The organism is Priestia sp. J2, from assembly GCF_020790095.1.
Lineage (GTDB): Bacteria > Bacillota > Bacilli > Bacillales > Bacillaceae_H > Priestia > Priestia zanthoxyli.
Genome location: NZ_CP086208.1, coordinates 1,027,619 through 1,085,289, shown reverse-complemented (window position 1 = coordinate 1,085,289; position 57,671 = coordinate 1,027,619). Strand labels below are relative to the sequence as shown.

Genomic DNA, 57,671 nt, shown 5'->3' with positions numbered 1-57,671 from the left:
TTCTGGATGTGTGCTCCCCTCAATCCACGGTCTTCTCGAAGCAAAACTCGAAGTAAAATGAATAAGATAGGGTTCTCTTAATGCATTAATTATCTTTTCTTCACTATAGTAATATGGGGGCTTTCGATAAACTAGCATCTCTTTATAATTAAAATCATAAAACAGCGTAATAACATTATACTTTGGGTCCATAATTTGAATTTCATTTGACAATATAGCTCCAAGAGCTCCTTGATCACCTTGAGGTATTAGTCCATCATATCTCTTTATAAATGCTAATAATTTTTTCTCAATTTCCTTACCTTTCCATTTATCTAAGTCAATAAGCATAACGCCTGAGTTGATCAATATATCATTTTTTTGCAAACCTAAGTTTTTTCGATATAACGATCCAAATGAATCCAGCAAAGCCGCTGCTGTTTTATTTTCTAAATCTATATTCCAAAGCGAATCAAGTGGTCTGTTAATTATAATATCACAGTCTAAATATAAAACCTTTTTAACATTTTCAGGTAAAACACTGGAAATAAACAATCTAGAAAACTGACTTGAAGACCCTCTATCTAATTTAACTTCTAAGCCCATTACACTATTTATATCAGGAGTTTTTATCCACAAGGGTCTTACTCGGCCGTAATTCGCAGCAATATTCTCTACTTTCTGTTTGTTATCTTCGCTTATTTCACTTTCTAATATGTATAGGTGAATTTGATCCATATTAACGTTGTTTTCATATAAAGATATTATTGAAATTCCCATTACATCAGCAAAATTATTATCACTTGCATATACTACATGAATTTCATTTGCCTTTTTCACTAGCGATACATCCTTTATATTTATTACTTTTTTATTTCCGAAATTTTTAATAGGCATTACTATTGCTAAAAATAACTTTTATTGTCATTCCTATAATCCATAAGTCCATTTTTAATGATCTATTAACTATATACTTTAAATCTAATTCAACCATCTCTTCAAAACCCACAGAGTTCCTATCTGTACATTGCCATAGACCAGTACAACCAGGTAGTATTAATAACCTTTGCATTTGATAAGGAGTGTATAACTCTACTTCCCTTTTAAGTGGTGGACGGGGCCCTACTAAACTCATATCACCTTTTAAAACATTAAATAGTTGAGGTAATTCATCAATAGATGTTTTCCTTATAAATTTACCTATCTTTGTAATACGAGGGTCTTCTTTCATTTTAAACATTGCTCCGCTAACCTCATTGTACTTTAATAGTGCCTCCAACTTTGCTTCTGCATCATGAACCATCGAGCGAAATTTATACATTTTAAATTCAGCTCCATTTCGCCCAATTCTGGTTTGAGAAAAGAAGACCCTCCCTTTTGGATCTTCTAACTTAATCAAGATTGCAACAATGATGAATAACCAGCTAAGGCAAGCAATACCAATTAGGGCACCACAAAAGTCAAAAAATCGTTTCCACTTTTCATATTGATGTTGAGAAGAAAGCTCTTTTTCAATTGCAGGTTGTATACACGGGATACTTTGCTCTGCTATGTTTCTCATTCATTTACCTCTCTCTACATTTTTATTTTTACTGTCTGACGTTCCACTAGCTCCGCCATTATATTAATAATATCTTCCCGTAAATCCTCATGTTGCAGTGCAAATTCAATCGTAGTTTCAATAAATCCTAATTTTTCTCCTACATCATAACGGCGACCTTCAAAATCATAAGCAAATACACGTTGAATTTCATTTAACCTTTGAATTGCATCCGTCAGCTGAATTTCACCACCAGCACCTACTTCTTGTTCTTCTAAAAACTTAAAGATTTCAGGAGTGAACACGTAGCGTCCCATAATAGCTAAATTGGAAGGTGCCGTACCTGGTGCTGGCTTTTCCACAAATGTGTTCACTTGATGACGGCGACCGTCGTTTGAAATCGGATCAACAATTCCGTAGCGATGTGTTTGGTTATCAGGTACCGTCTGAACGCCGATTACAGAAGATAGTGTTTGTTCATATTCATTCATCAGCTGACGAAGACAAGGCGTTTCAGCTTGGACAATATCATCACCCAACAATACAGCAAATGGCTCATCTCCAATAAATTTACGTGCGCACCATACAGCATGACCTAATCCTTTTGGTTCTTTTTGACGAATATAGTGAATGTCCACGTTCGATGATTGTCGTACTTTTTCCAAAATATCGAACTTCTCTTTTGAAACTAAGTTATTTTCTAATTCAGGTGCAAAGTCAAAGTGATCTTCGATTGCTCGTTTTCCTTTTCCCGTTACGATAATAATATCTTCAATCCCTGACTCGATGGCTTCTTCAACAATATATTGGATCGTCGGCTTATCGACAATCGGAAGCATTTCTTTTGGCATTGCTTTTGTTGCTGGTAGGAAGCGTGTTCCTAGCCCTGCAGCTGGAATAATTGCTTTTCTTACTTTTTTCATCATTCATCATCCCTCATTCTCTATTTTTAGCATCTCGTTTGTGTATTTTAGGTATGTACGAGATGTAAATACTTATGGAAACGCTGTAATTTTACAGATTTTCCATAAGTATTTACACAATTAAATATTGGGCATCTAACCCCCCCTCACACCATACTCCTGACAACAACATGTGTCTAAGGTGTTTTACACCCACAGTACAGTCGAGTATCTCCTTTGATAGTGGTTAGGAGATATCACCATTTTATAACTAGTATTGAATGGTAAACTAGTTTAACTAAAAAACGAAGTAAGTTGTCAGAAACTATCCTACTAGAAGTTAAAAAATCCCTAAAAACTTTTTCTTCTTCACCTTCTCCGGTGTATCTTTAAAACAAGCACTGCCATTGACAATCGCTTCTGCATTTTCTTGAAACAAATACAGCATATCCATCCCATATTCAGCAGAAATAAGTTCATTTGCTTCCTGCATGTGAAAATTTCGTCCTGAGATATTATGAGCATCAGATGCAATCATGTGCGTTAAGTTTGCATCAATTAAGTCCATGGAAAACTTTTTAACTTTTTTACCAAACCGTCCTGTTAAGCTGGATGCTGTAACTTGTGTCATAGCTCCTTTGTTAACGAGGTTGTATAAGATATCCGGATCTTCTAGTAAGCGGCTATTTCGCTCGGGATGAACAATAATCGGCGTTAGCCCTTCTGCTTGCACATCGTATAGCAAACGTTCTGTAAACCGCGGAACTTGGCTTGATGGAAATTCTACAAACACATATTTATTAGTAGAATTTAAGGTGAGAATCTTACCATTTCGATAGTCTTCGATCATTTCTCCGTATATCCGACTCTCTTGACCTGGTAATATTGTAAGAGGAATATTCTCTTGAAGTAGTTGTTCGTTTAACACAGCAACTCGTTGTAAAATCTCATTTTTCTCATTTATGTATCTACCATTTTGGTGATGAGGGGTTGCGACAATTGTATGAATTCCTTCAGAAACTGCTTGCCTTGCCATATCTAAGCTGTCTTCCATTGTTTGTGCGCCGTCATCAATACCAGGCAGTATATGACAGTGAAGATCAATCATTCCTCAGTATCCTCCTTGTACCTAAAGACCCATAAAATTTATTTCATGCTTATGAAATACTACCATAGGCATACTATAGGTTCAACGTCTTATTTTGTCGAATGTTGTCAAAAGGATCAAAAAAGCGCTTTTTATGCCGTTATTTGTATCTGAAATAGTGCTTACTATCTATTTTTAACATTGTGATTATATATTAAATTATTTGAATAAACTAGTTATATTTGAAAAAAAATCTTTGTATTGTATATTATTCCTTCTGTTTATTTTATCAGTAAAAGTATGACAATTATTGAGTCAACCGAATTATTTCTTATAAAAATTCTAATAAATTAAATTATTTTCTGGAGAGTAATTGAAAACGCAATCATATCTATTACTATACTATTTTTAACATCCTCTCTTATTATCGTATAGTCAAAAGGACTCGACTCATCGTAGGTAATTAGATATAATGCTAAAAGGTTCCTTTTGAAATTCTTGCAATTTCCCTTTCTGTTCTTTATCATTAAGTGAAAAATTTGTAGAGAAAAGAGTTATATTATAATGTTAAAACGGGTTTTATTAGTTCTTTTACTTTTATCTATCTCAAAGTTCTCACACACTCCTCATTTGTTAGTAACCGATCCTTCTACGTGGAGAAATTCTTCCGTTTGGGATCATACTGCTACGCTTTGGTCCATTCTGCGTCCTGGAAGTGAATTTTATACGTCCTATACATATGGCTTTAATTTAGAATTCATTCTTCGAAAAATTGCTCACCTTTCTTTTTTCGGCATGCTGGGGCTGCTTTTTTACTGGAATTTAAAGAAACAGCGCTATCGCTACGTAAAAGCATGGCTTTGTCTAGCAGCATTTGCTTTCTTAGATGAAGTTCACCAAGCTTTTATTATCGGACGAGACGGACGAATCGTAGATGTGATGATTGATTCATTAGGAGGAGCTATTTTATTGTTCATCCTGTATCGAGTGAGAAAGTCTGCAGCCAAGTAAGAATCTTTTTAAGACTGTAAGCAAAAAGCATAGAGCGCCCGCTCCATGCTTTTTTTTATATTTTAAATTTGGTAATGAGTCCTTGCAACTCTTCTGACATATTGGCTAAATCCATTGCCGATGAAGCAATTTCTTCCATGGATGCCAGCTGTTCTTCCGTTGTAGCCGATATGTTTTGCGCGCCGGCTGCCGCTTCTCCAGCGATGCCGTTGACTTCGTGAATTGCCTGCTGAACGTCTAGCGTATCTTTGGCTAAGTTATGAATAGCACTTTCTATCTCCTTAATTTGGTCCACTACATGCTGTACCGCTTCGTTAATTTGTATAAACGACGTACCTGCTTGTTCCACTACCACTAGACCTTCTTTTACTTCTTTCGTTGTAGTAGTCATCGACTGCAGCGTAAGAGCTGTTTCACTTTGAATGAGTGCAACGAGATCCTTAATTTGATGCGCTGAGTTGGATGAACCTTCTGCTAGCTTTCGTACTTCACTTGCTACAACCGCAAAACCTTTTCCATGTTCTCCCTGCTCTTGCTGCTTCAATAGCTGCATTAAGAGCAAGCAGATTCGTTTGATCGGCAATGTTTGTAATAACATCGTTAATTTGACTAATTTTAGCCGAGTGTTCGCTAAGACCTTGAAATACAGCTGAAAGTTCGGTGACATTTTTGTTAATTGATTTCATTTGTTTGGCCGTTATTTTAACGGTGGTTGTTCCTTCATTTGAAACAGCAGCTGTGTTGAGTGCTCGTTTGGTGATTTGTTCGACGTTTTCAACAACTTTGGATGTTTGGTTCGTAATGCGGTGAATAATGGTGGAGCTTTCTTGAATTTGATGCACTTGATGATTCGATCCTGAGGCTAGTTTTTCAGTAATGGTTGAGATATGTTCAATGGCGCTGTTGTTTTGTTCTGCGCTGGCGCTTAGTTCTTCTGAAGAAGCCGCAACCGTTGATGAAATGTTTCCAACGGACATCATCATTTCTTTTAATCCGCCAATCATTTTGTTAAATGAAGCTGTCAGCAAACCAATTTCATCTTTGGACTCGTAGGTTCCTTGCACTTGTAAATCCCCGTCTTTTGCTGCTTCCATAAGGTTTTTAATATTTTTTAACGGTTTCGTAATCATGCGTGCAATCAGAAGTCCAACGGCTATTGTAAGCAGGATAACCAGCGCGCTGATAAGTAGCAAAGTGGTAACGGCTGATTTTATACTTTCCTTATTTTTCTGGTAGATGCTTTTTGCTTCGTCATTATTTATGGTCTGAAGATCATCTAACGTTTGATTTACGGTCTTGCGAAGTGCTGCTATTTTTTTTGAAAAAACATCATAAGCTTCGTCTTCCTTCTTATCTTGAGCAAGCCGTATAACTTCCCTTCTCGCTTGTGTTAAGTCACCTATATTTTCCTCATAAACAGCTAGCTTTTCTTTTTCGCTATCAAGCAGAAATGTTGTTTTATACTGCGTCATAAGCTTGTTGTTTTCCGTTTCTTTTGCTCCAATTTCATCAAGACGCTGACGTTGATAGCCTTCATCTTTTGATAAAATTATTTCAAGCGTATTGGCATCAATTGCTCGGTTATTTATTCGGATTTGTCCTAACTGTCTAATTGGCTGCAGGCAATCCCTTATACATAGATTCCGAGCTGTCAGCAATTCGCTGCGTGTAAAAATAGCTAACAACTGCGACTGCAATAAGTGAAATCGTTGAAATTGCAACCATAACTAATAGCTTTCGATAAATACTTAGATTGCGCAATGCCCCCATAACGTATCCCCTTTTCCACCGATTTGTTTTCTTGCTTCCACTTTCCCCTTTCGTAATATCTATCGGTCATAGGGTTTGTCTTATCCAGAGTATAGTCGTGAAATATTGTTAACGAAAACATGTGCCAATCCAGTCAGCGTACTTTTGTTAATGAAAGATACTTACACTCATATTAATAATTGATTTTCAATCTTTTCGACTACCATACCTACTATTTTTTATTGGATTATCACTCGCTGCAACCATAATACTGTAGTAAACGCGTCCACTTTCTTCTATATAATACTTAACAACCCAAGCCGCTACTTTTCGAACAGTGTAGATATTCATACTATTAGACACTGCACCAAGCTCACATCTCATTTTATCTGTTTCAAACTCAAGCTGTTTATAAAGAGCAGCTTGAATTCACATTTCATCATATTAACCTTTCTTACCTTATACGGTTCTAGGTTTATTGTGGAGGGTATATGAATCAACCATGAACTCCAATAAAGACTTTCGAACTACGAAATTACTTATTCACCCAAATTATATTCGTTATAAAGAACCTTTTTTGTCTTTAATAACATAAAACACAATAATATGCGTTATAATGAACAAAAAAGCACAAAAAGGATGAATTCGACGTGATAGGAACCAAAATTAAAAATTTACGACTAAAAAAAGGATATTCTATTACACGCTTGGCTGAAAGAGCTCGTATTTCAAAATCATATTTATCTCATTTAGAAAAAGGCCTAAACAATAACCCATCTATTCACATGCTAGAGAAAATAGCTTTTTCTCTTAATACAACAATTGATGAATTAATTGAATCAGGAAGCAGAGATTTTGTATTTTCTTCAAAACTATCTCTAAACAACGAGTGGCTTTATTTAATAGAGGAAGCAATCAACGATGGAATGACCAAAGAGGAATTTACTGAATTTCACTCCTATTTAAAGTTTCGCAAAAAAATGAATACATTAGTTGACTAATTATTTGATTTTTTATGACAATCGACCTATTTCGACAGCATTCATGACAAACATACTATATAATGAATATAGGTTATATATGGTAACTATTACAAATTATCCAGACAAAGGCAAAATTATTGAAAAATAGTGACGCAAAGCTTCGGGTCTAAGGCCATTTTTGGCTATGATGGCTGAGTTCCCTGGCAAAGGGTGGATGAATCGTAATGAAAGAAGAGAATGTACTGTCAATCGATCAAGAGTGGGTAAGTCTTATGCAAACAGCTCGCGCCATGGGGCTGACCATAGAAGAAGTCCGAACGTTTTTAAAAGATTTTAAGCAGAATTGAATACAAAAAGCACGCTCAGATCAGAGCGTGCTTTTTGTATTTTATGCTCATTATTCTTCTACCATTTCCTCATAGAAACACGTGTATAAAAAACGCTTGAAGCAGATGTGAAACACCATTTTATTAAATACGAATTCCTTTTGGCTGACGCTGGTCAAACGTATAAATCTCCGTAAATCCGCACTGTTTCGCCATTTCAACCGCTTCTTTCATATGAGCTCCTACCGTTTCAGCAAAGTGTGAATCAGATCCAATCGTTAAGATTTCTCCGCCTAAATCGCGGTACAGCCCAACAACTTCAAGTGCCGGCAATGCTTCGCCCAGCTTTCCTCTTATACCTGAAGTGTTAATTTCAATTCCAATATTGCGATCAATTGCTTTTCTCAAAATATCCGCAAGAATATCTTTAAATTGATGAAAGTCGTAAATACCATATTGCTCAAACGCATAGCGCTTCATTAAATCTAAATGAGCCAAGACATCAATATCCGCTTCGCTTACTAGCTTATACATTTCGTTAAAATAAGCGCGGTAAATTGCTTCTTTATCGTTCAGCTCCAAATGTTTACGAAGCTTGATGTTATTAATGTTATGAACCGATCCTAAAATAAAATCAAAGTTCTCTTGCTTCATCGTTTCTTGATACTTCTCTTTTAAATAGTGCGGCTCGCAAATTTCAATTCCTTTTTTAATTACTAGCTGGCCTTGAAATTGATCTCTGCATTCCCCTAGTTCTCGTTCATATTTATCAAAATCCATATGACCGTACGTTGGCGCTAATGGATTTAATGAAAAGTGCTCGGTAAAACAAATTTCGTTTACACCGTTTTTCACAGCCTGTTCGCACACTTCTTTCATGACTGCCTGTGAGTCGAATGAATTGTTTGTGTGATGATGGTAGTCTACTAGATACATAATTTAGTCACCTCTAGGTTTATTATACATCTCTCCTGTACTTACTGCACACGGAGACCCTTTTTCCCTCTATCACGCCTTTTTAGATTCATAAAAAGAATTTCCACTAAAAAAAGTCGTTTTTCCTCTTTTAGTAATCCTTCTTTTCTTATAAACTAACTTATTATAGCAGATGTTCTGACAAACAGCTTTTACTTACACTAGGGAAAGGAACTAGGAAATGGAAGTTGAAAAAAGTTTTTCTCAAACAAAAAGCCCCTTTATGTCTTACTTAAGCTCTTATGCTAAAAAGATGAAAGGAGAACTAAAAGAAGAACCGAAAATCAATTATAGAGACGCAGTCGTTTCTTCTATCGGAGGCTTAATTGCGATTATCATCAGCAGCGCGATTGCACTAGCTCTGGGTTATCCAATGGCACTCGCTCCAATTGGTGCAACTTGCGTACTTGTCTTCGGTGCTCATAAAGGGCCTTTATCACAGCCGCGCCACGTGCTTGGAGGGCACTTACTAGCAACGGTTTCTGCACTTATTATTTGGAGTTTATTTCACCGAAGCCTTATTACGATTGCGATTGTGCTTGCTTTTGTTCTTATTTTAATGATTCTTACCAAAACCGTTCATCCTCCCGCTGCGGCTAGCGCGATTGTTGCAATTAATACTCAAGCAGGCTGGGGATATTTAGGTATTATTATGATTTGTGCATGTGTGGTCGTATTGATTTCTACTGTGTATAACAATTTATTTCAGGATCGGCAGTATCCCAGGTATTGGGTTTGATATTGGGACTTATACATAAAAAAGACGTCTTCTCATGGAAGACGTCTTTTTTTATTTGTTATTTCCTACTACGTTTTTTGCTTTTCTAGGGTCTATTTATCAGCTTTTATTTTACTTCCGTTGAACTAATAAGCTGATAAACTCCCAAACTTCCATCAGATAATGCTTTTACTTTATGAATACTGTTGAATTTTTTGTATTTAACAGATCCGTCTCCGTACGAAATATCATACTCTTCTGTTGTATATACTTTATACATAGAGTCATCTAATTTTGTTACTCTATTTACGTTAAAACTTAATAAATCTTCTGTTATTCCTTTTTTGATTAGGTAAGCGGTATAATCTTTTTGTTCCTTGTATTTTGGTCCGTTAGTATCGATATAAGGCTCTGCAACAGAAAAGTCTCCACTGTTAATTGAGGAAATTGTAGCGTACATATATTGTTCGATAAAACTAGAAACTTCACTAGTAGATACTCCAGAATTGACTTTTGAACCTTTGTCCGTTGTCTCTTGATTCTTAGAAGGAGCCGATGCTTTTGCCGTAGCTTCTGTCGTATTTTCTTCATCAAAATTAAGCGCAACATCTTCCATACCTTTTTTTATTGATACTTCTTCCGTTTTCTTTTCTCCACGTTTTGCGTATAGTTTTACTGAACCGTCCATTGGCAGTGGACCTAGATAATCAATATCGCTAATTTTTGTTTTTGTGTCTTTACCATTAACGTACAGCGTCGCGTCATCATAATCTGAAGAGATGTATACTGCATGATCTGACCAGTCAAACTCCACGTTCACATCTTCTCCGTTGGTGGCTTCAACCTCTTGTTCGTTTTCAACTTTTCCATAATCATTTTGCACTTCACCTTTTACGGTATGCGTACCAGGTAAAAATGGACCAATCTTTTTAGAAGAGTCACTGCTTACCGTTCCAGCTTTTTGACCGTCAATATATACTACTGTCGCATCTTCTGTAGACTGAGCTTTTGCATATACAGGGTTTATTTGTACCGTGTAATGATCAAAGATTCCCCATTTCTTTCCGTCTTGTTCTAACTTAGCGTATGAAGAGTAATCTTCGCTTGGAACTCCTGCTTCAAGCGCTCTGCTATCTGCCGCTAACCCTTCAGAGATTGATTTCATTACATCCGGATTTTCGTGCAAATATGTAATAAATGATTTTGTTTGCTCATCGTTGGCTTCTAATTGAATTTGACCATCATTTACATATTTTTTTACTCTATCAACGTCATTGCCCTTTACTGAAGCAATAAATTTTTCTGACACGGCTTTAGGCGCCATCATTGTTTTATCTATTCCGTAATAAGCGCCGCCAAGTATAGCAGCTGCTGCTATAACTGAAATGGCTATAACCTTTGTTTTTTTATTTGAAGGCTTTACTGATTCGCGTCTCTCCTCTGCTGAAGATGATGCCGATTCTGCGTAACGCTGTGATGCCGCTACTTCACTAGAAGCCGCTTTCCTTTCGACGGGATGTCCACACTCTGGACAAAATTGATGCTCATTTGTTAACTGATGGCCACACTCTTTACAATATCCCAACTTACACACTCCTTTTTATAGTGTTATGAAAAAGCATCGCTGTGCACGATGCTTTCTGTCGACTTAAAATAAATCATTTAATTCACTGCTGTTTCCCATTCTTGTAATAATGTTTTTGGCTTCTTCTCCTAAACCATTCGCAATAAACGTCAGCACAATCGTAATGACTACATATACAATAAGAGTGCTATAGATACGATCAAGCCCATTTGTTCCGCTTTGCTTAAAGCTAGCAATGGTAAATGGAACTACAAGGAAAATGCTCAGCAAACCAAAATTCATAAAATAAGAGAAGTATTCAACGTGAAGAAATGCAAGCACAAGCCCAATTAAAAGAAGAGCTGTTGGAATAATTAAAAACGTGCCAAAGCGTGAGAAAAATTCTTTAAAAGAAACGTCTACCTTTCCAAACTTTGCTACAACATATGTTGCTCCAATAATAATTGCAAGTCCAATAAAAATGAAGATACCTTGTTTAAAGACAAAATCGGTAAAATTGAAGTGAATGATACTGTTGATATCTGTGGCTTTTATCAAATCAGCGCCTGTATTAAAATCCTCCATGTCGGATGGAGCCAGCTCTTCACTGATAATAGGAAGCTTGAACATGCTTCGAACAAATTGAATCAACAATAGCTTCCAGCCTACATACAGCATAATAGGTATACTAAGAGCATAAAGAATGACTGTGATAAGAGCATTAACGAATTGGCTTTCGCCTGCTGCTTGTGCTGTAGCTGTTGGATTTTTAATTCCTTCTGCAAAATAACTAAAAAATGATTTTGACACTTTTTTCGCCTGACGAACACGCTGATTAGGTTGTTGAGGCGCATACGCTGGTTGCGGCTGAGGCTGATATTCAGATGCTGCTGCCGCCTGGCTTACAGCTGCCTCTTCTTGCAATTTATGACCGCACTTCACGCAAAACTTTCCGCCCTCATTAAAATGGCCGCAATTTGAGCAATTCAAATACTCCTCCCCCCCTTCAATAAATTGTTTAAAATATAGTCATATAGATTTATTTTGTTGAAATCTATATAATTCTATATTCATACCTTTTAGCATTATACACCATTTTTGGTATTTTAGGAGAAATGTTTTCAACGGATCAACTAAAAAAAATACTACCTAAACTCCCTAGCAGAATTCTTTCTTTTACTTCTGAGTCCATGGACATTATATAAATCTTCCTTCTATAATTTTGTTTCACCAATAAAACTATTTTATGCCTTAAGCATCTTGTTTTAATTTTCAGAATTGTTTATACTCGAAACATCTTTGTTTTTCTAGGAAAACAAAGGAGGTGAATTTGCAGCACGGTCTATACATACTCAAGGGGGATTTTTTATGTTGAAATTAATTGGGGTTTTGCTAGTGGCAGTGGGCTTTTTATTTCGTTTAAACACGCTGCTTGTGGTTACTGTTGCAGGCATCGTGACGGGTCTTGTGTCAGGTTTGTCACTGCATGAAGTGATTACGATGTTCGGTCAGTTCTTTGTAGATAACCGCTATATGTCTATGGCTATTTTACTTACTCTTCCTATCTTTGGCGTATTAGAAAAATACGGGTTAAAGGAACAAGCGGAAGTGTTGATTAAAAAAGCGAAAAACGCTTCTTCTGGAAATGTTTTACTTATATATCTTTTTATCCGTGAAATCTCAGCGGCAGTCGGCTTAAATATCGGAGGACATGCTCAATCCGTGCGTCCATTAGTAGCACCTATGTCTGAAGGCGCAGCTCGTGCAAAATACGGAGAGCTTCCGCCTAAAGTAAAAGAAGATATTCGCGCTCACGCAGCAGCAGCTGAAAATACGGGCTGGTTTTTCGGAGAAGATATCTTTATCGCAACGGGTGGAATTCTTTTAATGAAAGGATTCTTCGACTCTGTAGGCATTCACGTTGACGTCTGGGATATGGCGCTTTGGGGTATCCCAACAGCCATCGCAGCGCTTCTGATCAGCGCCGTTCGCTTCCGTCAGTTAGACCGACGTATTCACAAAAAAATGACGAAGCACAAACCAACACCATCTTCTAAGACGGAGGCGAGTTAAATGAAAAGCATTCTGACGCTTGATACGATTTACTACTTACTCGGCATTATCGTCGCTTTTATTGCGATTCGAATCGCACGCGACCACAATCATCCTAACCGTTTAGGATCTTCTCTATTCTGGGCACTGTTTTCCATTACGTTTTTATTTGGCAACGTCATTCCGCCTTTTTATGTAGGATGTTTAGTCATTATTATGGTGCTGCTTGCTTCATTTAATCGTGTAACTAAATCTAATGAAGCCGAAACACCTGCTGAAGAACGAGTGGCTCACGCGCAGCGATTAAAAAACAAAATCTTTTTACCGGCTTTATTTATTCCTATTTTTACAATTATCGGCACCCTTCTGTTTGGGAAAATTAAATTTGGAAACTGGGCGTTAATTGATCCAGAAAAAGTCACGTTAATTTCACTGGCAATCGCAGCCGTCATTGCATTTGCCGCTTCAATGGGCGTCACAAAAGCAAAAATGGACGTGCCTGTTAAAGAAGGAAGCCGCTTGCTTCAAGCAGTTGGCTGGGCAGTTATTTTACCGCAAATGCTCGCAGCGCTTGGCGGCATATTTTCAAAATCAGGCGTTGGAACAGTCGTTTCGGATATTGTAAGCGATATACTTCCGACTAACTATGCGTTTGTTGCTGTGCTTGCATACTGCTTAGGAATGCTGCTCTTTACGATTGTCATGGGAAATGCCTTTGCTGCGTTTGCCGTTATTACGGGAGGTATTGGACTTCCGCTGATTGTACATATGCATGGCGGAAATCCAGCGATTATGGCCGCTCTTGGCATGTTTGCTGGCTACTGCGGCACGCTTCTTACGCCAATGGCAGCCAACTTTAACATTGTACCTGCTATGCTGCTTGAATTAAAAGACAAAAACGCCGTGATTAAAGCTCAAGTACCGATTGCGCTATCCGTTTTTGTTGTTAATACGTTATTAATGTACTACCTTGTATATCACTTTTAAAGGAGACTAGTAGAATGACAACTGTATTACTAACTGGCTTTGAACCATTTGAAGGTGAAAGTATTAACCCGTCTTTAGAAGCTGTAAAAGCTTTGGACGGCGTAGCTGTTGGAGGCTATCAAATTGTTGCTAAGCCTCTTCCTACTGTGTTTGGCGAATCAATGTCAAAGCTTCATACTTATATAGAAGACATCAGCCCTTCTATCGTAATTTGCGTTGGACAAGCAGGCGGCCGAGAAGGAATTACGGTCGAACGCGTTGCGATTAACGTAGACGACGCGCGAATTCCTGACAACATCGGCCAGCAGCCTATTGACCGCGCTATCATTGAAAACGGACCTGCTGCATACTTTTCGACACTACCCATCAAAGCAGCTGTCGAAAACTTGCGCCAAGCAGGCATTCCAAGCAGCGTCTCTCAAACCGCTGGAACGTTTGTATGTAACCACATATTTTATGGGCTCATGAACATGATTCAAAACTGTTGTATTAAAGGGGGGTTTGTTCATATTCCTTACCTTCCTGAACAAGCCGTGAATCATCCGGGAAAAGCGAGCATGTCATTGGATTTGATTGTGGAGGGATTGCTTTCCATTGTAAAAACCACTATCGTAACGGAAGATGACATTTTAATTTCAGGTGGAGCTACTCATTAATACTAAAAACCAGTTCATAAAAAGAGCTGGCTTTGCTTTTTATACGCACAAAGTTTTCATCAAATAAATTAATGAAAGCTCTAAACAACCTTACCTCTCAGTCGATATATAGTATGAACGTATTTTCTCAATATGTTCAATTACTTTTATCTCGTCCAAGGGCGAGACACTTCTTGCATACAAGGATGTAAGCCAAGAAGTAAAACCATTATACGGAGGTAAGGAAAATGAGAATTAATCACAACATTACAGCTTTAAACACGTACCGCCAGTACAACACAGCTAACAACGCGCAAGCAAAATCTATGGAGAAATTATCTTCAGGTATGCGCATTAATAGTGCAGCTGATGATGCAGCAGGTCTTGCAATTTCTGAGAAAATGCGCGGGCAGATTCGTGGGTTAGATCAAGCTTCTCGTAACTCTCAGGATGGGATTTCCTTAATTCAAACAGCTGAAGGTGCACTTAACGAAACTCATGATATTCTTCAACGTATGCGTGAACTTGTAGTACAAGCCGGTAACGAAACTAATGGCGCTGATGAAAAAGGAGCAATTCAAGATGAGATTGAACAATTACAAACCGAAATCACAGGAATTTCGGATCGTACAGAGTTCAACGGAAAAAAATTACTAGATGGCAACCTAGATATGAATTTACAAATTGGTGCAAATAAAACTCAAACTTTAAATCTTAAAATAGATACAGCTTTAGATGCAGCGGGTTTAAACGTAGATTCAACAAAAGTTGATGTTACAAGCACAACTTTAACTATAGATGATCAATTAGATTCACTTGATGCAGCAATTAAAACTATTTCTGAACAACGGTCTTATCTTGGTGCCAACCAAAATAGATTAGAGCACACTGTCAATAACTTAAGTACATCATCTGAAAACCTCACAGCATCTGAATCACGTATCCGTGACGTAGATTATGCTTTAGCTGCCTAAGCAGCAACAAGCACAGTCGTCCTAGCTGGTAACGGCTAGCGAGTATAATTGGGTGAATTGCTGGAAACCCCTGAGAGCTTTTCTTACCACAACGTAGTTGGAAACGACAGGCGTGACGGTTTGAAAAAAGAAAAGATTGGGCAATCAGCAGCTAAGCTCCTGTAAGGAAACTTTGGAGAAAGTTCAACGACTAAGATAGACCGTCTAAGGCAGTGTGCTACGACGATGAAATCTGTAGGGTAAAAATATGCTGTTCCGCTTGTTTGTGCCCGAAGTGCCCAACCCCTACTTTTTTTGAGAGGGTGAAGATATAGTCTAGTCATTTGTGAAAGCAAATGTTCGCACGATGGCGAAAGAAATGATGGAACAAACAAAGAATTCAATTCTATCTCAAGCTTCTCAAGCTATGTTAAGTCAAGCAAACCAACAGCCGCAAAACGTACTTCAATTATTACGTTAATTAGTATTCTAAAAGAGTCTCCGTTACGGAGACTCTTTTTTGTCTATGATATTATTTATCTATTCCCCACATATTAACGCTATTAATTGCTTTAATAACCTTACCTCAACAAAAGCTTTCCTTCTCAGCAAACTTCCAAAACCTTTTCTGATAGTTTACAACGTTATCTACTGCTTGGAATAGAGCAGTCGGTGTTGTTCTTTGCGGTAAAACGTGCGGATCTTTCCAGTCCACATCTACACCGGTAAGTCCTTCAATAACTCCCATGGTTGCGATAGGAAGATATGCTAGGTTATATCCTCCTTCTTGTGCTACAATCAGCCTTCCTTCGCAATATGTTTCTGCTAATTCTCGCACTTTGTTTGCCATATATTTAAATCCTTCTCTTGTCACCATTAAGCGAGAAATAGGATCTAGTGCATTTGCATCTTGCCCCGCTGATATTATGATAAGCTCCGGATCAAATTGGCTAATAACTGGTGCAATGATGGATTCGAATACATATCGATAGCCTTCATCTCCGGTCAGGGAAGGCACAGGTATATTTATATTATACCCTTCTCCTTTTCCTTGTCCGATTTCATGTACCTGACCGGATTCTAATGGAAAATAGTCTTCTTCATGAACTGAAATAACAAGTACATCGTCACGTTCATAAAAGATGTCTTGCGTTCCGTTTCCGTGATGAACATCCCAATCCAAGATGGCGACTCTTTTTAACCCGTAATGTTCAATTGCATAAGCAGCACCTACAGCTACATTGTTATAAAAACAAAAGCCCATTGCTTGGTCTGAAGACGCATGATGTCCTGGTGGACGTATTTGAGCATAGACTTTACTTATCGTTTCACTCTCCATTACGGTATCTACTGCTTTCATAACGGCACCTGCGGATAGCCTCGCAATCCCTTCTGTTTCAGAAGACGCATAAGCTTCAGGTCCTATTTCCCTTGTTCCTGCTTTACATGCTTTTTGAACACGCTGGATATGATCTTTAGTATGGACCCGAAGTAAATCTTCCTCCGTTGCTTCATAGGGTGATTGTCTAACTAAGTGCTGTGCTAAACCACTTTTTTCAATTATTTCTTTGATCACGGTCATTCGATGCTTGTTTTCAAACTCGTCACAAGGCTCTACTACTTCTCCACCTTCAAATATGTACTGAACTTTTCCTGTATCATGGTTCAGAAACCTTTCATCCCAAATCCAGCTTGTTTTAGATGTCATATCGTTTCGTTCCTTTCTTTTTATAGTAAGGGTTAAACTTACACGTTTGAAGGTGTACGGAAAGCTTCTTTTCTTAATAATAATTCGTAAGTATCTGGTCTTCTGTCACGCATAAACTGAAGCAGATTACGGGCCGAATCAATTTCTTTTAAGTCAACTTCTTGAATTAAAATTCCTTCTTCATCCGTTAAAGACTGTAGAATTTCTCCCATCGGATTGCTTACAAAGCTACCTCCGTAAAATGTCATCTCTTTTTCCGTTCCTACTCGGTTCACCGCAGCAACAAAAACACCATTTGAAATCCCGTGTGCTGAAATAGCTTTTTCCCATGCAGGACGAGTTGATAGTTCAGGATGATCAGGCTCTGAACCGATAGCAGAAGGATAAAATAGAATATCTGCTCCTTGCAGCGATAAAATTCGTGCTACTTCTGGGAACCACTCATCCCAGCAAATTCCTACTCCAATCGTTCCGTATTTTGTTTCATATACAGGGTACCCCGTATTTCCTGAAACAAAATAATATTTTTCATGATAGTTCGGCCCATCAGGAATATGGTTCTTTCTTGTAATTCCTAAGCAAGTTCCGTCCGCATCGAATACAGCTGCACTATTAAAATAAACGCCTCTAGCCGCTTTTTCATAAAACGGAACAATTAATACAACTTTCAGCTCTGCTGCAAGGTCTGCCATTTCTTTTAATACGTAGCTCTCTGCTGGTATAGCTAGTTCATATCCTGCAGGTGAAACACTTTGAGGGAAGTACTGAGCGTTAAATAGCTCTTGTAGACAAATAATTTGAGCTCCATTTGACGTCGCTTCTTTAATTTTTTTGAGCGTATAGTTAATATTAGCTTCAACATTTTCTTCACATTTAACTTGAATAAGACCAACTTTTACTGTTTCTTTCATTTTTACCTCTCCTTTATATTAGAAATTTCGGATAATTACAGACGTACTTTATCAAGATATATGTTCCGTTTTGAATTGGTTTGGCTCTGTTTTTTCATCAAAAGCAAATTGCGGTGGTGCCTTTGTAAAAAATGACGTCTTGTATAATAGATAAATAAAGCCTATAACAACCCAAATACTCCCTAAAGAAATAGATTTTATATCTAAGCTTGTCCATAACCAAACTGTAAAGACCGCTCCAATAATAGGACTGATTAAATAACGGCATGTGCCTTTAAAATCTCTTTGTTTTCTGCGGATATAATAGTGAAAGATAACAGAGATATTTACAAATGTGAATGCAATCAACGCACCAAAATTGATAAAAGAAGCGGCTGTAACGACGTCCATTACTAGTGCACTTAATGAGAGTACTCCAATAAAAATAACGTTTCGCGATGGTGTTTTATATTTAGGATGTATATAGGCAAACAGTCTTTTAGGCAGCATTGATTCTCTGCCCATTGCATAAAGCAGTCGTGAAGCACTGGCGTGTGAAGAAATTCCTGATGCAATCGTTGAAGTAATAATTCCGGCAAGAAAGACGGATGAGAAGAGCGTTCCTCCAATATAAGCTGCTATTTCAAACGAAGCTGAATCTACCACTTTAAATGAATGATAATTTGGATAAACAAGCTGGGTAATATATGAAACGAGTATAAAAAGTATTCCTCCTATAAATGCTACAAGAAAGATAGCCTTTGGTACATTTTTCTTTGGATCAACCGTTTCTTCAGAAAGCGTAGTCACAGCATCAAACCCAAGAAAAGATAAACAAAGAATTGAAGCTCCTGCAAGAACAAAAGAAAAAGAATCCTTTGAGTCAAAGAGATGCAAAGAAGAAAAGAACAAAACCTCACTTTCTCCTTCTATCATTCTCTTAATGGATAAAATAACAAATAGAGCTGTTATAAGAAATTGAAAAAGTACAAGTATCCCGTTCACTTTTGCTGTCATTTGAATACCAAACACGTTTATACAAGTAATAATAACAATAAAAAGTAGAATCCAAAGAGACGATGGAATAGAAGGAAACGCAGCTGATAAAAAAGTTCCCGCTAATAAAAAATTAATCATTGGTAAAAAAAGATAATCTAAAAGCACAGACCAGCCGACAAGAAATCCTATATGAGGACTTATAGATTTTTGAGTATACGTATAGGCCGAGCCTGATAAAGGATATTCTTTAGCCATATGCCCGTAGCTGTATGCGGTAAATAGCATCGCTGCAAGAGCAAAAGCATACGCCATAGAAACCATACCATGCGTAGTTTGAGCCACAACTCCATACGTAGTAAACACCGTCATTGGAGCCATATATGCAAGTCCTAAAATGACGAGTGATCGAAGCGTTAGCGTACGAGCAAATGTAATATCTGAATTACCCTTCATCGTGTTTCACCTTCTGAACTAGTACATTTTTCATACACTACCCCTTTCTACTTTTCGTACCCATAAATGAATGACTATCATTCATTTATGGGCTTTAAAACTTGAATTTGTAAATAACCAACAGAAAAATGACTGACTATCATTCATTGTTCTTCTATTATAACCAATAGTTTTTTATTTGTCTTTTATTTTGTCAGAATTTTTAACATATTTAAAAATTGTTGACCTATACTACTGCGTAAACTCGTAAAATTCCAAGTCACCAGTCATTACTTTCCGCAAACCGTTCTCCAATGCTTATTATAGCTAACAGCACTTCTATAGGGTTCTGCTATAACTTATTTCATTTTCTTCTTCGGCTAGCTTAACAACCACTTCCGAAGCTTCCACTCTCAGCCCTCCTCACGTATTTGACAATCTATCAGTCTCTTTATATGCTTTATTACATTTGAACGCTTAGAAAACATATTGAAACCCAAAAAGGTGATGTCTCAATGAGACATCACCTTTTATAAAAATCGTTTCTTTAAATATTCGGCGATTTTTTGAGGAGCAGCTGGCTGACTGACAATATAACCTTGAATAAAGGAACATTCGTGCTTTTGTAAAAATTCAAGCTGTCCTTTTGTTTCAACGCCTTCTGCAATCACTTTCATGTTAAGAGCATGAGCCAAGTACAAAATGCCTTTTATAATGGCCTGCTGCTTTTCTTTATCAATCGCGTTTTGAATAAACATTTTATCGATTTTGAGCGTATTAAATTCAAAGTCTTTTAAATGTGACAACGAGGAAAAACCAGTGCCAAAATCATCTAAAGCAAACGTGACGCCAATTTTCTTTAGTTTTTCCATCACTTTTTTTACATGTTCTTCATGCTGAATAATGGAGCTTTCCGTCACTTCAAATTCAATAAATGAAGGGTCAATGTTGTAATGAGTTAACGTTTTTTGAACGTGCTCTGCAAACCCTCGTTTCAGCAAATGCTTAGACGAGACGTTAATTGAAACAGGAACAACTTGTAAGCCTTGACTCTTCCACTGCTGCAGCTGCTTGCAGACGTAGTCGATCACCCAGTCGCCAAGTTCAATAATTAAATTAGTTTCTTCTGCTAAAGGAATAAAGTCTTCCGGTGATACGCGCCCCCATTCCGGATGATTCCAGCGAATTAACGCTTCGATACTGTCAATCTCTCTGCTGTTTGTATGAACCTTTGGCTGATATTCAATAAAAAACTCATCTTGAAGAAGTGCGTTACGCAACCCTTTTTCTAGATGATAGCTTTTATACGTCTCGCTGTCCATTAACGGAGAATACAGCTCCCAGTCGCTTCGTCCGATTTCTTTCGCACGCCGCATAGCAAGGTTAGCATTGGTTAATAGCGTTTTTACATCTTCTCCGTCATGCGGGTAGATGCTGATTCCTATACTGGCTGTGACGTACAGAGAAAAATCGTCAATCGTAATTTCTTTTTCGATTTCTTGAAAAAGAGCAGCGGCTAGCTTTTGACATTGATTGATTTGCGCAAGAGATAAAAAGCAAATTGCAAGCTCGTCTTCTCCTACTCTGGCTAGCAGTACACTTGGCGTCACGAACTTTTTTAACCGATTGGCGATACACTGAAGAAAGCGGTCGCCTACGTCATGGCCCAATGTATCATTGATATGTTTGAAACGATTTAGCCCTAGATAAAAGACTGCTAATGAACATCTCTCTTTTTTCATCTGTCGAATGAACGTTTTTAATTCCCTTTCAAACTTTCGCCGATTCGGTAAGTTCGTTACATAATCATGAGTTGCAAGATATTCGATTTGATCTATATACTTTTTTTCTGCGGTAATATCTTCAATAATCCCATCTATGCGCACCAGCTTTCCGTTCTCGTCAAGCGTGGGAATGCATCGATCTTTTACCCATTTCATTTCTCCTGTTTTTGTGAAGATTCGATACTGCTGACGAATCATTTTTCCTTTTTGTAATTGATGCTGCCCTTTTGCCACAGCTGCTTTATCTTCTGGATGAATAAAGCTTTCCCACAGATCTCTATTTCCTAAAAATTTAGCCGCATCTTCTTCGTAAATATTGCTAACACCACTAGAGCAGACAATCATTTCATTGCTCTGCACATCAACGGACCATATTCCGGCCTCTAAATTGTTATAAATCGTTTGAAACTGCTGTTCTTTTTGCTTTAATTCATTCGTAATCACTTTCGATTCCGTAATGTCATGAACAACACCAATCAGCTGTATGACGTTTCCTTGCTCGTCTGCTACCGCATCCGCTTGTTCAAATACCGTACGTTCTTCACCGCTCGGCCGCAGCAGTGTATATTCAATTGTGTAGCTTCCCCCCGTCGAAAGTGCCTCCATAACGGCTTTTTCTAATCTTTTTTGGTCACAGCGATTGACGAATTGAAGAACGTTCTTTAAAGAAGGAGTAAAGTGCTGATTAGGATTTAATCCGCAAATATTATACAGCTGAGGCGACCAGTAGCTTTTATCTTCCGTCACGTCGTAATACCAGCTTCCTACATTCGCAAGCTTTTGCTCCATTTTTAAATGCGTCTCTAATTGAGAAATGTGATTGGAGCGCTCTTGCTCTTTTGAATCATCTCGGCATACGGCATAAACACCCGCTATTTGTTCATTTACGATAATAGGAATAAGAGTGATATATAAATGAAGTTCTTTTTTTGTTTTGTGATGGATTATCGTCGAAAACTGAACTTTTTCTCCTCTTAAAGCGAGTTGAAAGAGATCTTGTGCTTGTTGTTGTTTTGATTTATGTATAAGAGCTGTCAGCTGCTGGCTTTTTTCTTTGTGCTCGTTTCCTGTTAGCTTGAAGGCTGCTCGGTTGCTAAACATGATATCGCCTTCACAGTTGATTAAAAAAATACCTTCACTGTATTCTTTTAAAAGCTGTGTATTCAAACGATCAAGATGTTTGATTATCATGATCGACTGCTCCTTCTCCGTATTTTTATCTGGCAAGGTCTCATGCGGCCTCCTTTTATCTCTTTATCTATTTCTTCTATACTATTACAATAAGCTACATTTGAGATATATTTTACTCTACTTTCCCTAAATAAGGAACATATCAGGTAGGGATAATCAAAACGTTTTTTTCAACTTCAACATTTGGTAAAATAAAACATGTAAAGGAGGGATAGCGTGACTCACAGTGCTAAAAAACATGATCTATTTTCTAGAGGCTCTTTTCAAACCGCTACTTTTCTACTTCTTTTCTCGCCTCTTTTTACTCGTTTGTTTCAGCAGAATGTCTGGGCGTATATAATGGTGTCTTGCATCATCGTTTTTTTTAATTTCATCACCGAGTATATTCTAGTAAAAAGAATCAGCGCTGCTCCTAAAAACTACATTGCTTTTTTCCAAACGATTTGTCTGCCTGTGAACGTACTTCTGCTATGTTTCTTTTATTATGTTACGTAAAAAAGCATCTATCGATTTGATAGATGCTTTTTGATATTATGACTTTTTCAAAAGGCTCGATACATGCTTGGCTACAATCGCTCCTTGACCGGCTGAAGAGCTGATACTAGAAAACAAGGGAGTCGTGCACGCGTCTCCAATGGCATAAATAGCTGGGTTGCTGCTTTGATGCACTTCATTGATGACGATGAGTCCGCTTTGCGTAGTGGTGACTTTTTCTTTAATAAGTTCAACATTGGGCGCTACGCCTAGTCTGATCAGCACTGCGTCTACTGATAAGTTCTCGCATTCACTGTTTTTACTTTTTAAATCGATCGATGTGACGTGATGCTTTCCATGGATAGCCGTCACTTCGGTATCTGTTATCACCTTAATACCAGGATCGGAAAGAATTTTTTCAACGTATTGCTCTCTTGCTTTAAAATGCGTAGAACGATGAATCAAATATACTTCTTTTGCTTTTGATGCTAAAAGATGTGCTCCTTCAAAAGCACGGTCTCCTCCGCCAATGAGAGCAACCCTTTTACCTTTTAACCGTTCTCCGTCTGCTGAAGCTGAATACACTTCTCCTCGGTCAATCATTTGCTGCTCACCAGGCACTCCGAGCTTTCGCTGACTAGAACCCGTTGCTAAAATAAGATACGTATAGCCAATTTCTTTTTCTGTTTCTTGCTGCTTTACTTTGACTGTTTTAGAACGTTCGTCAATAGAAATTACTTTTGTATTCGCTTCATATAAGCAGTCCATATCAATAAAATGCTGAACCATTTTCCGCTGCATCTCAATTCCATTTTCCGCTTGTATTCCGGGATAATCAATAATCTCATTATAAATCGTAAACAGCTGTCCGCCTAACTGTGCCTGCTCTTCAAGAAGCAAGCACTCAACGCCTAGCCTTTTACACCACACGGCAGCAGAAATACCAGCGGGTCCTCCGCCAATAATCAGTACGTCAACATGTTGCATACAGCTCACCTCGCTTCTGCTTCTCAGCTTATATGGCTTTTTGTTTCTTTACATTTGTCGCTGTAAAAGAGATAAAAATTCTCCTCGAACCTCTGGTTTTTCCATAAATGTTCCTCGAACAGATGAAGTGGCTGTAGAAGCTGAAGATTTTTTAATTCCTCTTCCGCACATGCACATATGCTTTGCTTCAATAACTACCATAACTCCTTTAGGCTCTAACACTTCTTCGATTGCATCTGCAATTTCATTTGTTAGGCGTTCTTGAACCTGAAATCTCTTTGCGTATCCTTCTACTGTACGAGCGATTTTAGATAAACCTGTAATTTTTTTATCCGGTATATACCCAACGTGGGCAACGCCAAAGAACGGCGCAAAGTGATGTTCACACATTGAGTGAAATTCAATGTCGCGTATTAATACTAATTCGTTGTGATTCACGTCGAATGTTTTTTCTAAATGAGCTTTCGGATCTTCTCGGTAGCCTTCCGTGTATTCTAAAAATGCTTTTAACACGCGGTACGGCGTCTCTTCAAGACCGTCTCTTTCCGGATTATCTCCGCATAAATCAATCAGTTCTTTCACCGCATTCATAAATGTGTCAGCTTGACCTATTTTTTTATCTATTTCAGTTGAATTTGTTCCTACTGTTTCTAAAAATTTTTGAGCAATTAAATTTTGTGTACTAAGTGCCATCTTTTTATGTCCTCTTCCCTTTTCTTAGTAATTTTATTTTCAAATGATGGTTTTGCTTCAGCTATTTAAAAACGCTGTTTCAAAATCTTTTGCAGCAAGTGGCTTGCTAAACAAGTATCCCTGCATATGATCACAGCCATTTTCCATTAAAAACGCTTTTTGATATTCTTCTTCCACACCTTCTGCGATTACTTCAAGCTTTAAGCTTTGAGATAAGCTGATAATCGCCTGGGCAATTTCACTGTTGCTGTAATCTTCTTGAATATCCTGGATAAAAGACCGGTCGATTTTCAAACAATCTATTGGTAATTTTTTCAAATAACTCAACGAAGAATATCCGGTTCCAAAATCATCGATAGAAATTGATATACCATATTTCTTTAATAAATGTAAAGCTTTAATCGTTTCTTCTGCGTTCGTCACCAGTGTACTTTCCGTAATTTCCATTTCAAACCATGTGGAATCAAATCTATGGAGCGAAAGAAATTGCTGTATTTCATTAACCAACACAATCGGATCTTGAAATTGCCGCGGAGAAAAATTAACCGCTAGCGTCATTTTTTCGTTTCGGTCCTTGTTCCATTTGCTAACTTGAGAACAAGCTTTCTTCATGACAACTTCCCATAAGGAGTGAATCAAACCAGCTTCTTCTGCTATAGGGATAAATACTTCCGGAGAAACAAATCCAAGCTCTGCGTCATTCCAGCGAACTAATGCCTCTACGCCGGTTATCACATTGCGCTTTGCTTCTATTTTCGGCTGATAGTAAACGTCAATGTCACTTTTTTGAATCGCTTTTCGCAAGCGCGTTTCGATTTGTACCCTTTCTGTCTGCTTCTTAATTAAAGAGTCGTGGTAAATCGTTACCTTATTTCCGCCGTTTCTTTTTGAAGCATACATGGCCACGTCTGCATACGTAATAAGCGTGTCTAAGTTCGTAGAATGATTCGGATAAAAGCTTAAACCGCTGCTCATACTGACAAAAATTTCGTCATTGTCAATGTAGCAAGGCTGCTGAACATATGCAAGCATCTTCTCGGCGATACACTCAACTTCGTTTGGAGCAAAGTCGCTAAACAAAATAACAAACTCATCTCCTCCTTGCCTTGTAAGAAAGCTGTTAGAAGAAGGCAAACATTCTTTAATGCGGTTAGCTACTATTTGAATGAGCTTGTCTCCTTTTGAATGTCCTAATGTATCGTTAATATCTTTAAATCGATCTATATCCATAAATAGTACGGCTACATGATCAATGGATTTATCCTTCGACTCAATTAATCGCCTGTTTAATTCTTCTTTAAAGTACCTTCTGTTTGGCAATCCTGTCAAAAAATCGTGGTATGCATGATACTCGCTTTCTTCCTGACTCTTTTTTAAATCGTCCACATATGTTTTCAAAAAATGAGAAAGATCGTTGATATTTGCCACGAGCCCTCCCAACTCATCTTTCCTTCTTGTATTCAGCACCTTGCCAAAGTTGCCTTTAGCGATTTGATTCACATGCCCCATGATACGTTTAATAGGCCGCGTGATGGATGTTGAGAAAATAGAGCTTGTAACGAGCACAAGAAAGATAAAAGGAAGAGACAATACTAAATGTTTGATTAATTCTTGCTGCAGTTCTTTTTCAATAAGTCCGTAGTCATAGACAACGCCTATTACATAGGTTGGAGAGTTCTTTTCTTTAATTGGTACTAATGTTTTTAGTATTTTTTTATGATTGATTTCAGTGAGATAACTTTGGGATTTCCCAGTTTTTAAGGCATTGTGAATTAACTTTTTGTCATGGGAGGTGTTTCGATACATATATGTTCCGTACCAAATGGGCCGATCATCTATTCTGATGTATTTATTTCCATTCAAATATACGTTTTGATTTTTCTCTCCGAACGTTTCCGGGTTAAAAACAGTTAGTTCAAGAACACCATCAAGTTTTTTGGTAAAACGGTTCATAACATTCGTTGGACCAAACTTTTTTTCAACATCAAACACATGATTATCGCGGAAATAAGGGTTTATAATATAATTAGTAGACCCGTCGTAATAATAACCCCATTTATCAATGTGATCAGGGTTACTAGAAGCCACTTCAATTGGCCCGCTCCAGAAATGAGGCAGAGTTACCCCTCGCGTCGTCGTAACTGGCTGCTTAGAAAGAAGCTGCTTAAAAGACGTATACCAAAATCCCCACTCCTTTGTAGACATATTGACTTCATCAGCATCAGAAGATCTGACGCCTACAATATCGTCTCCTACAGGGGCTAGTAATGTAATGTGGGATACCATTACCTTTTCAGCTAATTGTTTTAATTGTTCATTGCTAATATCATGGTAGTCAGCAGGTAACGAATTTTGTATCGCAATGGAAGCCGTTCGTAATTCTTGCCCCATTCGATCCTCTAAATATAAAGCACTGTTTTTGGAATTCTCTACTTCGTACCCAATTTCTTCTGTCACCAGCGTAATTTCCTTTTGGTTAAATTCTATCAATCTATTTTTTGACCGAATGTAGTGCAGCGTATTATTCGCCAGTAGAATACACAATACCAACAAAGTAAAAAATAGCGATAACTTTTTCTTTATCGACACTCGTGATGGCCTCCTGTTAGTAAAGACTTGATCTAATTCTTTTAAAAACATATTCATGTGTTCTAAATTTACATCGGACTATATGCTCCCATTTTCACTCAAAACAATGAATTCATGCAAAAAACCAACCTCGTTGGTTGGCTCAATTTAAAATCACTATAAAAAATGCAAAAATATATTAATAAAAACTTTTATTTACAGCTTTAGAACAAATTTATATTCTTATCATATTCTAACTGTTTTCTCTGAAATATCAAGGAGAAAAATTTGTCTGCTGCGTTTCTAAGGTTTTAAAAAGAAGGGTTTAACCCTATTTTCCCTAAAGACTGTTGACGAAGGAAACGTTTAAAAATCAGCATAAATTGAAGGTGCTGGTGGATGTGTGCGACATGACCAGCTCTTTTAATCTCTCTATATTGTACATGAGGGACGTATCGTTTTAAGTTCCCTAATGTTCCTTTATACAACTCATCGTACTCTCCCATTATCCACAAAATAGGAACGTTCACTTCACGCAATACAAATTCAGAGTTTACCTCCAAATTCAATCGCACTATTCTTTCAAACAAAGAAGGCTGAAGTAAACGTGCACTTTCCAAGAATATGGCTTCTGAGTCTTCTAGAATTTCTTTTCGATTCGGGTTAAGCGTTCGAACGCACTCTTTTAACCACTCATTGTAACTAAGCTGTCTTCTTCTATTCATCAGCTGAAGAAGGTTTGTATGATATACAGAGGGAACATTACAACAGTAACCTCCTATAAACGTTAAGCTGGCAACCATATGCGGATACTTTTGTACAAATGACAAAGCAATAAGACAGCCAAAACTCAGTGCACACAAATGAGCTTTTTTAATATTCATTTGTATGTAGTGCATATAGAGCTGATCAACAAACGCCTGCAATGAAAACGAATCATCCAGGTTTATATTTTTTAAAGGATAAAAATCATATGAAGTGCAGTAATAGTTTTTCTTTAATACGTCCATCTCTTTAGCGAATACACTTTGATTTCCTACAATTCCGTGCAAAAAAATAATGGCATCTTTCATTTTCCGAGTACCTCAGCTGTCGTATTTTCACTATATTAGGTCAAAAGTCATTTACACCTACAACCTATGGTATAAATAATTAAATCACGAAATAAAACGTTCAAAAACACTGTTTTTTTAAAAAAATAATTCTATATACTCATTTATCAACGGTTACTATTATACTACTAACAAAACAAAAAAATAATACAAAAAATGCTTAGACAGCATTTTTTGTATTATTTAATGTATTTGTCTCGGAACATTGCATACTGCTTGTTTAAAAAACTTCATAAAAACTCTCCTTTTACACCTTATCCATTTAACGAGTCTATATTTATGCTAGCATATTGGGTGGTTTTGGAAAATAGATAGGGGAAATTCTTAGTGTATAAATTGAATAAAGATTTCATTGAGCGTCCCCTACCGGCAACAATAGAACTATAAAAAGATAATAAATGTAAAAAAATAATTCTTTTTAACTATTATTCCGCACACAAAACATTCATATTAGTATACAATAATCTCAAAATATGTTTTTTTAAGGAGATAAAAGGATGACAACAACTCATAATCAGCTAACAAACGCTTTTCACCGTACCCCACACGATCAAAACACATTTCATTTTCTTGATGAAAAAGTAACGCTTCTTGTATCAGGTGAAGATACAAACGGAGCTTACGCCGTGGCGCACGTAGTGAAACCAGAAAACCAAGGTCCCCCTCTTCACCTTCACGAACATGAAGACGAAACGTTTTATGTAAAGCGCGGCTCAATGATTTTCTACATAGGAGAAGAAATAATTGAAGCAAAAGCGGGCGATTATGTTTTTGCTCCTCGAGGTATTCAGCACCGCTTTGTGACCGGACCAGAAGAAACAGAATTTATCCTTACTGCTTCTCCTGCCGGCTTTGATTCATTCGTTAAAGAACTCGGTACTTCCGTTCCCAAAAATGCTCCTCTGCCGCAAGTGGGACCACCTACTGAAGAAGAAATTATCCGCTTAGTTACCGTCTCTAAAAAATACGGCATTACTTATCCTGAAATTGAAAAAGAAATGAATAAAAAATAAACCAATACATAAGGATCTGCTCTTTACCGGGCAGATCTTTTTCTATTTTGATTCCAATTCATCAATGGAATAATTTAACACACCCTTGTCCACACTATGCTTATCTGTTTTTTATAAATACGTGCCATTTTTATAGATAGGAGGAAAGCCAATTGAACGCAGAAAGCAAGCGTTTGACTTCGCCTGAAATAACAAGTCTATGCGCGCAGTATCAGCAGGATACGCTGGCGGTTTGTGTAGCAAAACACGTTCTAGCAACGGTAACGGATGCCGAGATTCGTTCGCTGTTTGCCTTTTCGCTAGAGCTATCGAAAAAGCATATTGAGCTGCTGACTGCCATTTTTCATGCCGAGCATTTTCCGTTGCCAAAAGGTTTTACAGAGGAAGATGTGGACTTTCACGCACCTCCGCTTTTTACAGACTCGTTTTGGCTGAAGTATCTTCACGACATGACGATTCACGGCTTGGCAGGATACGGCATTTCATTTAGCGTGTCCGTTCGCCGAGATCTTCGAGATTATTATCATCAGTGTAATTTGGACGTGATGGAAGTATATAATCGGTCTCTCGACCTGCTTTTAGCAAAAAATCTTTATGTGCCGGCTCCTTATTTTTTAAATCCGAAACAACAAGAGCACATCACAGATTTGACTTACGCTCTTGATTTTGTAGGAAAGCAGCGCCTTTTAAACGCAACGGAAGCGGGAAATATTTATTTTAATTTGCGCAAAAGCATGGCAACCAAAGCGCTTTTGATTGCCTTCAAACAAGTGAGTAAACGAAAAGACGTGCGGAAAGTCATGGAGACGGGGCTTGATGTGGCACACAAGCATATTGAGCTTTATTCTTCCATTATGCACGAAGAAAACCTTCATACTCCTCCGCTTTTGGATAATGAAATCACAACGTCTACGCACGCGCCTTTTTCAGAAAAGCTGATGACGTTTCACGCAGGCGCAATGTTTAAAGTAGCCATTACTTATTACGCAACGGCAATGACTACTAGTATGAGGCTCGATATTGTGGGGCACTGTGAAGCGTGTATTTTACGGGACTTAAAAGTAGCGGGGCGCTGCAGCGAAGTGATGATTAAAAACGGATGGATTGAAAAGCCGCCTGAAGCAAGCGATCGTAAGCAAATGTAAGTTTTTTCATAACAACTCTTGACCTGAAACGCGTTTCATACTTTATGCTGTATTTATTCTCATCAGCCGGCGTGACACAAACGGTGGCGTTACGACTGATATGTTATCCATAAAAAAATCCGGTGTGTTCACCGGATTTTTTTGTATGCTTACATATTCATTTCTTTTTTATACGCCAAGTACGAATACAGATAAGGAATCGCCACGCACAGAACGATACTCCCCCACATGATAACTGACTTGTATCCATCAGGTAAAAAAGCGCTAATAAGAATTAGCAGTCCGCCTATAAAAAAGATCTTTCCGGATAACCGGTGCGTCTTTTTCCATACGTTTTCATTGCTCAATGTCCACGGTGTACGAATCCCCATAAAATAGTTAGAGCGCACGCGCTGCAAGTAGTTTCCGATAATGATAAAAACGAGTCCAGCCATAATCGGAGCAATGTAGGACACCGGCACGTTATAGCCAAGCCCCTGTAAAATAGTGCTCATATTTACAAAAAAGAATAATAGCAGTACGGCGTTTAACAGGATGTTATATGTTTTTGAAAAGTACTTATAATTTTCTTTACGCGGGTCAATTCGCGGCACAAATGCGATGACAAAATAAATAAGTACCATGATTCCTACTGTTAAAATCATTGCATTTATCTTTGTGGCAAATCCGTCTGCTTCTCCATTTGCTCCCCAGTGAATGGGCATTGTAGCTGGAAGATGTGGCAGTGCAATCAGCCATGCAAGTAGTGTTAAAAGAGTAATACCTAAAGGAAATACGTGTTTTTTCATTTACTTTTCTCCTTTCTGAAAGCTGAAAAACCAGCCGATTAAATCTTGAAAAACGGTTGTATTTAACGAATAAATCACAAACTGCCCTCTTTTTTCATCTTGAACGAGGTCCGCTTGCTTCAAGATTTTTAAATGATTTGAGATGCTTGGTTTGGTCATGTTAAAATACTCGGAAATTTCTCCTGCGGTTAAGTCCCGCTCTTTTAGCAGCTCTAAAATCTTCCTGCGAGTAGGATCCGCTAAAGCTTTAAACGTTTCATTCAATTAAAGTTCATCTCCATCACATTTAAGTATTTAGATAATTATCTAAATATTAAACTATAAATTATACTATGTCAATATGTTGAAAAGAGTACGGCTTTGACTCATTTTTTTGTTTTTTCAAAGCAGTCCATGCATACAAACTGCGCTTCTTGATGTAAAAAAGCTTTGATTTCGGTCATTCCTCTTTTACTCGGATACTTCATTCGCATCCACACTTCTTCATTCGGCTGAATTTCTTTCTGACAAACGTAACATCGCTCTTTTATTTCAAACATATTATCCCCTCCATTTCTTTATCTAACTATACGTTTGACTAGACAAAAGGTTTCATAAAAAAGAGGCTGGGACGTAACCAAATCAACCCTAGCTAGAAGCAACTACAGACATGAAACCTACGTTCATTCTACCAATAAAAGAATCCGAACGATTTATCGTTCGGATTTTTTTCACCTAACATACTTGTGGCCTAGCCTCTTTTAAACATTATAGCGGCGTTACGTCTTCCTGCTGTTTTTGCTGTATTCTTTGTTTTTTCGATTTTCTGAAATGAAGCAGTTCATATACAACTGGAATGACTACAAGTGTAAGCAGAGTCGCAACGGCCAATCCTCCGATTACAACGACTGCAAGACTTTGAGAAACGAGGCTTCCGCTTTCGCTTTGTTTAAATAAAAGCGGCAGCATCGCACAAATCGTAGCAGCAGACGTCATGACAATTGGACGCATACGCGTAGCCGCTGCTTCAACAATGGCATCGCGCATAATCATTTTCTTTTCATTTTGCTTCACGCGGTCTAATAGTACAATCGCATTCGTTACAACAATACCAATCAGCATCAGGGCTCCAAGTAAAGCCGTTACGTCTACCGGGATACGGCTGATTAATAATCCTAAAACGGCACCGATCGCAGCAAGCGGAAGTGAAAATAAAATGGCAAACGGCGTGCGGATTGTTTTAAACGTAATGACCATAATTAAGAACACAATACCAATCGACACGAGCATCGTAATGAACAAGTCAGAGAAATCTTCTCCTTGCTGAGTGCTTGCTCCTCCGATTACAACGTCAACATCTTTTGAAATCGACAGTCCTTTATTCTTACCGTCTCCAAAAATGGTTGTTTGAATGTCTTTATTAATTTCTGAAAGCTTTTCTGGATTGACATCCGCTGTTACTTGAATATATGGGTCTCCATTTTTATGAAACTGATTTGTTGGCTTTTCAGCTTGCGTTAGCGAAGCCACTTTTGAAACAGGTGACGGTCCTGTCTCTGTCATAATAGAAATATCTTTTAACTCTTTTGGTGACGTTGGATTTAAGACAGATTCAAGAAGTACGTTTGCTTGCTTGCCTTCTAAATCTATCGCTCCAATCGGCGTTTTATTCAGCATAACGCCAAGCTGCTGCGCTACTTGCTGCGTATTCGCTTTTGTTGGATCTACGTCTAAAGAGTAAATCGTTTTCTTTTCGTCTTGGTTCGTAGAAACTTTGTCTACTCCTTTTATATCGCTGATTTCTTTCTTAATGCTGCTTGCCGTTTTTTCTAACTTGTTCATGTCGTTTCCAATCACATCAACGGTAATGGAAGTAGTAGAAGCTCCCATTAGTGAAGCAGCACTGACGCTAAGATCTCCTCCATCATAGAGCTTCTTTTGATTTTGAATTCGTTTCATTAGCGAATCCGTGTTTTCACCGTCTTTTACGGTAATCGTATACGTAGCTTCAGTAGGCGAACCAACGTCTCCCCACTTGGCTCCTTCGGCCGTATTACCAAGCTGCATGTATACTTCTTTCACTTCTTTTTGAGCTAAAATATAGCGTTCAAGCTGCAGTGATTTTTCTTCTACGGTTTTAATCGGCGTATTATTTGGATAGCTTAACGTTGTGCCTACAAAGTCAGATGAAGAGTTATCAACCGCTCCTTTAGGCATCATTGTGTACGCGCCAATAGATCCGACAAATAAAAGCAGCGAAAGCAGCAGCACAACCCATTTATGATTAAGCGACCACGTAATGACCTTTGTAAAACGAACAGGCTGCTTGTGCTTGCGAATTTTTTCATTTTTTAATAACCCGGCACTCATTAAAGGTACAACGGTAAGCGCCACAATTAATGAAGACAGCAGTGAATAGGTCAGCGTTAGAGCGAACGGAAGCATAAAGTCTTGAAGCCCTCCGTTTACAAGGCCGATTGGTAAAAAGACAGCTACTGTCGTTAACGTAGAAGCAGTAATAGCAGAGCCTACTTCTTTTGTGGCATCAATAATCAAGCCAAGCGAAAACTCTTCTTTTTGCATTTTCCGGAAGATGTTTTCAATAACAACGATGCTATCATCTACCAATCTCCCAATCGCTACGGCTACTCCTCCAAGCGTTAAAATATTGAGCGTGACGCCTGATTTAGACAGTAAGAACAGCGTAAAGCAAAGCGATAGCGGAATGGATACAATCGTGATAAACGTAGAGCGAACGCTGCGTAAAAACAGCATGATGACAACGGTCGCAAAAAGTGCGCCTAGCAGCACTTCTTTCATCATTGAATGAACAGAGTTTTGTACGCTGTCCCCTGTTGCAAAAAATACAGAAGCATTCACATTGTTATAGTCTTTGTTAATTTGCTGAGACAGTTTTTTTACTTCTTTTGTGATGCTAACGGCGTTTGAGTGACTGTCTTTTGTAACAATAAGTAAAAGTGCATCTTTTCCGTTAATATGCGTCACGACGCCTTCAGGCTTTTTCACCTCTACTTTTGCAAGGTCGCCTAGCGTTACATCCTGTGCAACCGGCAGCTTTTTCACTTTGTCCAAGCTATCAATTTTACCAGTTACGTTGATATTGCTCGACTTGTTATTAATGACTTTTTCTCCAACTGCAAGCGACGTGTTTTTTCCTTCTAACACGCTGATGACTTTATCAATAGTCACGTTCTTTTGTGACAATTTTTTATTATCAACTTTAATAGACACGTAGGAATCCGCTGTTCCATACGTTTGAACACTCGCAATGCCTTTAACGTCTTTATATTTAGGGATCAGTTTTTTCTCTGCAAGATCCAGGTTGTCTCTTGTTAATCCTTCTTTAAATGTGAGTGAAATATCTGCGATGGGAATCATAGAGGTATTTAATTGAATAACATTAGGCTTTGATACACTGGCTGGAAGCTGCACCGAAGACAGCGCTTCTTGGACGTTTGTTTTTGCTTCTTTCATATCCGTTTTGGATTCAAATGAAATATCGATTTTGGAATAGCCGTCTCCCGTCGTTGAATACACGTTGCTTTTTCCTTTAACACCGGCGACCGCTTCTTCAATCGGTGACGTCACTTGTTTTTCCATGGAGTCTGCATCCGTTCCTTGCCCCATAACTACTACTGACACTTGAGGCTGATCAGCGGTCGGCAGGAACTCCATCGGAAGTGTAAAATAACTAATGACTCCTAAAGCTAAAATTAAAATAGACATAATGGTAATAGCCGCTTTGTTTTTAAACGACCATTTGGTGAGCCATGACATGAAATATCCCCTTTCACTTTTTCGTACAAACTCAGTCAAACATTTCTAAAATATGCTAAATAACCACTAAATTATACCTAATGTTTCTTACCATTTAAAGACTTATTTTTGTAAAAAGTCCCATTATTTGAACAAAATCGTTTATGTATATGCTTTTGCTTAGATAATCAGTCTCTTTACAGCACAAAAAAAAGACGCCGATACCCGGCGTCCCACATGTAGTAAGTGAAAGAAGAAGAAGAATATGCCTACGATTTCTCAGGCAATTCTATGACCTTATTTGGTTTTTTCCCGTTTTTTTATGAAATAAACATATTTAGCATAAATTCCCTTAACTAGCAGCTCGACTGTGCTTTGTTTCCGTATCGTTTTGAATCTTTAACGACGTTAATAAAGCCACGATACTTCCGGCAAAGCCAAATAAAAACAAGTGATGAATGCCTGCCATAAAGCTTCCGCCTGAAGTCAGCAACGCACCCATAATCGTAACGCCGATTGCTGTTCCCATGTTTCTGCAAAACATAAAAAATGACGTTGAAATACCTCTTTCATGTCCTCCTACTAATTGCTGTACACCAATGACTCCAACCGTAGACAGCAGACCAAACGATAGCCCTTGTACAATCATGACGCAGAACACGTAGAAGAAACCGTGGCTTTCATTTAGCATCAGCAGAAGTGTTCCTGAGCCAACGAGCAGCACATTCCCGATTAACAACAGCTTTCTGTAGCCGTGTTTCAAAATCCATTTACCTGCAGGCACGGACACAGACATCCATCCGACCGCTGTTCCTAACAGCGCAACTCCGCTCATAAACAGTGACAAATGCGCTACTCGCTGTAAAAATAACGGAATGTAGCTTGACGTTCCGAATAAAGCCACCGTTCCAATAAACGCATTGATATTAATCCATGACAGCGTTTTGTTTTGGAACATGGACAGCGGTACAATCGGAGAAGCATGTTTTCGTTCATGGAGATAAAAAATGACCAATAAAATAAGTCCCGCTACTGCATACACAACTCGGTTTTGTTCCACTACCGTCACAAGCAGCAGTGACGTAACGCCAGCTCCAAACAATATAGCACCGATGTAATCGACTTTTGCTCTTTTCGGCTCATAGCTTTCTTGATACGGCATTAACGTAAGAAATGAAACGATACATACCGGTAAATTAATAAAGAAAATCCATCTCCACGTTAAATAATCCACAAAAAAAGCGCCTAAAAGCGGTGCTAACACAGCTGATAATCCCCACATCGTTGTAAAGAGCGCCTGAATTTTCCCTCGTTTCTCCACTGGAAATAAGTCTCCGGCAATAATAGCGGGAAAGGCCACCATAAACCCGGCTCCTATTCCTTGAACCGCACGGAAAAGAACAAGCTGAATCATCGTATTTGCCACGCCGCAAAGCATTGAACCAATTAAAAAAGCAATAATTCCAAACCCAAATACTTTTTTGCGGCCAAATAAATCCGATAATCTTCCTGCTACCGGAGATAAAATCGTACTTGCAATCATGTACGAAGCAAACGACCACGCGTACAAATCAAATCTTCCAAGCTCTTTTGCAATAACGGGCATCGTCGTATTCATAATCGTTGAATCAAGCGAAGCCACTAGCATTGCCAGCACAATACTAACCATTACGGACGTTCTGCTTTTCATGTACCAATCTCCTTATCTCTATAATCTGAGCGTCTAGTGTACTCCTCCTTGCCGTTTGTTGTCTATACTTATGCATACAAAATGCTAAAAAGCTTCTCACTTTACTATGAGAAGCTTTTTACCCCCTTATTCACATATCTTCTTGAACCTTTTCTTGATCAGACAGTTCTTTGTTTCGAGCCATAACCGCAAATCCAGCCATTACAATGATACTGCTTGAAATGCCGTATAGAATTGGCGTAGTAGAAGAAAGTCCTTCAATCAATAGACCTCCAAGTACTACTAGCGTACTAACAACAATCGCTGAAACTCCGGCTTTTGGATGAATGTCTTTCCAAAACAGCGAGACAACAAACGGAACAAAGATCGCTCCTGATAAAATGGCATACGCAACGTCTAAAGCAACAAGCACGTCTTGAATCCAAAGAGCAAAAATAATAGCAAGCACGCCGACAATAAGTGTATTCACACGGGTTAAAATTAAATAATTTTTCTCTGAAATATTTTTAAGCCATACTTTTTTAATGATATCGTTACTAATCAGCGTAGAAGACGCAAGCAGCGTTCCTGAAGCAGTTGACATCAGCGCCGAACAAACGCCTGCCAGCACGAGACCTAATAACCCTTGAGGCAGAATTTGAATCGCAAGCGTCGCAAAAATGCTTTGACTGCTTTCTGCGTTTGGCAGCAGCAAATATGCACACATTCCAATTACACTTCCCGCAATTGCGTAGGCAATGCTGTACACCCCTGCAAAAATAGAGCCGTTTCGCGCAATTTTTTCTGTTCGCGCCGTAAATACTCGCTGCCAAATATCTTGAGAAACTGCCATACCAAGCGTATACAAGAGGAAATACTGAAAGATTTGACCGTATCCAATCGATGAAAAATCAAAATAAGATGATGGTAAATCTCCGGTAAGGGCTTTGAAACCTCCTGCTTCTGATACGCTCATTGGAAGCATAAATCCAAAAATCGCCACCGTCATCACAACAAATTGAATAATATCAGTAACCGTTACGCTCCACATTCCGCCTAAAATCGTATAGAACAAAACAATCGAACCGCCAATTAACATCGAGGCCGTCATGTTCCATCCAAGCAATGCATGAATGATTGTTCCCATTCCAATCACTTGAGTGACCGATACCATGAGTGTATAAATAGCGGCAACAACCGCGCTGATAATTTGCGCTTGAGCGTTATATCTTTTTCCTAGCAATTCACTGATAGTGGTCACTTTCAACGACGAAATCCGCTTAATAAAAATCGTGCCAAGCGTAATGATTCCAAGTCCAATCATCGTCACAAACCAAATGCCAGACAGCCCGTGCTCGTAGCCAAGCTGAGCGGTTCCAATCGTTGACGCCCCGCCTAAAATAACGGCAGACAAACATCCTAAATACATAAACATCCCTAATTTTCGCCCGGCTAAAATAAAATCTTCTGATGACTTTGCTTTTAACGAGCCAATGATACCCGCTACAACCAATACGCCAAAATAGACAAACATAACCGTCATATCCAGTCCGTTCATAACAGATTCCTCCTTATTATGGGTCAATCTATCTTTCATTGAAACAAAGAGCTTCTTAAAGCTTTAGATCACGTGAAGACTTGTGATTTCTGTCAATGCTTCGTCTAACACGCGAAGCCCGGCATCAATTTCTTCCTTTGTAATCGTTAAAGGAGGAATCATTCGAATCACTTCTCCGCTATTTCCGCAAAGGTAAAACAGCACCCCTTTTTCCAAACATTTGTCTAAAATCTCAAGAAGAAGATTTCCGTCACCTTGCTTTGTTTTCGGATTAATAATTTCAATTCCAATCATTAGTCCTACTGAACGAATGCTTCCGATCACTTCATGCTTCGCTTTCAAATGCTGAAGCTGATCCGCTGCATATTTCCCCATTGCTTTTGAGTTTTCAATCAGCTTTTCTTCTTTTAGTACGTCTATGGTCGCAAGTGCTGCTGAACAAGCAATGGGATTGCCTCCAAAAGTTGTTCCATGTGTACCAATCGGCCACTTTTCCATGAGCTGTTTGGAAGCTACGGTAGCACTTAGCGGAAGTCCTGATGCTATGCCTTTTGCGATTGCCATAATGTCAGGCGTCACGTCAAACGTTTGAGCTGCAAACCACTCGCCGGTACGTCCAAAGCCGGTTTGCACTTCGTCAAAAATAAGCAGAATGCCGTGTCTGTCACACACTTCTCTTATTTTTTGCAGCCATGCTTTCGGCGGGATCACGTAGCCGCCTTCTCCAAGAACCGGCTCTACAATCATGCACGCCACTTCTTCCGGCGTTACTTGATGCTTAAACAACGTGTCAAAATCTTTTTCCAGCTTTTCCACGCAGTAGATTTCCGGATCTTCTCCTTTTGGACACTGAGTCACGTCTGCATAAGGCACTTGATACGTTAAGCCCGATGGCTGAAGAAATTTCCGGTATTTGCTTTTTGATGTTGTCACGCTAAGCGCTCCGAGAGAACGGCCGTGAAAGCAGCCCATAAACGAAACCGTATAAGGTCTTTGCGTCACGTATTTTGCTAGCTTTAACGCTCCTTCTATTGCTTCAGTTCCGCTGTTAGCAAAGAAAAAGCAGTCCAGGCCTCTTGGCAATACTGTTTTTAATTCTTCAGCAAGCTGTAAAATAGATTCGTACATAATCACACCTGACGGGCCGTGCATAAGATGATCAACGCTATCTTTAATCGCTCGTACAACTTTAGGGTGACGATGACCTGTATTCGCTGTTGCAATACCTGATGTAAAATCTAAATACGTTTTTCCGTCCGCTCCGTAGTAGTAGCAGCCCTCTGCTTTTACCACCGGTAAATTAGGATGATCTTTCGCCATGCTTGGTGCTAGTAAATCCGGTAAACTGTTCATTAACTGTGTAAGTGATGCCTGCGTCATCTGACTTCCTCCTCGCAATCTATCAAGTAATGTGTTTGTACTTGTTTTACATGCAAAGAGCGTGCCAAAGACGTTAAAAAACAGAATGTTTTTTTAATTTTCTAACAACTGAAGGCTGACTGATTCCGAGTGCTTCACCTATTTCTGTTGTCGTTTTATACTGTTTTTTTGCTCTTACTAATATCTCTTTTTCCAGCTCGTTTAACGCGTCATTAAGCTTCATTTCCCCATGTTCTTCAACGTGTTGAATCCGTTTTTTCCTATGCAGAGAATGCGGCAAATGCTCCATTGTAATCAGCGTTTGTGAAGACACAACCACCGCGTGTTCAATCACATTGATTAACTCTCGTACGTTTCCTTTCCACTCATGTGCAAGCAGTGCGTGAATAACCGCATTATCAAACGTTCTTTTTCGGTTGTATTTCTTTTCAAACTGCTCGGCAAAATGTGTGAGCAGCGGAAAAATATCTTCAGGACGCTCGTTCAAAGATGGAATGGTAATCGGTACAACGCTTAAACGAAAATACAAATCTTCTCGAAATTCTTTTTCAGCGACGGCTTTTTCTAAATCTTTGTTCGTCGCTGCAATTAAGCGAAAGTCCACGGTTTTGGGCTTTCTTCCTCCAACGGAATAAAACTGTTTTTCTTGAATGAGCTTTAAAATTTTCACTTGATGCGCCGGTGACAGCTCTCCCACTTCATCTAAAAAAAGCGTGCCCCCGTCTGCTAATTCGACCAGCCCCACCTTTCCATTTTTAGATGCACCGGTAAAAGCCCCTGCCTCATATCCAAACAGTTCAGCCTCAAATAAATGGTCTGGAATCGCCCCGCAGTTCACTTCAATAAACGGCCCTTTGCTTCTTGTACTTTTGTTATGTATCAGCTTGGCTAAATGCGTTTTTCCTACTCCGGACTGCCCTAAAAGCAAAATATTTACGTCTACGTTCGAAACGTGAACGGCCGTACGAAGAACGTGCTGCATCTTATCGCTGTTGCACACAATTCCTTCTGTTGATAGATTTTGGTTCCGCAGCAGCATAAGCTCGCTCTTTACGCGCTGCATTTCGCCTTCCATCGCATCAAGATATGTTTTCATTTCCATCAGTTCCGTCACATCGTGAGAATAGCTGACGATTCTTTTAATCTCGCCTTTTTCATCTTTGACCGGAATGCCAGTAACGAGCACCTGCTTGCCTTGTTTAGTTGTTTGTACAAGCGTAATTTTCTTCTTTGTTTCAAGCACAATTGGGGTAACGATTGGCGTAAACAACCCTTGTTTTTCAAGTTCATACACAGACTTTCCCAGCAGTTTTTCAGCTTTTACATCGTAAATGTTTCCCGTTCCTTCATGTATTCGGACAATGATGCCTTTTTCATCCGTCACGAGCAAATCATCTTTTAATGAATGAAGGATCCACTGATTTTCATTCCATTCTGAATTCATGTATGCTCCCCGCTTTCTATTCACTTTTGAATAAAATACAATTCGTTTTTGAATAACGGCATTTATTTTTGAATAATCAATTTATTATATCACGAAGGCTTCTTTTTATTTTGAAACAGTAATTGAAATGAAGTTAAAAATGCATTAATATATTTTTATGAAGTTATAACTTCTTTTTTAGGAGGCTATATGAATCAATCATTTCAAGAATTAATTAAACATAAATTCCCTGACCTTTCTCGCGGTCAGAAAAAAGTGGCGGAGTTTCTCATTAATTTTATGGAAAAAGGCTCGCTGTACACGGCCGGGCAAATTGGCAAAGAAGCAGGTGTCAGTGAAACAACCGTTATTCGTCTAGCTTACGCACTTGGGTTAAATGGTTTTTCCGATTTGCAGGAGCTAATGCGAAAAGAATGGCTTGCTTCTGCCGAATCAAAAGAAGCAGCTAGCAAGCATGCAGCTGATTCTGCAGCGGAAGAAAAGAAACCTTTTAGTGAATGGCTTTCCCCCGTTGACGAAAAGGATTTATCTCAAGCTGTAGATGCGCTTATCAAAAGTGATCAAGTGTATATTGCGGGTTTCCGTGAATCTCATACGGCAGCCTACTGGCTGTATTATAAAATGAATCAGCTTCGCAATCATGTTCTTTTATCTTTTCCAACTGGATTTTTGCTTGAAACGCTATGCAATCTCACGAGCGCATCAACCGTTGTTGTATTTTCACTGCCGCGCTATACAAAAGAAGCGCTTGAAGTAGCTCAGCAGGCTAAAAAACAAGGAGCGAAAGTAATTGCTATTACAGACCGCCGTTTGTCTCCGGTAGGTCAAATCGCTGATATCACGCTTTTAGCCGGCACAACCGAACATATTTTATCGCTTCTTGCCCTATCTCAAATTGTCATTAGCAGCATGCAAAAAAGAGATGAAAAAACGGCTGGAAAAAGACAGGAACACTTGGAAAAGCTCTATGCCGAGCAAGGCATCTTTTTAGAATAAATGATCAAAAGAAAGGAAGTAAATATATGACTGAAGCTTTAACGATTCGTTCACTTATAACAACCAATGAACTAGAAGAAGTACGCGCATTAGAAAGCCGCGTCTGGGGAGAAGAAGAAGCAACGCCTGTTCACCAAACTTTGACCGCTGTTAAAAACGGAGGTCTTGTTCTCGGTGCGTTTCTAGATGAAAAGCTGATTGGCTTTCAATATAGCTTTCCAGGGTTTGATGGAACTTGCGTCTACTTATGTTCTCATATATTAGCAGTTGACCCTGCCTATCGCAGCATGGGCATTGGAGCTAAGCTTAAGCATGCGCAGAGCCAGGAAAGTAAAAAAAAGGGTTATTCATATATCAGCTGGACGTACGATCCGTTAGAAAGCGGCAACGGGTATTTAAATATTGGAAAGCTTGGAGCCGTTTGTTCTACATATATTGAAAACTGCTACGGAGACATGAATGATCCGTTAAATGCTGACTTGCCTTCTGATCGATTCGTTGTAGAATGGGCATCTTTAGAGGATACAAAACGAGCTCAGCCTCTCTATACGCCAGATCAAATAATGGAGGCATCGCTTACTCAATGGACGTTAACGGATGAAGGGTTTCCTTCTGTTACAAATATTGATGAAAAACTGTTAAATGATGAGGTTGTAGCTGTAGCTATCCCATCTGCTTTTCAGCAAATGAAAGAAGTCTCTCCTTCTCTTGCATTGGACTGGCGGATGCGAACAAGATACGTATTTCAAACGTGTTTTGCAAAAGGATTTGAAGTAACAGGTTTTATGAAGCATCCAGAAAGCAGCGCACCCGTTCATTTTTATATTTTAACGAAAAAAGAGGTGCAAAAATGAAGATAAAACACGTCATTTTACGGCATTTAAAAATGGATTTACTTCATCCGTTTACGACAAGTCTTGGAAAAGAAGTGGATCGAGATTTTATTTTAGTAGAAATTCAAGACGAAGACGGACAATCCGGCTGGGCTGAATCCGTAGCGTGCGCAGATCCTTTTTATAAAGAAGAAACGCTTAAAACAAACTGGCACATTATGGAGGATTTTTTAATTCCTTTGCTTCAACAGAAAGAAATTCAGCATCCTGATGAAGTATCCCAACGCTTTGCTCATATTCGAGGCAATTACATGGCAAAAGCGGCGTTAGAAGGCGCTGTTTGGGATTTGTATGCGCGGAGGCAAAACCTCTCTCTATCTAAAGCGTTAGGAGGCAGTAAAAGTCAAATTGAAGTTGGTCTTAGCGTTGGCATTCAGCCTACGATTGACGAAACGCTTCGCAAAATTGAAGTCGGATTAAATGAAGGATATAAGCGAATCAAAATTAAAATTAAGCCGGGCTGGGATCTTAACTTGACGCGCGCGGTTCGAAACGAATTTCCTTCTATTCCCCTAATGGTTGATGCGAACTCTGCTTATACGCTTGCAGATGCTGATCACCTTGGTCAGCTTGACGAGTTTGATTTAATGATGATAGAACAGCCGTTAGCTCATGATGATTTAATTGATCACGCTGAACTGCAGGCCCGCATGCGCACGCCTATTTGCTTGGATGAAAGTATTCATTCAGCTGAAGACGTTCGAAAAGCTATTAAACTTGGAAGCACGCAAATTATTAACATTAAAATTGGCCGGGTAGGCGGACTAACCGAAGCCAAAAAAATTCATGACCTTTGTCAAACTCACGGTGTACCCGTATGGTGCGGCGGTATGCTCGAATCAGGTGTAGGGCGAGCACATAATATTGCCATTACCACACTTGCTAATTTTACGCTTCCCGGAGATACGGCCGCATCCTCTAAATACTGGCCGCGTGATATCGTTCACCCGGAAATCACAGTCGACAACGGTATTATTTCCGTTCCTGATACACCAGGCATTGGCTATGAACCTGACCGTGACCAGATACAAGCGTTAACTTTACACGAAAAAACCTATACTTGCTAACCTTGAAGATCCTGGACCAAAAGTATGTTAGTTGAAGAAAGATCCGAACGATGAATGGTTCGGATCTTTTTATTGTGATGATAAACGTGAACGTAGGTTTCATGTATGTAGTGGCTTCTAGCGGTGGATTGGAGGGCAAGACGAAGACTCCTGCGGGAAAAGCGGAACAGATGAGACCCCGCAGGAGCGTATGCGACGAGGAGGCTCATCGACCGCCCGCGGAAAGCGAAGTCTTGCACGGAAATCAACAGCGGCGTAACAAGCGATCCTACTAGCTCATTTATCACATTTGTTCGTCTTTGATTGATCTAGTCTTTTTATAGGCTCCTCTCCCGAGATGATACGTGCCTTGGCAAGATAAATAAACATATTAGCAAAAATGGTCTTATGCACAATCCTTCTAGTAATAAATGAATATAAATAGAGTGTAAGGGACATGCAAGGGTATATTCATTACAAATTTTAGAAGAAAGGAGCATACTGATGAATATTGAAATTGGAATTGCCATTTTCGTGTTTACAATGACAATGCTCGTCATTTTTTGGAGGCCAAACGGCATCAACGAAGCATGGCCGGCAGCCATAGGAGCAGCCATTATCCTGCTTACAGGGATTGTATCCAAATCAGACATTGTTGATATTTTTGCAAAGATAAGCGGCGCTTCTATCACCATTATTGCCACCATTGTCATGGCCGTCATATTAGAAAGTTTTGGATTCTTCCACTGGGCAGCTGCACGACTAGTGAGTTTATCCAAAGGCTCAGGGTACCGATTATATTGGTACATTCAACTGCTTTGCTTTTTAATGACTTTACTATTTAATAATGACGGCAGTATTTTAATTACCACTCCAATTTTAATTCTACTTTTGAAAAACCTTCAGCTAAAACCCCACCAGCAGATCCCCTACCTTTTAAGTGGAGCGCTTATTGCTACCGCTTCCAGCGCGCCTATAGGTGTAAGTAATATTGTCAATTTGATTGCCTTAAAAATTGTTCATATGTCGCTTTATATGCACACAGCGATGATGTTTGTACCGGCGACACTTGGTTTATTATTTATGTCTTGGCTCATGTATACGGTCGTAAAACGCCATTTGCCAAAAAAACTGCCGCATGCTTCAAAAGATATAGAAGAAAGTTTCTTTACGAAACAGTTTCACCCCTTAAAAGGAAGCATTTCTGTTGAAACAAAACGTAAACGCACACAATTTATGCTGAAAGTTTTATTATTTGTGTTTGTTATGCGCTGTCTCCTATTTGTCGCCTCTTATTTCGGCATACCAATCGAATTGGTTGCTGTACTGGGCTCACTGACCTTACTTGTTTGGAGATGGTATCACTTACGTACAAACCCGATTGATATTTTAAAGAAAACGCCGTGGCACATTTTCGTTTTTGCCTTTTCGATGTACGTTATTATTTACGGACTGCATAACGTAGGGTTGACGGAGCTGCTTGTAAAAGTTTGCGAGCCAATCGTAAATCGAGGACTTTTTGAAGCAAGCTTTATCATGGGAGGACTTGTTTCTATTCTCTCTAACTTGTTTAACAATCACCCTGCCCTGATGGTCGGAACCATTACCTTGACTGAAATGGGGCTCGATCCTATTACTCTTAAAACCATTTATCTTGCTAATATTATTGGAAGTGATATGGGCTCGCTTTTATTGCCGATTGGAACACTGGCTTCTCTTATTTGGATGCATATTTTAAAAGAAAATCATATCAAGGTAAAATGGAAAGATTATTTAAAAGTATCACTTATTGTTATCCCGCTTACCACGATCGTTACTCTTTTCCTCCTATTCTACTGGGTTCAGCTCATTTTTTCTTAATACTGATTTACAGGACGGATTGTACTCTTTTGAAGCTTACAGTCCGTCAGAAATAAACAAATGTCTCCCATAAAAACCCCACTATATTTTTCTATTGTTTTTTATAGATACACATTCACCCAATAAAAACATTTTTTTACATTCACTAATTATTTAGAACAATTTAAAAAGAAAATCAATAAATATATTGAATCGAATTTCCTTCATGTGATAAGATATGGTTATATTGTTACTTTAACAATACATAGAGCGAATGAAGTAGAAAATATGCAGATGCATAGAACTTTCTAAACCCCACACGCAACATTTAGAGAGTGACATTCATTTTCTCATTAACACCCATACCTTTCTGAAAAGAGTGAGTACATTAGACTTGCTCTTTTTGTCTGTTTACTAGCAAGGTGCACTTCTTATGTAAGGCCTTGTTTTACAATAAAACGACAAAAAAACAGGTAACTAAGCATGCCGCTTCTTACCTGTTTTTATATGCTAAAATGATAAAATCAAATTCTATCGCGCGAACGCCCTTTACGAAATTGATTTTAATTCTTCAATTAATTGAAAAAATTTTTCTTTGTTTCTTTCTTCTAATGTTTGATCGACTTCACGTAAAATTTGGTCTCTTCTAAAATCTCGGATAGCCTTATTTAATACCATTTTAGCAAATATAGAATCGAGGATATCCATACGGATGGGCTGCGAGTCTGTCGGGTGCTTTTCGATATAAATCAACTCCTATCCTTTCCTCTATTATAACAAATTCTAGCAATGTATCAAAATTTCATTGAGATATGCGCTGCTGTGAAACAGCTTCGTATTCTGATTCTAGTTCTTGAAGGGTAAGCTCGTATAGCTGCTTGCTTCCTTTTTTATAAACCCCTGCATCCAGCAATAAATCAATCATTGATGTTTTTTTACATTGTATGTGAGAGTAAGCTTGTTTCGTCATCGTTACACCGCCTATTTTACGCTTAAAAATGAAATGATTTCTCTATCTTTCACGACCTTTCTTTATGATACGGCCCGTCCTTTAGCTTACTGTGAAGAAAATGTTAAATTTATGTAATAATGCATAAGAAGAGGCCGGGACATAACTAACTGAATCCAACCTAAAGACGAACAAATGAGATACATGAGCTGAACCGCTTATGACACCGCCGTTGATTTCCATGCAAGGCTTCGCTTTCCGCGGGCGGGCGCTGAGCCTCCTCGTCGCTTGACTCCTGCTGGGTCTCATCTGTCCCGCTTTCCCCGCAGGAGTCTTCGCCTTTCCCTTCAATCAACTGCTGGAAAGACGAAACAGATGAAGCTGTATTCACCATAAAAAAAAACGAACCACTAATCAAACTTGTTGATCAATGGTTCGTTTTTCACTTGGGCTAAAATACGTTTCTCCCAGCCTCTTAGTTCTTCTATTAAAAATCAAAGTTGTCCGGATCTGGACCTACTCGGTGATTTTGGTTTAATTCATTAATTTTACTTACATCTTCAGCATCCAATTCAAAATCGAATAGCGATGAATTTTCAACAATACGATGTTCTTTTGTCGATTTTGGAATCGTTATAACTCCGTTTTGCAGATCCCATCGCAGAATAATTTGAGCAACTGATTTACCGTGTTTTTCAGCAATTTCTTTTAACACATCGTTATCTAGCAATTCTCCTTGCATAAGCGGAGACCATGCTTCTAGCTGAATATCGTGCTTTTGACAAAAAGCATGCAGCTCTTTTTGCGTCAAACGAGGATGATATTCCACTTGGTTAATAACAGGCTTAACCTCTCCATCTTTCATTAAGTCTTCTAAATGATGAATTTGAAAATTACTTACGCCTACAGCTCTTACTTTTTCTTCTTTATACAGCGTTTCTAATGCTTTCCACGCCGCTTTATACTTGCCTTCTACCGGCCAGTGAATTAAGTATAGATCTAAATATTCTAAGCCAAGCTTTTGTAAGCTTGTTTCGTAAGCAGCTAGCGTCTCTTCATAGCCTAAATCTGCGTTCCAAACTTTTGATGTAACAAAAATGTCTTCGCGTGAAAGACCTGCTTCTTTCAGACCTTGGCGAATTCCTTCTCCTACACCTTCTTCATTTCCATAAATAGCTGCCGTATCGATGCTGCGATAGCCTTTGACGATAGCTGTTTTCACGGCGTTCACTAATTCAGGCCCTTCTTCTACTTTAAATACACCTAGTCCAAACCAAGGCATTTTGACTCCGTTGTGAAGTGTTACTGTATCTTGCAAATGATTGCTCATTATAAAAAACCCCCTGCTAATTTCTTTACATTTGTTATTATGAAACAGAAAAAAAGAAAAAGATAGAACCCACTTTAAAGTAAGTTAGGCACTTCAAAGTTCTAAGGTAACCTTTTAGTAACCTTCTATCCCTCTTAAAAATCACTAAAAAAAGAATCCTCCGCGGAGAATTCTTTTTTGTTTTTATTTAACATTTATATTGACTGCTGAACTTGTGTTTCCAGCGGCATCTTTTGCTGTAACAGCCAGTTTTACGCCTGCTGTTTGTTTTGGAATCGTTACTTTAAACTGGCCTTTGCTATCTGCTTTGCCTGATCCGATTACTTTTGTACCGCTTTTAATCGTAATCACAGCATTTGCTTCCGTTTTTCCAGAGAGAAACGTGGACAAAGACGTAACGGCATCAACTGCCGGAGGTGCCGGCGGCATTGTATCTTGCACTTTTACAATTTTATACGGACTGTATCCTACTTTATTTTGCAGTACCGCCGTCACTTCTGTTCCTGCTTTTTGAGCAGGAATTTTCACGCTGAACTTGCCGTTTCCATCAATTTTCCCACTGGCAATAATTTTTCCGCCTACTTTAATATAAATGGACGCATTTTTTTCTCCTGTTCCCGTTACTGCTGTACTTTTTTCAGTAAGCGTAGCAACGGTTGGAAGCGCTGGTTTTGTCTGTACGGCACTAACCGTTACAAACGTATTGGAGCTGTAGTTATTGGCTGCATCTTTTGCTGTAACAGCCAGCTTTACGCCTGCTGTTTGTTTTGGAATCGTTACTTTAAATTGCCCTTTAGTATCTGCTTTGCCTGACGCGATTAGCTTTGTACCGCTTTTAATCGTAATCACGGCATTTGCTTCTGTTTTTCCCGAGATAAATGTGGACAAAGACGTAACGGCATCAACTGCCGGAGGTGCCGGCGGCGTTGTATCTTGTACTTTTACAATTTTATACGGACTGTATCCTACTTTATTTTGCAGTACCGCCGTCACTTCTGTTCCTGCTTTTTGAGCAGGAATTTTCACGCTGAACTTGCCGTTTCCATCAATTTTCCCACTTGCAATAATTTTTCCGCCTACTTTAATATAAATGGACGCATTTTTTTCTCCTGTTCCCGTTACTGCTGTACTTTTTTCAGTAAGCGTATTAACGGTTGGAAGCGCTGGTTTTGTCTGTACGACACTAACCGTTACAAACGCATTGGAGCTATAGTTATTAGCTGCATCTTTTGCAATAACAGCTAATTTTGTAGCATCAGGCTGCTTTGGAATGGTGATGCTGAACGTTCCATCCGATTTCGCATTTCCTTTGCCAATTACTTTTTTATCAATTTTCACATGCACTTCCGCGCCCGCTTCTGTGCTTCCCGTTACGACTGTATCTTGATTGCTTACAGCGTTCACTTTTGGTGTAACGGGTGCTGTTTTATCCTGCACGGTTACAGTTACAACTGGACTCACGCCCGCTGTGTTTCCAGCCGTTACAGACAGGGTGCTTCCTGCTTTTTGTTTCGCAATCGAGATGCTGTAATTTCCTTTAGCATCTGCTTTACCAGCTGCAAGCTGAAGACTTCCGTTTTTAATGACAACCGTTGCATTTGCTTCTGCGGTACCCGTAACGGCTGTGCTTCGATCACTCACTTCATTCACTGTCGGTTTGAGCGGAGCTTTTTGCTTTGCCGTAACAGTTACAGTCGATACAGTACTGCTATTTCCTGCTGCATCTTTTGCTTGTACGCTTAGCTTTGTATTCGCTTTTTGATGAGAAATGGAAACAGAAAACGCTCCATTTGCACCTGCTTTAGCCGTTCCTACAGTTGTAGTTCCTACTTTTACCGTAACTGTAGAATTTGCTTCTGCTGCACCTGTAACTTTTGTATCTTGATCACTTACTGCATTTACTTTTGGCGCAGCTGGTGCCGTTTTATCCTGTACGGTCACCGCAGCGGCTGAACTTGTTCCACCTGCATTTTGAACCGTCACGTACAGCGTGCTTCCTGCTTTTTGTTTTGCAATCGAAATGCTGTAATTTCCTTTAGCATCCGCTTTTCCTGCTGCAAGCTGAAGACTTTCGTTTTTAATGATAACCATTGCATTTGCTTCAGCCGTTCCTTTGATCATTGTGTCTTGATCACTTACTTCATTTACTTTTGGTGCAAGCGGTGCTTTTAACGTAGATTTAACCGCAAAAGAAGGCGCTTGGCTTTCGTTTCCTGCTTTATCTTTTGCACTTACCGCTATTGTTGTTCCGCCTATTTGTACTGGAATTGAAACAGTAAATGTACCGTTACCATCCGCTACTGCAGAGAACGTTGCATCGCCTGCTTTTACCGTCACGGCGGCGTTTGCTTCTGTTACGCCCGTTACGGTCGTATCTTGGTCACTTACTTCATTTACAATTGGAACAGAAGGCGGCGTTTGATCCGTTACGGTCACTACTGTGGCCGTGCTTTCATTTTCAGCTGCATCTTTAGACGTTACAGACACTTTTGTATCTGCTGGCTGCTTGGCAATCGTAATTGCAAATTTTCCAGCTTCATCAGCAAGACCCGTTCCAATTACTTCATTTTCCACTTTTGCAATAACAGAAGCATTTGGTTCTGTCACGCCCGTAAGCGATGTTTGGTTATCTCCTAATGCATTAACTGAAGGTGCATCAGGTGCAACCGTATCTTTCGGTGGTTCTTGCTCCTGCTCTTTTCGCGGATATTTTGTTGTATAAAAACTTAAAAGAGTAGTCGTTGGATAATAAAAATCTAAAATTTCACGATAGTCTTTGCCTAGGCTTGCCATTTTTTGAGCACCGTATTGACTCATTCCAACACCGTGTCCATTTCCTTTACCATTAAAAGTGGTTGATGTGCTTGTTTCATTTGTTTCCGTTACAAGCAGACTAAGCATCGCACGGCTGTTTAACATTGATTTTAGCTTCGTCGATGTTAAATCTTTTAATTCCAAATGATGAACCACTAGTTTTTGCGAACTGTCTACATCTCCTTTAACGAGGTAGTCCACTGTAATCGCACCTTTAGTCACACGACCTCCTGATGAAGGAGCATAAAAACTCACCTTTGGAATAGACGTAATTTTAATCGTTTTACCAGGATGCTTATTGGCTACTAACCATGACTTCAAATTATCTGTAACGGTTTTATCTTTTTCAGAAACCGTATTCCACCAAGCGCTATAGTTAGCTAAATCTTTTCCTGTTAAATCAATTTGCGTTTTTTGAATAGCTAACGTCCACGGCGTCTGCTTATCGTATGGATCTTCTTTCACCGGGAAATAAGAAAGCTGAGTTCCTCCCCAGGCGTTGCTGTTTGATTCGGTTCTTCCGCCGTTGCTAGATGAGAAAACGGCGTTGATTAATTTATTGTTGTAGGTGACTACTTGTCCGAATGTCTGATCTACTGCTTGGTTTGTGCTGTCGTACCACGTATAGCCACCGTATACTTGATAGCTTACCGTGTCATTGATTACTTTTCCTGCATAGCTCATTGCGTATGTTCTTGCTGCTACCGCCTGAGTTTTTAAAGCTTGCAGATTCCAAGATGTATAGACTTCATTTGGCACAACGCCTTTTAAATAGTCTTCAATCGGGAGCGTATTAACAGGTCTAACATACGTTCCCTTTTCATTTGTAAACGCCACGTCCCCTAAGTACTGTCTGCCGTTAATAGATACGGGATTTTTATAAAGAGACGGTGTAATTTCAAAGCTTGTAAATTCACCTAAGACAGTGCTTCCTTGTTTTAAAGTGACACCTTGAGCTGTTGCGGTTACCGTATACTCTGTATTTGCATTTAAGACCAAATCCGAGTTTTTAATAGTGTATAAATAAGACGGCTTAATTGTAATTGCATGCTGATCTCCTAAATAGTTTACTAATTTTACAGACACAACTGGTTCTACCGTTTCAGCTTTCACGCTAGCAAGCGGCGTGAATTGAAACAGCAGTACGCTTAGTACTAAAGCTAATGCCGTTAACTTTCTCATCTTGTTCCCCCATTTTCATGTACTGTCTAACGCATTTTAATATCTCTCGTTATATCGACACAGTTCTATAAAAATTAAAGCATTTTACCTAGTTTTCTTTTCTGCTCGTCCATTTTTTTGTCGAAAAAACGCTTTTTTATATCATATGAATGACAAAAAAAACGTGTGACATAAATCAATTGATTTAGTCACACGCTTTTATAGGTCTTTCCACCTTTTATTTTGTCATTCCTTCATATGCCACGATACCGTCTGCAACATGATTCATCAGCTTTGTAAGGTAAGCCTGATCAGACAGGTTCCGGTCTTCTTCTGAATTCGTCATATACCCCAGTTCAACTAGCGTTACGGGTACAGTCGACCAGTTAAATCCTGAAAGATCACTGCGATAGCGAATGCCGTCCACTTCGACAAACTGATCTTTTTCCACCTCTGTCAGAATAGCTTGAGATGCTTGTAAACTGCTTTGATAAATAGACTTTGTATAGGAATTATCTTCTGCAGGAGTGAGCACAGAAAATCCTTTTACAGAAGTATTTTCAGAACCATCTGCATGGATACGTACGTGTAAGTCAGCTTTTGAATTATTCGCAAGCTCCGCTCGTTCCCGGTTGCTGATATTCACATCGTGAGAACTGCGAGTAAGCTTTACGGTTATGCCTTTTTCTTCGAGAAGCTGTTTTAATATCATAGAGGCTTCCAACGTCAGCTTGTATTCCGGCTTCTTGGTCACCACACCTGATGTACCTCCGGAAACTTTTATTTTTGTTTCTGCTGCTCCCGGCCCGATTGGCTCTTTCTCTAGGTTAGCCTGAGCTTGATGACCAGGGTCAATGTAGACTAAAAACGGAGGAGGATCGGCTTTTTCAGGCATGTTGTTTTTTACATTTTTTACTTCATTACCTGCTTCATGAGGCTGTACTGCTTGGAACTGTGAGATGGGCTGCTTCACTCTTTCTCCCTGCGCATGAGCTTTTGGTACATCTCCGCTAACGACGGCTTTCTCTGTTTGACCTTTCATCATAAAGAAAAATGAGAGTACTGCTACTATTGCAACAATACCTATTCCATAACTCCATACTAAGCGCTTCATCTTCGCTCACCAAACTTTCGAATAGAGTGGGATATTCCTTATGTTAAAGTACAAAATGTGTTAACGTTATTATCTCACAGAATATGGTTTTTTTTGTATAAAACGTTAAAAATAATATTGGCAATACGTTATGTATATGCAAACAAAAACAACACTACACAATGTAGTGTTGTTTTCCAAAAAAATGACGGATGGTTAAATCCGTTTTGCACCAATATAACGTGCTTTCCAGTAGCTGTTGCTAAGAGATGTAATCGTCACGCCTTTAGACGTAGAAGCTTGAAGAAACTGATTGTTTCCTAAGTACACGCCTACATGTGAAGGACCTTTTTTATACGTTTGAAAGAAAACTAAATCTCCTTTTTGAAGCTTTGCTTTTGAAACGCTTGTCCCTACTCGATACATTTGTTCCGTTGTGCGCGGAAGTGTTTTTCCAGCTTTTTTGAAAATGTATTGAATAAATCCAGAGCAGTCAAAACCTTTTGTTGTTGTGCCTCCCCATTTATAAGGAACACCCATTAATTTTTTACCAGTAGCAATAGCCGTGTCTTTGTATGAATATGACGCTGCTTCCACTGTTTGAGCAGGTGCAATAAATGGACTGGCTCCGCTAAATAAAACTGCAGCTGCCGTTATAGACCCAATGATGGTTTTTTTCATTTTTTTCCTCCATTATGTAACCGAACGTTACGTTTCTATGAACCTATTTTTCAATGTGTTCGGTTTAATTATAATGAAAAAAGCCTCAAAAACTATTACGCTATGATTAAATAATGTTACAAAATGGTTACTTAGGAATTTTTATCTTTAGTTGTTTATAAAAAAGAGGATGGGACAAAAGCATTTTTCACTTAGGGAAAAACGAACCACTAATCAGCATGTCTGATTAGTGGTTCGTTTTTTTGTGATTGTGAACATAGTATTATTTGTTTCGTTCCTTCTAGCAGTTGATTGGAGGATAAGGCGAAGACTCCTGCGGGAAAAGCGGAGCAGGTGAGACCCCGCAGGAGAGCAAGCGACGAGGAGGCTCAGCGCCCGCCCGCAGAAAGCGAAGCCTTGTACGGAAATCAACTGCGGTGTCACAAGCAGTCCAGGTCATGTATCTCATTTATTCGTCTTTAGGCTGGATTCATTTCATTATGTCTCAGTTTTTTTTCTTTTACTTTTCTTTTTGCTGTTTCAAAATTAAGTCCTGTTTCGCTTTAGCATCATGATGCTGCGCTAACTCGCGTGAAAATTCTTCATTTGCTTGATCCGGAGCAATTTTTAACTCTTTTGGTGTTTGAGGCAGTGACCCTTTGTTGTTATGTGATGATTTGTGATTATTTGCTCTTCCCATGTTGTGACCTCCTTGTATCAATCATTTGTTTTTCATCTTTAGTTACTATTCCCAACTTTTCAAAGCAAATTCAAACGAAAAAATCCGAACGATTACTCGTTCGGATCTTCCTTCAACTAAAATACGTTTGTAATTACGATACTTTTTTTGTTACTTCGTTAATATAAGCTTCCTTGTCTTTGTCGTTAAATTGACCTTCCCACTTTGAAATGACGATTGCACCAAGTGAGTTTCCAATTACGTTTACCGCTGTACGTCCCATATCTAACAAACGGTCAATTCCAGCGATAAAAGCAAGCCCTTCTATCGGAAGTCCTACAGATCCAAGCGTTGCAAGCAGTACAACAAACGATACGCCCGGAACTCCTGCAATTCCTTTAGATGTAACCATTAAAATTAATATCAGTGAAATTTGCTGTGTGATGCTCATATCAATACCGTACATTTGCGCAATAAAGATCGCAGCAAGCGCTTGATAAAGAGTAGATCCGTCTAAGTTAAACGAATATCCCGTCGGAATAACAAAAGATGTAATTGCTTTAGGACATCCGAACTTTTCCATTTTTGCAATAATACGCGGTAATACTGTTTCTGAACTTGCAGTTGAAAATGCTAGCAGCAATTCATCTTTTAGCACTTTTAATAAATGAAAGATGTTAACGCCTGCCCATTTAGCTACAAGTCCTAGTACCACTAATACAAAGAAAATCATTGTGCCGTAAGCAACAATTACAAGCTTACTAAGCGGAATCAGAGACGCTAGTCCAAATTTTGATACGGTTACACCGATTAATGCAAATACGCCAAACGGTGCAAACTTCATAACTAAATTCGTTACCCAAAACATCGCTTCTGCCGTGCCTTCAAAAAATCTTAGAACTGGCTTTCCTTTTTCACCGATTGATGCAATTCCAAGTCCAAATAGGACCGAGAAGAAAATAATTGGCAGCATGTCGCCTGCAGCAATTGACTCAAATACATTCGTTGGGACGATGTGAACAAATGTTTCTACAAATCCTTTTTGCTCTGTAGCTTCTGCCGTTGATGTGTAGCTGCTGATATCTGATTTTTCAAGACCGCTGCGGTCCACACCAGTACCAGGGTGAAGCAAGTTAGCTGCTAATAAGCCTACAACAATGGCAACCGTTGTAATGATTTCAAAGTAAAGAATTGTTTTTCCGCCTAATTTACCAAGCTTCTTAATATCACCAACACCCGCAACGCCCACAATGATACTAGATATAACAATCGGCACCACGATCATTTTAATTAAATGAATGAATACGTCTCCAATTGGCTGCAGTACTTCAACTGCTTTAGGATTTCCGTAAAAAATGGCCCCTACAATAATACCTGCAATCAAACCAATTAGAATTTGTCCTGCTAATCCAAGCTTTTTGAACATATCTTTGCACCTTCCTTCTTTTTTCTAACAGCTCGAAGCTGTTTATTTGCACTTAATGTATTCAACAGATACAATTCCATTAAGAACTGTTTATTAAGTAGTTCTTTTATTCATAAGATTACATTATCATAGGCATCACAAAATCTAACAAAAACCTACTGAAACTAACAAAAAGTTTTTAGAAAATTGCAAAATGAAAACGCTATAGTTTTTTTACTACAGCGTTTGTTTGACTTCATAATAGAGCATTTGAATAAATTTCTTTACATTTATACGACTTGGCGTACTGCTTTTTCCCGTGCCTTTTTCTATATCTCTCATGCGCTGATGCACCATTGAAAAATCGAAAAACTTAGAAGCGTAATTTTCAAATTTAGGATTAAAGAAATCAACCATGCCAAGGGAGGTCAAATGATTTAAAGACTGATAAATGGCTCTTCTGACTCGCTGTTCGGCTGCTTTCATTTCTTTTTGCAGCACCTCTTCTGAAAAAGGTGAACCAAGCTTTCTCACGGTAATTTTCTCAAAGATTTCTTTGAGAGACGGAAAATGCTGTTCATACATCGTGCTCTTTTCCGTTTGATGCAGGTAATTGATGATTTCGATTAAATCTTTACTTCCGCTTTCTCCTAAAATCCCAAGTTCTCTTAAAAGAAACCTGCACGCTTCTGCCGGATCGCTTTCTTTTTTATCAGAAGCAGGCGTTTTTTGCTGGTTTCCTATATTAAGTACGGTATTTAACGATTCTTGAATTTTCTCCATTGATTGTTGAACATGAATTCGTTCAATTACTTTTTGAATGACCATGAGCACTTCCATACGATTAAGCGGCTTCGTGATATAGTATTCAATGCCAAGCGAGTAGGCTTTTCCAATCAAATCTTTTGTTTCTACCTGTGACATCATAATAATTTTGCCTTTAAAAGTATCCTTTATTTTGCGCACGGTTTCGATTCCGTCTTGAATGGGCATCAACAAATCAATAAATAAAATATCGATCTGCTGCAATAGAGAAGATTGATCATTTAAGACAATTCCGTCTTCTGCCTCCCCTATAACCTCTCCTAAATCATTATCTTCAATAATTTCAGCTAACATTGAACGAAAGACTTCGTCATCATCTATGATATAAAATCGCATATTAGTCCTTATCCCCCATTAACGTAGACATAGGTAAATCTATAGTAAATTGAACACCGGGGCTTGGAGACAGATTAATAAATTGAATACTCCCGCCCAGCTGCTCGGTCATTTGCTTAACGTAGACAAGCCCAAGACCTGTAGAAGGCGTCCCGTCCTTTGCGTATTTGGATGTAAATCCCGCTTTAAAAATGAGACGTTCATGCCTTTTTTTCACACCGGGACCGCTGTCTCTTACATATAGTAAAATGCGGTCTTCTTCTCGGCATACGTCGATAATAATCGCGCCTTCTTTTTCAATCGCTTCGACTGCATTCGTTACTAAGTTATTAATTAATGATAAAAACAAGTACACGTGATAGCGAGGATGCTCTCCTAGAACCGAATATGAAAAATGAATATCTTTTGCTAACAGCGCCGCATATTTTTCATTGCTGCGCATGACGATTTGAAGCAGACTTTCGATTTCCATATACTCAGAAAATTCTTCTTTTGTAATGACCTTGGACAACCCTGCTGATATCCGCTGATTGTCTTTTTTAATATCATGTACTTCCCCTGCAATTTGTAATGCTTTTTGGCTAAATTCGTGC

General features: G+C 38.8%; 51 protein-coding genes and 1 riboswitch (2 of these 52 running past the window's edge). Of the genes, 15 read left to right on the top strand and 36 right to left on the bottom strand.

Translation table 11 applies throughout. The features are described 5' to 3' along the window. From LJY09_RS05550 to LJY09_RS05535, 4 genes are all read right to left on the bottom strand, one after another. On the bottom strand, nucleotides 1-819 hold the 5' portion of the coding sequence (locus LJY09_RS05550) for a glycosyltransferase family 8 protein (RefSeq protein ID WP_228307555.1). The gene continues 195 nt to the left of window position 1, outside the view; the window shows 819 of its 1,014 coding nt (coding positions 1-819); the start codon lies at nucleotides 817-819; its stop codon lies off the left edge, out of view. 46 nt (nucleotides 820-865) lie between these two features. After that, nucleotides 866-1,540 (bottom strand): sugar transferase, encoded by a 675-nt coding sequence (locus tag LJY09_RS05545; protein WP_177563418.1) that lies wholly within the window; start codon nucleotides 1,538-1,540, stop codon nucleotides 866-868. 14 nt (nucleotides 1,541-1,554) lie between these two features. Beyond that, nucleotides 1,555-2,442, bottom strand: coding sequence for a UTP--glucose-1-phosphate uridylyltransferase GalU (galU, locus tag LJY09_RS05540; protein WP_228307554.1), 888 nt, complete (start codon nucleotides 2,440-2,442; stop codon nucleotides 1,555-1,557). A 319-nt stretch (nucleotides 2,443-2,761) separates the two neighbouring features. Beyond that, a complete protein-coding gene (locus LJY09_RS05535) occupies nucleotides 2,762-3,529 on the bottom strand; it encodes a tyrosine-protein phosphatase (protein WP_228307553.1) in 768 nt (255 codons plus the stop codon). A gap of 543 nt (nucleotides 3,530-4,072) precedes the next feature. Here LJY09_RS05535 and LJY09_RS05530 point away from each other — a divergent pair. Then, nucleotides 4,073-4,519, top strand: coding sequence for a VanZ family protein (locus tag LJY09_RS05530; protein WP_225049583.1), 447 nt, complete (start codon nucleotides 4,073-4,075; stop codon nucleotides 4,517-4,519). Between the two features lie 55 nt (nucleotides 4,520-4,574). On the opposite strand, the gene LJY09_RS05525 is transcribed toward LJY09_RS05530, so the two are convergent. From LJY09_RS05525 to LJY09_RS27595, 3 genes are read right to left on the bottom strand one after another with little or no spacing between them, the layout of a single operon-like run. Beyond that, the gene (locus LJY09_RS05525; protein WP_266105062.1) at nucleotides 4,575-5,072 is read right to left on the bottom strand and encodes a methyl-accepting chemotaxis protein; all 498 of its coding nucleotides are present in this window, start codon (nucleotides 5,070-5,072) and stop codon (nucleotides 4,575-4,577) included. Then, entirely contained in the window at nucleotides 5,008-6,204 is a 1,197-nt protein-coding gene (locus LJY09_RS27600; protein WP_266105061.1) for a methyl-accepting chemotaxis protein, read from the bottom strand. Before LJY09_RS27600 ends, LJY09_RS05525 begins: the two co-directional genes overlap by 65 nt. Further along, a complete protein-coding gene (locus LJY09_RS27595) occupies nucleotides 6,128-6,289 on the bottom strand; it encodes an MCP four helix bundle domain-containing protein (protein WP_266105060.1) in 162 nt (53 codons plus the stop codon). The genes LJY09_RS27600 and LJY09_RS27595 overlap by 77 nt, the downstream gene beginning before the upstream one ends. 629 nt (nucleotides 6,290-6,918) lie before the next feature. Between LJY09_RS27595 and LJY09_RS05515 the strand changes: the two genes are divergently transcribed. After that, the gene (locus LJY09_RS05515) at nucleotides 6,919-7,269 is read left to right on the top strand and encodes an XRE family transcriptional regulator (protein WP_228307552.1); all 351 of its coding nucleotides are present in this window, start codon (nucleotides 6,919-6,921) and stop codon (nucleotides 7,267-7,269) included. A gap of 99 nt (nucleotides 7,270-7,368) precedes the next feature. Continuing rightward, a riboswitch (cyclic di-GMP riboswitch) is annotated at nucleotides 7,369-7,455 on the top strand. 20 nt (nucleotides 7,456-7,475) lie between these two features. Continuing rightward, a complete protein-coding gene (locus LJY09_RS05510; RefSeq protein ID WP_228307551.1) occupies nucleotides 7,476-7,598 on the top strand; it encodes an anti-repressor SinI family protein in 123 nt (40 codons plus the stop codon). A 123-nt stretch (nucleotides 7,599-7,721) separates the two neighbouring features. On the opposite strand, the gene LJY09_RS05505 is transcribed toward LJY09_RS05510, so the two are convergent. Beyond that, nucleotides 7,722-8,513 carry a histidinol-phosphatase HisJ family protein gene (locus LJY09_RS05505; protein WP_228307550.1) on the bottom strand — a complete coding sequence of 264 codons (792 nt, stop codon included), beginning with the start codon at nucleotides 8,511-8,513 and terminating at the stop codon, nucleotides 7,722-7,724. A gap of 220 nt (nucleotides 8,514-8,733) precedes the next feature. Between LJY09_RS05505 and LJY09_RS05500 the strand changes: the two genes are divergently transcribed. Further along, nucleotides 8,734-9,291, top strand: coding sequence for an HPP family protein (locus LJY09_RS05500; RefSeq protein ID WP_228307549.1), 558 nt, complete (start codon nucleotides 8,734-8,736; stop codon nucleotides 9,289-9,291). Nucleotides 9,292-9,397: 106 nt separating this feature from the next. On the opposite strand, the gene LJY09_RS05495 is transcribed toward LJY09_RS05500, so the two are convergent. Both LJY09_RS05495 and LJY09_RS05490 read right to left on the bottom strand, forming a co-directional pair. Continuing rightward, nucleotides 9,398-10,864 carry a zinc ribbon domain-containing protein gene (locus LJY09_RS05495; RefSeq protein WP_228307548.1) on the bottom strand — a complete coding sequence of 489 codons (1,467 nt, stop codon included), beginning with the start codon at nucleotides 10,862-10,864 and terminating at the stop codon, nucleotides 9,398-9,400. Nucleotides 10,865-10,918: 54 nt separating this feature from the next. After that, a complete protein-coding gene (locus LJY09_RS05490) occupies nucleotides 10,919-11,824 on the bottom strand; it encodes a zinc ribbon domain-containing protein (RefSeq protein WP_116741476.1) in 906 nt (301 codons plus the stop codon). A 378-nt stretch (nucleotides 11,825-12,202) separates the two neighbouring features. Between LJY09_RS05490 and LJY09_RS05485 the strand changes: the two genes are divergently transcribed. From LJY09_RS05485 to LJY09_RS05465, 5 genes are all read left to right on the top strand, one after another. Continuing rightward, entirely contained in the window at nucleotides 12,203-12,907 is a 705-nt protein-coding gene (locus tag LJY09_RS05485; protein ID WP_208732651.1) for a DUF969 domain-containing protein, read from the top strand. Then, entirely contained in the window at nucleotides 12,908-13,873 is a 966-nt protein-coding gene (locus LJY09_RS05480) for a DUF979 domain-containing protein (RefSeq protein ID WP_228307547.1), read from the top strand. A gap of 14 nt (nucleotides 13,874-13,887) precedes the next feature. Further along, complete coding sequence (pcp, locus tag LJY09_RS05475; RefSeq protein WP_228307546.1) at nucleotides 13,888-14,529, top strand: pyroglutamyl-peptidase I; 642 nt, start codon at nucleotides 13,888-13,890, stop codon at nucleotides 14,527-14,529. A gap of 227 nt (nucleotides 14,530-14,756) precedes the next feature. Further along, nucleotides 14,757-15,482: a flagellin N-terminal helical domain-containing protein gene (locus tag LJY09_RS05470; protein WP_208732654.1), complete on the top strand. Its 726-nt coding sequence runs from the start codon at nucleotides 14,757-14,759 to the stop codon at nucleotides 15,480-15,482. A 325-nt stretch (nucleotides 15,483-15,807) separates the two neighbouring features. Continuing rightward, nucleotides 15,808-15,942, top strand: coding sequence for a flagellin (locus tag LJY09_RS05465; RefSeq protein ID WP_071276448.1), 135 nt, complete (start codon nucleotides 15,808-15,810; stop codon nucleotides 15,940-15,942). A 105-nt stretch (nucleotides 15,943-16,047) separates the two neighbouring features. Here LJY09_RS05465 and LJY09_RS05460 read toward each other — a convergent pair whose 3' ends face one another. The 8 genes from LJY09_RS05460 to LJY09_RS05425 form a co-directional block, all read right to left on the bottom strand. Continuing rightward, a complete protein-coding gene (locus tag LJY09_RS05460) occupies nucleotides 16,048-17,169 on the bottom strand; it encodes a class II histone deacetylase (RefSeq protein ID WP_208732655.1) in 1,122 nt (373 codons plus the stop codon). Between the two features lie 38 nt (nucleotides 17,170-17,207). Further along, the gene (locus tag LJY09_RS05455; RefSeq protein WP_228307545.1) at nucleotides 17,208-18,080 is read right to left on the bottom strand and encodes a carbon-nitrogen hydrolase; all 873 of its coding nucleotides are present in this window, start codon (nucleotides 18,078-18,080) and stop codon (nucleotides 17,208-17,210) included. Nucleotides 18,081-18,131: 51 nt separating this feature from the next. Beyond that, a complete protein-coding gene (locus LJY09_RS05450) occupies nucleotides 18,132-19,511 on the bottom strand; it encodes an APC family permease (RefSeq protein WP_209368421.1) in 1,380 nt (459 codons plus the stop codon). Between the two features lie 509 nt (nucleotides 19,512-20,020). Further along, nucleotides 20,021-22,465, bottom strand: coding sequence for a sensor domain-containing protein (locus LJY09_RS05445; RefSeq protein ID WP_228307544.1), 2,445 nt, complete (start codon nucleotides 22,463-22,465; stop codon nucleotides 20,021-20,023). Nucleotides 22,466-22,996: 531 nt separating this feature from the next. Beyond that, entirely contained in the window at nucleotides 22,997-23,926 is a 930-nt protein-coding gene (locus tag LJY09_RS05440) for an NAD(P)/FAD-dependent oxidoreductase (protein ID WP_228307543.1), read from the bottom strand. Nucleotides 23,927-23,974: 48 nt separating this feature from the next. Beyond that, nucleotides 23,975-24,619 (bottom strand): GTP cyclohydrolase I FolE, encoded by a 645-nt coding sequence (folE, locus tag LJY09_RS05435; RefSeq protein WP_045294699.1) that lies wholly within the window; start codon nucleotides 24,617-24,619, stop codon nucleotides 23,975-23,977. Nucleotides 24,620-24,676: 57 nt separating this feature from the next. Beyond that, entirely contained in the window at nucleotides 24,677-27,208 is a 2,532-nt protein-coding gene (locus LJY09_RS05430; protein WP_228307542.1) for an EAL domain-containing protein, read from the bottom strand. Nucleotides 27,209-27,498: 290 nt separating this feature from the next. Further along, nucleotides 27,499-28,260, bottom strand: coding sequence for an alpha/beta fold hydrolase (locus LJY09_RS05425; RefSeq protein ID WP_115653234.1), 762 nt, complete (start codon nucleotides 28,258-28,260; stop codon nucleotides 27,499-27,501). Nucleotides 28,261-28,796: 536 nt separating this feature from the next. On the opposite strand from LJY09_RS05425, the gene LJY09_RS05420 reads away from it, so the two are divergent. Next, nucleotides 28,797-29,312 carry a cupin domain-containing protein gene (locus tag LJY09_RS05420; protein ID WP_228307541.1) on the top strand — a complete coding sequence of 172 codons (516 nt, stop codon included), beginning with the start codon at nucleotides 28,797-28,799 and terminating at the stop codon, nucleotides 29,310-29,312. Nucleotides 29,313-29,464: 152 nt separating this feature from the next. Continuing rightward, nucleotides 29,465-30,457 (top strand): DUF3231 family protein, encoded by a 993-nt coding sequence (locus LJY09_RS05415; RefSeq protein ID WP_228307540.1) that lies wholly within the window; start codon nucleotides 29,465-29,467, stop codon nucleotides 30,455-30,457. A 149-nt stretch (nucleotides 30,458-30,606) separates the two neighbouring features. Here the strand turns inward: LJY09_RS05415 and LJY09_RS05410 are convergent, their stop codons facing one another. The 8 genes from LJY09_RS05410 to LJY09_RS05375 form a co-directional block, all read right to left on the bottom strand. Next, nucleotides 30,607-31,245: an SdpI family protein gene (locus LJY09_RS05410; RefSeq protein ID WP_228307539.1), complete on the bottom strand. Its 639-nt coding sequence runs from the start codon at nucleotides 31,243-31,245 to the stop codon at nucleotides 30,607-30,609. Then, nucleotides 31,246-31,509, bottom strand: a complete 264-nt coding sequence (locus LJY09_RS05405; RefSeq protein ID WP_028407742.1) for an autorepressor SdpR family transcription factor — start codon at nucleotides 31,507-31,509, stop codon at nucleotides 31,246-31,248. Nucleotides 31,510-31,610: 101 nt separating this feature from the next. Further along, nucleotides 31,611-31,784 (bottom strand): Fe3+ hydroxamate ABC transporter substrate-binding protein, encoded by a 174-nt coding sequence (locus tag LJY09_RS05400; RefSeq protein WP_209368405.1) that lies wholly within the window; start codon nucleotides 31,782-31,784, stop codon nucleotides 31,611-31,613. Between the two features lie 208 nt (nucleotides 31,785-31,992). Beyond that, complete coding sequence (locus LJY09_RS05395; RefSeq protein ID WP_228307538.1) at nucleotides 31,993-35,022, bottom strand: efflux RND transporter permease subunit; 3,030 nt, start codon at nucleotides 35,020-35,022, stop codon at nucleotides 31,993-31,995. 331 nt (nucleotides 35,023-35,353) lie between these two features. Further along, the gene (locus tag LJY09_RS05390; protein WP_098113785.1) at nucleotides 35,354-36,691 is read right to left on the bottom strand and encodes an MFS transporter; all 1,338 of its coding nucleotides are present in this window, start codon (nucleotides 36,689-36,691) and stop codon (nucleotides 35,354-35,356) included. 130 nt (nucleotides 36,692-36,821) lie between these two features. Continuing rightward, a complete protein-coding gene (locus tag LJY09_RS05385) occupies nucleotides 36,822-38,228 on the bottom strand; it encodes a sodium:solute symporter family protein (protein WP_228307537.1) in 1,407 nt (468 codons plus the stop codon). 63 nt (nucleotides 38,229-38,291) lie between these two features. Further along, nucleotides 38,292-39,608 carry an aspartate aminotransferase family protein gene (locus LJY09_RS05380; RefSeq protein WP_228307536.1) on the bottom strand — a complete coding sequence of 439 codons (1,317 nt, stop codon included), beginning with the start codon at nucleotides 39,606-39,608 and terminating at the stop codon, nucleotides 38,292-38,294. A gap of 73 nt (nucleotides 39,609-39,681) precedes the next feature. Beyond that, on the bottom strand, nucleotides 39,682-41,052 hold the full coding sequence (locus LJY09_RS05375; protein WP_028407737.1) for a sigma-54 interaction domain-containing protein: 1,371 nt from the start codon (nucleotides 41,050-41,052) through the stop codon (nucleotides 39,682-39,684). Between the two features lie 189 nt (nucleotides 41,053-41,241). Between LJY09_RS05375 and LJY09_RS05370 the strand changes: the two genes are divergently transcribed. The 4 genes from LJY09_RS05370 to LJY09_RS05355 all read left to right on the top strand — a co-directional run bounded on the left by LJY09_RS05370 (nucleotide 41,242) and on the right by LJY09_RS05355 (nucleotide 45,847). Then, complete coding sequence (locus LJY09_RS05370; protein ID WP_228307535.1) at nucleotides 41,242-42,048, top strand: MurR/RpiR family transcriptional regulator; 807 nt, start codon at nucleotides 41,242-41,244, stop codon at nucleotides 42,046-42,048. Between the two features lie 26 nt (nucleotides 42,049-42,074). Further along, on the top strand, nucleotides 42,075-42,902 hold the full coding sequence (locus LJY09_RS05365; RefSeq protein ID WP_228307534.1) for a GNAT family N-acetyltransferase: 828 nt from the start codon (nucleotides 42,075-42,077) through the stop codon (nucleotides 42,900-42,902). Then, nucleotides 42,899-44,008 carry an o-succinylbenzoate synthase gene (menC, locus tag LJY09_RS05360; RefSeq protein WP_182420861.1) on the top strand — a complete coding sequence of 370 codons (1,110 nt, stop codon included), beginning with the start codon at nucleotides 42,899-42,901 and terminating at the stop codon, nucleotides 44,006-44,008. Before LJY09_RS05365 ends, menC begins: the two co-directional genes overlap by 4 nt. 483 nt (nucleotides 44,009-44,491) lie before the next feature. After that, on the top strand, nucleotides 44,492-45,847 hold the full coding sequence (locus LJY09_RS05355) for an arsenic transporter (protein WP_116741429.1): 1,356 nt from the start codon (nucleotides 44,492-44,494) through the stop codon (nucleotides 45,845-45,847). A 528-nt stretch (nucleotides 45,848-46,375) separates the two neighbouring features. Here the strand turns inward: LJY09_RS05355 and LJY09_RS05350 are convergent. The 10 genes from LJY09_RS05350 to LJY09_RS05305 form a co-directional block, all read right to left on the bottom strand. Continuing rightward, on the bottom strand, nucleotides 46,376-46,579 hold the full coding sequence (locus LJY09_RS05350; protein ID WP_016766443.1) for an IDEAL domain-containing protein: 204 nt from the start codon (nucleotides 46,577-46,579) through the stop codon (nucleotides 46,376-46,378). Between the two features lie 49 nt (nucleotides 46,580-46,628). Further along, entirely contained in the window at nucleotides 46,629-46,796 is a 168-nt protein-coding gene (locus LJY09_RS05345) for a Fur-regulated basic protein FbpA (protein WP_228307533.1), read from the bottom strand. A 466-nt stretch (nucleotides 46,797-47,262) separates the two neighbouring features. Further along, entirely contained in the window at nucleotides 47,263-48,105 is an 843-nt protein-coding gene (locus LJY09_RS05340) for an aldo/keto reductase (protein WP_228307532.1), read from the bottom strand. 183 nt (nucleotides 48,106-48,288) lie between these two features. Further along, nucleotides 48,289-52,101 (bottom strand): Ig-like domain-containing protein, encoded by a 3,813-nt coding sequence (locus LJY09_RS05335; RefSeq protein WP_228307531.1) that lies wholly within the window; start codon nucleotides 52,099-52,101, stop codon nucleotides 48,289-48,291. Nucleotides 52,102-52,318: 217 nt separating this feature from the next. Next, nucleotides 52,319-53,194, bottom strand: coding sequence for an N-acetylmuramoyl-L-alanine amidase family protein (locus LJY09_RS05330; RefSeq protein ID WP_048020162.1), 876 nt, complete (start codon nucleotides 53,192-53,194; stop codon nucleotides 52,319-52,321). 195 nt (nucleotides 53,195-53,389) lie between these two features. Next, nucleotides 53,390-53,854, bottom strand: coding sequence for a C40 family peptidase (locus tag LJY09_RS05325; RefSeq protein ID WP_228307530.1), 465 nt, complete (start codon nucleotides 53,852-53,854; stop codon nucleotides 53,390-53,392). A gap of 499 nt (nucleotides 53,855-54,353) precedes the next feature. After that, entirely contained in the window at nucleotides 54,354-54,533 is a 180-nt protein-coding gene (locus tag LJY09_RS05320) for a YfhD family protein (protein WP_013055768.1), read from the bottom strand. Nucleotides 54,534-54,666: 133 nt separating this feature from the next. After that, nucleotides 54,667-55,938 (bottom strand): cation:dicarboxylate symporter family transporter, encoded by a 1,272-nt coding sequence (locus LJY09_RS05315; RefSeq protein ID WP_228307529.1) that lies wholly within the window; start codon nucleotides 55,936-55,938, stop codon nucleotides 54,667-54,669. A gap of 216 nt (nucleotides 55,939-56,154) precedes the next feature. Then, nucleotides 56,155-57,078, bottom strand: a complete 924-nt coding sequence (locus tag LJY09_RS05310) for a response regulator (protein ID WP_228307528.1) — start codon at nucleotides 57,076-57,078, stop codon at nucleotides 56,155-56,157. Nucleotide 57,079: 1 nt separating this feature from the next. Next, nucleotides 57,080-57,671, bottom strand: the final stretch of a protein-coding gene (locus tag LJY09_RS05305) for a sensor histidine kinase (protein WP_108674454.1). Its footprint extends 716 nt past the window's final position; only the last 592 of its 1,308 coding nucleotides appear in the window; its start codon lies off the right edge, out of view — the gene reads right to left on this strand; the stop codon is at nucleotides 57,080-57,082.

Bases quoted from the DNA above. Each gene is read 5' to 3' on its own strand.
- LJY09_RS05370 (WP_228307535.1), top strand. From the start codon at position 41,242: ATGAATCAATCATTTCAAGAATTAATTAAACATAAATTCCCTGACCTT.
- menC (WP_182420861.1), top strand. From the start codon at position 42,899: ATGAAGATAAAACACGTCATTTTACGGCATTTAAAAATGGATTTACTT.
- LJY09_RS05470 (WP_208732654.1), top strand. From the start codon at position 14,757: ATGAGAATTAATCACAACATTACAGCTTTAAACACGTACCGCCAGTAC.
- LJY09_RS05330 (WP_048020162.1), bottom strand. From the start codon at position 53,194: ATGAAGCGCTTAGTATGGAGTTATGGAATAGGTATTGTTGCAATAGTA.
- LJY09_RS05315 (WP_228307529.1), bottom strand. From the start codon at position 55,938: ATGTTCAAAAAGCTTGGATTAGCAGGACAAATTCTAATTGGTTTGATT.
- LJY09_RS27595 (WP_266105060.1), bottom strand. From the start codon at position 6,289: ATGGGGGCATTGCGCAATCTAAGTATTTATCGAAAGCTATTAGTTATG.
- LJY09_RS05420 (WP_228307541.1), top strand. From the start codon at position 28,797: ATGACAACAACTCATAATCAGCTAACAAACGCTTTTCACCGTACCCCA.
- LJY09_RS05440 (WP_228307543.1), bottom strand. From the start codon at position 23,926: ATGCAACATGTTGACGTACTGATTATTGGCGGAGGACCCGCTGGTATT.
- LJY09_RS05510 (WP_228307551.1), top strand. From the start codon at position 7,476: ATGAAAGAAGAGAATGTACTGTCAATCGATCAAGAGTGGGTAAGTCTT.
- LJY09_RS05390 (WP_098113785.1), bottom strand. From the start codon at position 36,691: ATGAAAAGCAGAACGTCCGTAATGGTTAGTATTGTGCTGGCAATGCTA.
- folE (WP_045294699.1), bottom strand. From the start codon at position 24,619: ATGGCACTTAGTACACAAAATTTAATTGCTCAAAAATTTTTAGAAACA.
- LJY09_RS05425 (WP_115653234.1), bottom strand. From the start codon at position 28,260: ATGAAAGATGCCATTATTTTTTTGCACGGAATTGTAGGAAATCAAAGT.
- LJY09_RS05320 (WP_013055768.1), bottom strand. From the start codon at position 54,533: ATGGGAAGAGCAAATAATCACAAATCATCACATAACAACAAAGGGTCA.
- LJY09_RS05340 (WP_228307532.1), bottom strand. From the start codon at position 48,105: ATGAGCAATCATTTGCAAGATACAGTAACACTTCACAACGGAGTCAAA.
- LJY09_RS05395 (WP_228307538.1), bottom strand. From the start codon at position 35,022: ATGTCATGGCTCACCAAATGGTCGTTTAAAAACAAAGCGGCTATTACC.
- LJY09_RS05545 (WP_177563418.1), bottom strand. From the start codon at position 1,540: ATGAGAAACATAGCAGAGCAAAGTATCCCGTGTATACAACCTGCAATT.
- LJY09_RS05345 (WP_228307533.1), bottom strand. From the start codon at position 46,796: ATGACGAAACAAGCTTACTCTCACATACAATGTAAAAAAACATCAATG.
- LJY09_RS05410 (WP_228307539.1), bottom strand. From the start codon at position 31,245: ATGAAAAAACACGTATTTCCTTTAGGTATTACTCTTTTAACACTACTT.
- LJY09_RS05355 (WP_116741429.1), top strand. From the start codon at position 44,492: ATGAATATTGAAATTGGAATTGCCATTTTCGTGTTTACAATGACAATG.
- LJY09_RS05400 (WP_209368405.1), bottom strand. From the start codon at position 31,784: ATGTTTGAAATAAAAGAGCGATGTTACGTTTGTCAGAAAGAAATTCAG.
- LJY09_RS05535 (WP_228307553.1), bottom strand. From the start codon at position 3,529: ATGATTGATCTTCACTGTCATATACTGCCTGGTATTGATGACGGCGCA.
- LJY09_RS05525 (WP_266105062.1), bottom strand. From the start codon at position 5,072: ATGCAGCTATTGAAGCAGCAAGAGCAGGGAGAACATGGAAAAGGTTTT.
- LJY09_RS05455 (WP_228307545.1), bottom strand. From the start codon at position 18,080: ATGAAAGAAACAGTAAAAGTTGGTCTTATTCAAGTTAAATGTGAAGAA.
- LJY09_RS05365 (WP_228307534.1), top strand. From the start codon at position 42,075: ATGACTGAAGCTTTAACGATTCGTTCACTTATAACAACCAATGAACTA.
- LJY09_RS05505 (WP_228307550.1), bottom strand. From the start codon at position 8,513: ATGTATCTAGTAGACTACCATCATCACACAAACAATTCATTCGACTCA.
- pcp (WP_228307546.1), top strand. From the start codon at position 13,888: ATGACAACTGTATTACTAACTGGCTTTGAACCATTTGAAGGTGAAAGT.
- LJY09_RS05530 (WP_225049583.1), top strand. From the start codon at position 4,073: ATGTTAAAACGGGTTTTATTAGTTCTTTTACTTTTATCTATCTCAAAG.
- galU (WP_228307554.1), bottom strand. From the start codon at position 2,442: ATGAAAAAAGTAAGAAAAGCAATTATTCCAGCTGCAGGGCTAGGAACA.
- LJY09_RS05450 (WP_209368421.1), bottom strand. From the start codon at position 19,511: ATGAAGGGTAATTCAGATATTACATTTGCTCGTACGCTAACGCTTCGA.
- LJY09_RS05375 (WP_028407737.1), bottom strand. From the start codon at position 41,052: ATGAATTCAGAATGGAATGAAAATCAGTGGATCCTTCATTCATTAAAA.
- LJY09_RS05335 (WP_228307531.1), bottom strand. From the start codon at position 52,101: ATGAGAAAGTTAACGGCATTAGCTTTAGTACTAAGCGTACTGCTGTTT.
- LJY09_RS05385 (WP_228307537.1), bottom strand. From the start codon at position 38,228: ATGAACGGACTGGATATGACGGTTATGTTTGTCTATTTTGGCGTATTG.
- LJY09_RS05445 (WP_228307544.1), bottom strand. From the start codon at position 22,465: ATGATAATCAAACATCTTGATCGTTTGAATACACAGCTTTTAAAAGAA.
- LJY09_RS05380 (WP_228307536.1), bottom strand. From the start codon at position 39,608: ATGACGCAGGCATCACTTACACAGTTAATGAACAGTTTACCGGATTTA.
- LJY09_RS05460 (WP_208732655.1), bottom strand. From the start codon at position 17,169: ATGACATCTAAAACAAGCTGGATTTGGGATGAAAGGTTTCTGAACCAT.
- LJY09_RS05485 (WP_208732651.1), top strand. From the start codon at position 12,203: ATGTTGAAATTAATTGGGGTTTTGCTAGTGGCAGTGGGCTTTTTATTT.
- LJY09_RS05310 (WP_228307528.1), bottom strand. From the start codon at position 57,078: ATGCGATTTTATATCATAGATGATGACGAAGTCTTTCGTTCAATGTTA.
- LJY09_RS05500 (WP_228307549.1), top strand. From the start codon at position 8,734: ATGGAAGTTGAAAAAAGTTTTTCTCAAACAAAAAGCCCCTTTATGTCT.
- LJY09_RS05325 (WP_228307530.1), bottom strand. From the start codon at position 53,854: ATGAAAAAAACCATCATTGGGTCTATAACGGCAGCTGCAGTTTTATTT.
- LJY09_RS05480 (WP_228307547.1), top strand. From the start codon at position 12,908: ATGAAAAGCATTCTGACGCTTGATACGATTTACTACTTACTCGGCATT.